Raw genomic sequence first — 57,671 nt, 5'->3', positions numbered from 1 at the left:
AAACCCACCTGTCCATACAGATCCGGATGATCACGACCGGCTACCGGCGTGCCCACCACTATATCAGTCTGGCCGGAACAACGGTACAGCAAAGCATAATAGCAGGACAATACCTGCATGAACATACTCGTACCATACTGTTCGTTCGACCGTTTCATATTTTCATGACAAGTTGCTGTCAACTGTATATTAAACTGAGCCGCCTGATATGTTCGGTCCGCCGGCCTACGATAGTCCACCGGTAGTTCGAGCAACGTGTAAGGCTTACGAAACACTTGCTGTAACCAGTAGTTTTCGAGGGCCTGTAATGCGGCTCCTTCCAGCATGGTATGTTGCCAGGCCGCATAATCCTTATACTGTATCTTCAATTCCGGCAATGCAGACTGCTCACCGGCTACTGATATATCATACAACTGATACAGTTCATCCATAAATATATCCATGGACCATCCATCGAAAATAATATGGTGCAGGTTGATAAATAACAGGTATTCATCTTCTCCGAGATGATACAGGGTAGTTCTTACTAAAGGCGCTACCGCAAGATCGAATACATGATAGGTCTCCTTTTCAATCATCCGCTGTGCTACCTCATAGTTGGCCGGAGTTGCTGACAGATCCACATTACTCATCGCAAATACAGGATCTGCCGGGCTCAATACCTGTTGTCTGGGTTCGTTATCCACCTCTACGATCACCGTACGTAGTATCTCATGCCGGTTGACCATCCCGAGGAATGCATTTTGTAACGCAGGCACATTCAATGTTCCCTTTATCGTATATGCATACGGGAAATTATAGTGATAAAGTTGGCGCTCTATCTTATGCAATACCCACAGCCGTTTTTGTGCATATGAGAGTACATAATGCGGCTGTTCCGGCACAATGGTGATCGCTGTATAATGCTGACGGCTATCCATCTTTATAACGGCGGCCAATGTTTCAATAGTTGGATGGCGGAAAATATCTGCCAGTTGCATCTGCATATTCATTTCCTTCCGGATAGCAGACATTAACTTGATCGCTTTCAGTGAATGGCCTCCCATCGCAAAGAAATTATCCCGGATACCTATTGGCCGTACATCTAATACCGTTTCCCAGATCTCCACCAGCATCTCCTGCATTTTATTGACAGGAGCGGCGTAATCCTGAGAATGCATCGCTGTCATATCCGGTTGAGGCAAGGCTTTACGGTCTACTTTACCATTTATATTCAATGGCAGGCTATCCAGCCTCATCCAGAGCGCAGGCACCATATAGTCCGGTAATACGGCAGAAAGTCCGGCAATCACCTCATCCCGGTCGTATGTTATATCTGGTACAACATACCCTACCAATAATTTAGTACCGGCATTATCCTCCATTACATCGACCACACCCTGCCGAACACCTTTACATTGCTGTAATACGGTCTCCACCTCTCCGGGTTCTACGCGGTAGCCCCTGATTTTCACCTGCTGGTCAATCCGTCCAAGACATTCCAGCATGCCACCCGGCAACCACCTGGCTTTGTCTCCCGTACGATACAACCGGATGTTCTCCTGATCCCCCAGACGATGAGTGATAAACCGCTGCGCACTTAATGCATCATCATTCACATAACCGATACCTACACCAGCACCGCCGATATACAATTCTCCAGGTATACCAGCGGGTAGCAACTGCTGGTATTCATCCAGAATATAACATGCTATATTATCCATAGGACGCCCTATCGGCACTATGGCGTTTTCATACAGGGGCCCTTCAAAATACGAGATATCTACAGTAGTCTCGGTAATGCCATAACTGTTTAACAGTCGAATGGCCGGATGACAATAATCATATAGATATTGATAATCTGCAACGCTACAGATGTCACTGCCTGCTATCAGTATCTTCAATGAGGGAAAATCGATCATTTCATCCTGTGCGTACCGAATCAGCTGTACGACCAGCCCTGGTGTAGATTCCAGTATAGTCACCTGATGCCGGTTGATCGTATCGCACAGGTAACCTACATCAAAACGTTGCGATGCCGGTGCCAACAGCAACGTACCGCCATTGAGCAATGCGCGGCAGATATCCCCGGTAAATACGTCGAAAGATACACTCGCTACTGACAACAAAACGGGTGGTTGCTCATTTAACTGGTAGTGATTTCTCCAGGCCATGCTCATATTGTAAATACAATGATGAGCTATCATCGCCCCTTTAGGCCGCCCTGTAGATCCTGATGTATAGATAACATACGCTAGGCTGCCTGGATGGATATCCATGCCCGGATTATCATCACCTAACGCAGCCTGATAGCCATCACGGTCCATCAGCAACACTTGGCGGCCGAAAGACAAACCATCAGGCAGCTTTGTAGTGGATGTGGTCAGTAGTAACTGTGCGCCACTATCTGTCAGCATATATCGGATCCGATCTTCCGGCAGATCGGGGTCAACAGGCACATAGGCTGCACCAGCCTTCAATATGGCCAATATGGCAATAATCAGCCTGGGACTACGAGGTACACACACTGCCACCAGGGATCCAGGCCCTGCATCCCTTACTGCCAGCAGATGTGCCAGTTTGTTAGCCTCCCTGTTCAAGTCTTCATAGCTCAGTACTTCATCCTCCATCACTACTGCCGGATAGGATGCCCGCAATAGCACCTGTTCATCAAAAAGCCGTACTATGTTACCCTGTGCATGCACTACAACGGTGTCATTGTAGGTATACAACAGCTCCTGCAGCTCATCGGATGTCAGCATGGCAAGTTCATGCAGCGGCAGATCTGCATTCACTACAATAGCCTGTAATAACTGCGTATAATGTACCAGCAGCCGGTCTATGGTACCGCGTGAATAGAGGTCCGTACAATATTCCGCATTGATAGCCAGCCCTTCTGCTGTCTCTGCTATATTCAGACTCAGGTCAAACTGAGCAGTGGTATGCTCATAAGAGTAAGAGCGGATGTTCACATCCGTGGTGTCACCTGCATTGTCTGCTGCATCCCCCAACGTATTCTGAAGTACCAGCATCACCTGGAACAAGGGACTTCGGCTGAGATCACGATCCCTGACCAGCGTTTCCACTATTTTTTCAAATGGTACATCCTGATGCTGATAAGCATCTACCGTAGTATGTTTTACTTGTTGCAGGAAGTTGCGGAATGAAGGATTGCCTTCCAGGTTGCTGCGGAGTACCAAGGTATTGACAAAGAAACCTATCAGCGGCTCCAACGTCAGCTGCTGCCGGTTGGAGACCGGTGCACCCACAGTAATATCATGCTGTCCGCTGTAACGGTGCAGCAGCACGTTAAAAGCCGCTAATAAAGTCATAAAGAGCGTTACATCTTCTTCAAGTGACAGCTGTAACAAACGGTCCGTAAGCGAACGATCGATCACACAGGCAGTAACAGCCCCCCGCAGACTTTGTACAGCGGGACGCGCATAGTCAGAAGGTAGTTCTAACGGCGTTACATCTCTCAGTTGCCGCTCCCAGAAAGCTAACTTACGCGCCAGTACCTCACTGGAATAGCAACTACGTTGCCATAGGGCATAATCTGCATATTGAACCTCCAATGCGGGCAGACCGGCATCTTCGCCGATATTAGCAGCTGCATACAGTGCAGATAGCTCCTTCTCCAGTATCCCCATGGACCACCCATCAGAAACAATATGGTGTACCTGTATCAATAACAGCCAGCTGCTATCCCCGGTGCAAAAAAGTGCTGCCCGTATCATGTGGTCTTCTGCAAGATCGAATGGCTGGCTGATCTCGGCTGCTACACGCAATGACAAGGCATCTCCACTACATTCCTCCGTATAATTAACCAGTTCAAAACCATCTGTTCCCATTACCTGTTGATAAGGCTGCCCGTTCACGGCTTTGATCACCGTCCGTAATACCTCATGACGATTTACCAGTTGCCGAAATGCCTGTGTAAGAGCGGCGACATCAACGTCTCCCTCCAATTGCAACAACACCGGCATATGATATTGTGTACTGCCTTGTAACTGGTCGATGAACCATAAACGTTCCTGTGCAAACGAAAGCGGAATCAGCGCTGGCCGTTCCATACGGGTCACCGGCGGCAACACGGTTGTATCTGTGAGCTGATCTATCCGGGCACAGAGCTGACTGATAGAGGGATGCAGAAACACATCCCTGATGTTGAGTTCTGCTCCGAGTGCCTGTCGGATCATCCCCAGCATACGCATCGCCAGCAGGGAATGCCCTCCCAGCCAGAAGAAATTATCGGCAACGCTGATTCTATCGCGTCCGAGTACCTCCTGCCAGATACCCAGCATCTGCCTTTCCCTGGTCGTCGATGGTGCAATGATATCTTCCTGACGGCTATCTCCGGCTGGCTGAGGCGCTGGTAACGCCGCACGGTCGATCTTACCGTTACGGTTTAACGGCAGATGATCCAGATAGATAAAAACAGCAGGCATCATATAGCCTGGCAAGCTGCCTTCCAGTTGACTACGCAACAAGGCTGGCTCCACTGCCTGATCAGCAGTGTAGTACGCCGCCAGTGCTATTACCTGATCTGCATCCCGGTAGTCCGTCACAAATGCCTCCCTGATCTTGCCGGTACCTGTCAACACCTGCTCTATCTCACGGGGTTCTACCCGATGCCCACGTATCTTCACCTGGCGGTCTATCCTACCTTTAAATACAATATTACCCTGCGCATCCCAGTATCCAAGATCACCGGTACGGTAAAGCAGCCCTTCTGTTACCAGATTACTACGTACAAATTTGCTCCTCGTCAATGCCGGGTTATTCACATACTCCCTGGCCAGACCTGTACCACCCAAACAAATCTCCCCAATCACTCCCTGTGGTACCAGCTGCATGGCAGCATCAAGAATAAACGCACTGGTACCGCTCAACGGACGACCGATTGGAATGGTAACCGCATCTGCCGGCAACTGCCTGATCTCATAGAATGTTGAAAAAGTAGTATTTTCTGTAGGTCCGTATACGTGAACAAATACTACTTCATTTTTACGGAAAGGTAATAGCTTCCTTACATGGGCTACCGACACCTGCTCTCCTCCGAAAAATACCTTATCCAGTCCTGCCAGACACTGTGGCTGCACATCCGCTAATGTATTCAGTAGCGCGGTGGTCATGAACGTAATGTTAATAGCATGATCCGTAATATAGTCTGCCAGCATTTTATCACTGGATAATATCTCCTCCGTCGGTATGTATAGCGTAGCACCATTCAGTAGTGCACCGAAGATGTCGAAAACAGCACCATCAAATACATAGTTGGAAAGCTGTAACACCCGGTCATCGGCATGGAACGTTACATAATTGGTATCCTTTACCAAACGTACAACACTCTTATGTTCAACAAGAATACCTTTCGGAGTACCCGTAGATCCGGATGTATAAGCTATATATGCAGGATCAAAAGGGAAACAGGGTCGAAGCGAAAGCATACCGGTGCTGATTACCGATATATCGTCCCGGCAAGCGCCGGTCGAACAAACAGATACCGCTTCCAGAAGGTCCCACTCAGCTGTCACCTGCTGCTCTCCTGTTAATACCAGCAGACACCCTGCATCCTGTACAATAAATTCATTTCTGCTGGCAGGGGCCGCAGGATCTAATGGTACATAGGCAGTCCCGCTTTTCAGGATGGCCAGTATACTAACGATCATTTCATATGAACGTCCGAATAGTATCGCAACAGGTACCTTGAGTTGAGATGCATATTTTGTTTTCAGATATAATGCCAGCTGGTCAGCATCATGCATCAACTGCCGGTAGGTCCAGTGTTGCCCTTTGCAATATATCGCGATCTTATCCGCGTGAAAAGCCGCCTCCCGGTCGAAGCACGTAATGATACCCTCTACCTGCTGTTGTTCCTGCATCGCTCCATAATGAAGGATAGCAGTTTGCTCCTGCGTTGTCAGGAGCGGAATACTACCAATCTGTGTATCTGCCTTTACTACGACAGTATTCATCACCTGGTGCAGATGCATCCCCATCTGCTGTATGCGGGAACGATCAAAAAGGTCCGTGTTATAATTAATACTTAACCATATGCCGGCATCGCTTTCTGAAAAATAAAATAAGAGGTCAAATTTACTACCACCGGCAGACAGCCCATATCTCGATATCTGTAAGGGAGCGTCGTGCTCTTCTTGCGCTGCTATCGTTTCTTCCTGCTGCAATGCCACAGCTACATCAAATAACGGGGAACGGCTGGTATCTCTCTGTAGCCCCAACTCATCTACCAGTTTATCAAATGGATATTGCTGATGATCAAAAGCAGATATAGTCGTTTCTTTTACCTTGTCGACCAATGAAAGGAAGGTGTCTTTTGCCAGGCATTCGGTACGCAACGGCAATGTATTTATAAACAATCCTATCTGATGCTCCAGGTCAGGATGTTCCCTGCCTGTTACAGGGCAACCGACAATGATATCTTCCTGTGCAGTGTAACGGAACAACATCGCTTTCACGGCAGCAAGCAATACTACGTACAGCGATACATTATTCCGCATACTCAGCTCCTTCAACTCTCGCGCAACATGGCTATCGATCATGATACGTTCATTACTGCCATTAAACGTTTGTACCAGCGGGCGGGGGCGATCAGATGGTATTTCGAGCAGCGGTAGCTCCCCGACAAAACGCTGTAACCAGTAATCCCGCAGGCGACTGTCACGGCCGATTTCATCAGACTGCCAGGCAGCATAGTCCCTAAACTGAATAGGTAACGCTGGCAGTACTGGTATACGATCATTCAGCAACGCGTCATATACCGATAACATTTCGTTATACAATATTTCTACTGCCACACCATCCGCTACAATATGATGAATGACCATTAACAGTACATACGATTGTTCACTTATCTTCCGCACATACACCCTTATAAGCGGGAAGACGGACAGATCGAAAGGTTGTATGATCAGCTGCGCTATATCCTCCTTCACCTTTGATTCACTATCCGGGTATTCGCTGTAATCCCTGTAATCAACAGCAAAAGGCAGTTGCGCTGCCGGCCACACCCGCTGTACGATATCATGTGCTCGCTTTTTAAAGGTGGTACGCAGGCTCTCATGTCTTTGCAACAAATAGTGACAGGTACGATTCAGTACTGATATATCCAAAGAGCCTTCGATAGTCAATGCCAATGGCATATTATAAACACCTTTCCCTTCCGTTAGCTGCTCCAGCACCCAAAATCTCCGCTGTGAAAAACTAACCGGATAATATTCCTGATCTGCGACGCTGGGAATGCCGGTATATTGTGCTACTGCATGCATTTCAATCAAACGGCATACATCTTTCACAGTAGAATTATCAAAGAAAGAACGCAACATGAGTTGTACATTAAATTCTTTCTTTACTCTGGCGATGATACGTATCGCTTTCAGTGAATGTCCTCCCAGCTCGAAGAAGTCATCTTCCATCAGGATGTGCTTCTTCATCAGTATATCCTCCCAGATAGCGACCATCTTTTTCTCCAGCAGGCTGGCGGGCGACGTACCTCCTTTACGTTGTTCGGCGGCTACAAACGGAGGCAAAGCCCGGCGATCTACTTTACCATTCAGGCTCAGTGGTATCTTTTTAATGGGCATATAATAGGCAGGTATCACCGCCTTGTCCAGGTAGTTACTTAAATGTTGCTTTAATGCTGCAATATCTATTCGCTCTGCCGATACAATATATGCGACCAGGATATCACCTTCTTCTTGATGTTTGATTTTATTCACCACACAACGACGGATACCCGGATATTTTCTGATGGCATATTCGATCTCTCCGGTCTCTACCCGATGACCATGATACTTGACCTGTCCATCTCTCCTTCCCAGGAAAAAAACCTCTCTATTCTCCATAAAACAGCCCATATCACCGGTACGGTACAGGCGTTCTCCTGGTGCGTAAGGGTTGGGAACAAACTTTTTTTCCGTCAGTTCCTGCAGGTTCATATATCCCCTAGCTACACCTGCACCGCCGATAAATATCTCTCCTACTGCTCCGATAGGCAACAGGTCATTATAGCGATCCATAATAAAGAGCGACGTGTTATCAATCGGACGTCCGATGGTAATAGCCCTGACAGCAGTTACTTCTTTGATCGCATTACCCACTGTTGCTTCTGTGGGGCCATATTCATTGAATATCCGTATCTCCGGATTGATCTGTCGCAGAAATCGGACATGATCGGCACCCAACTCCTCTCCACCAGCGATTACCAGTTGTACCGGCGTCTGGATATCCGGCGCCGCATGTTGCAGCATATCGATATGAGAAGGTGTCATCTTAACCGCAGACACCGCACTATCTGCTTCGAATATTTTTAATAACGCGGTATCTGGCTCCAGGTTGGAATAAGCATATATACATCCTCCCAGCAGGAGCGGGCAAAACATACTGGTTATTGTCAGGTCAAATGCAGGAGAGGTAAACAATGCCATATCCGGTCTGCACGCACTGAAATAAAAGCTGCATGCCCAGGACAGGTAGTTGAACATATTACCATGCGTGATCTCCACGCCTTTTGATACGCCCTCTGTGCCGGAGGTATGCATAACATATACCAGATCGTCAGCGGTCACCGATGCCCAATTGATGTCGGCAGGTGGGATAACGGCAGGGAGCGTTGTGATATCCATCACTGCCAGACCCTCCAGCCCTTCTTCTTTTGCACCAGCAGCATCTGTGATCACCAGCCGTACTCCCACATTGTTGAATATATGAGCCGTCTTCCTGATACCTTCAGACGGATCTACCGGTACAAATGCAGCACCCGATCGGATGACAGCCAATACACTGAGCATAAAGTGTGCGGATGCCGGCAACCAGATTCCCACTTTGTCTCCGGCCTGCAAACCATATTGTTGCTGTAATAGCATGGCCAGTCCGGCAGACTGTGCATTCAGCTCACGATACGTATAGCGCTGACGACCGGCAACCAATGCGGTGCGATCCGCATACTGCCGCGCCACTTCTGCAAAACGTGCCGGGAATAACTGTTCGCCCTGCCATGCCGTCACTGCCCCATAAGCCAGCGATTGCAAGGTAGACTGATACGCATCCTCCTGCTGTATACGCATATCCTCCAGCGGAATATTGACATTATCCAGGTAGGTTAGCAACTGCAGATAACAGGAGAAAAACCGCCGGATGAATGTATGACTGTAACACCGGCCGTTATAGCGTACGTTCAATTGTGTGCTCAATGCACCCGGTATCATGGCTACACTGAGGTCGTAAGTATCTATGTTACTTTCATAGCGGTGCAGCGCAGGGTCATATAAAAAAACGTTGGTAATATGATAATAATTCAGTTGCCGTTCTTTGTCCATCAACAAGTCCACCGGGAACTGCTGATATTGGTAACTTTCGGTGATCGCCTTTTTTCCGGCAAGGATCAGATCACGCAGTGTTTTCATGTCTGTAAAATCAGTCTGTAAGAGTACTTCCTCCACAAACATGGGCGCTGTTGGTACCAGGCTCCCTTTGTGCAAAGGAGTTTTGATCAGCACCGTTTCCTTACCGGTATATTTTGACAGTAAAAGGTTGAATACAGCACTGAGAATGGTAAAGCGCCCATCTTCACTATCGGTAAGCTTTCCCATTGTTCGTATCACCGACGATGGCAGCTCCAGCTGATAATGCTGTTGATCGGCATCCTGCTCCGGGGCGGCATGACCCATCTCTTCAAAAACAGTGTATTCCTGTAGTCCGGCAAACTGGCTCAGCCAAAAATGATAGTGTTGCTGGTATACGTCCTGGGTAATAAGTGTATTAAACTCCTGTAATGTAAGCGGCATAAAAAAGGATAATCAGATGAGGAATTTGCTTTCTTCAGCAACATTGGGTTCAAATATCTTACGGATCCTGTCGAACAGGTGCTGTTGGCGATGTGTTTTCATATCGGGATGTACACTGGCGATCTCCAGCGCAAGTGCCTGCTGTGCCAGGTGCATAAAAGACTTAAAAGAAGAGAAGGAAAAGCCTTTACCCAAGAGATATGGAATAACCCAGAAATCAAAAGAATATTGCGGCAGCCAGATCGATTCGTCCGGGTTAATGGTCAGGAAGATCTCGTGTATGTAATCTGCCGCTTCCATACTAGTCATCGAGTAGTGCTCCCATTTGAATCCTTCCCCTTTGATCCGGAATTCTTCTTTTTTCTTCTGATACACGGGCGTCAGCGGATCGCAATACCACAGCATCGTCCGCCAGTAGTCTGGCTTATTGCCTTTGATAAAATCGATTGTCTCTCTGATGGTCGCCTCGGTTTCTCCGGGATACCCTGTGATCAGAGACGCAAAAGTCATAATACCTCGTTCCTTCAGGTTCTTGATCCCTTTTTCGTAATTGGTGACCTTTGCTCTCTTATTCATTTTTTCCAACATCTCCTGCGAGCCGGACTCAATACCCAGGAACACACCTTTGCATCCGCTCGCCGCCATCAGATCCAGTGCTTCTTCATCCCCATGATCACATCGGTAATAGGAAAACCAGTTAAAATCAAACTGTCGGTCTATCAGCATACGACAGAATTCCTTAAACCGGGCTTTGGGAACATTAAAAGTATCATCGATAAAAACTACGTTTTTCACATTACCCAAGGCACGCATGGTCTCCAGTTCTTTTGCTATCGTATCTATACTCGCCAGTGTTAACGGGCCTCCCCGTTCAGGATAACCACAGAAGGCACAGCCAAAGGCACAGCTCCTGGCCGTACGGGTCTGTAAGGTGCTACCCAGGTCATGGTGTTTAAAAAGTGACCAGTCTATCGCTTCCGAATCCAGTGAATTATTTTCAATAACACGTTCGGTCATTGTAAACTCCCCGTTTTCCTGCCGGTAGATGATGTTTTTCACCTCATTAAGATCCTGCTGATTTTTAAGACGCGTCACCAGATTATATAGTGTTTGTTCTCCCTGCGACTCCAGTACAAAGATGTCTCCCTCCATGTCACGTAAAGCAGAGAAAAAGTCTTCCTTTCCATAAGCATTATAGTGGTTAGACACCAGTACTCCTCCTATTATGATCGGCACATGTGGATTACAGGACCTGATAAATCTCACCATTTCTGTAACCGGTAAGTTGATGACATAAAAGGTCGTAGTAATGGCTACGCAGACAGGATTTTTCTCCAGCAAGCTGCGGAGTTTATCCTTTTCTTCCTGGAACAGATTGACAAAATCCACCTGCAAACCACGCTTAAGAAGAAAATGACTCAGGTATACCGCTGCCAGATTAGGAATATCACAGGATTTTAATTCCATATCCGATAGCTTGTTCAGCAGATCCAGGTAAGTGTAGTTATTACCTTCTACCTCGAAGAAGTTGGTCTTCAGATCGCGATAAGCCTCCGCATCTTCACCATATGATCTGAGAGTGGACAGATAGTTTTCAAAAGGCGTTTCATTATAGCCTATCAATACGACATCTAATGCTGTATTCATGATCGGGGGAATCAAAAGTTAAATGAAATTTTCAGATTTTTGGTAGATATCTCCGTACGATGTCCTAGCGGGATTGCGCTCACCTGTTGATTAACATCTGTAACAAAAGCCTGCAACAGCGCAATCAGCTGCTCCTGGTAATCGGCAACAGATGAAAGGCTGAAAATATCTTTGTTGTAGACAAAATTGACGTTTATGTTCTCCTGGTCTTCATAGATCGAAATAGTCAGGTCAAAGTGCGTTTTCGTACTTCCCATAGGATACAGGGAAGATTGTACACCCTGCAGGTCGAGGCCCGGCAGGTCAGTTGCACTGAAAGTATAAGATACCTCTATGTTGAACAGGGGGTTTTTATTTTCCAGGTAGTCCAGGTCCAGCGCTTCTTTGATAAAATCCATTGCGTACAGCTGATGTGCGATGGCTTCATAGGATCGTTGCGTCACTTGCTGTAGCAACATGGCGAGGGTATCATGACCAGACACCTTGTTACGAAGTGGAAGTGTACTGACAAAGAATCCGATGATATGCTCCAGTGCAACATCTTCCCGGCCGTGTGTCTCCACCCCCAATACAATATCTCCGGCACCCGTGTTACGATATACCAGCGCATTAATTGCGGTCAGCATAATGTTGTAAATACTCGTCTGGTAGCTGGCTGCCACTTTACGTAATTGCAGAATAAGAGCAGGGTCGATATTGAAGGCATGGTTAGCCCCGGTATACGTCCTTCTCGCCGGCCTTGGATGGTCTGCGGGTAACTCCGGAGCATGCGCTGGCACATCTTCCATTATATGCTGCCAGTAGGCACCAGCCTGGCGAAAAACCGCGTTATCAGACAATTGCCTGTGCCACACAGCATAATCCTTGTACTGGATCAATAAGGGTGGCAGCGGATACGCTCCGGCTCCGCCATTGCGGTAGTAATTATAAAACACGATGAGCTCCCTGGCAAGTATATTCAGCGACCAGCCATCCCCTGCGATATGATGCAGGGCAATACCGAGTACATATTGCTGTTCACCAACGGTAACCAGTAGCCCCCTCAATAACGGAGGTGCTGATAGATCAATATATGCTGCGGCAAAGGTGTGCAATACTTCCGGCAAAGGATCTGCCGAACGTTGCAACTGCCAGCTGATCTGGTCTGCGGGCAGGATACGTTGATAGATATCTCCGTCATACTCTTCAAATACCGTACGTAAACTTTCATGACGGGAGATCAGTGCCATAAAAGCCTTTTCAAGCATATCAACGTGAAGATCCCCTTCCAGTTCAAAAGCTACCACCATATTATATACACCTTCCTGCTGTTTCAGGTACTGGTCTGCAATCCATAAATGTTGTTGCGCATGACTGACCCTGTATCTCTCCGCCGGCGCAAGCGGGGTGATACCGGCGATACCTGTCCCCTGCTGCTCTCCTATCAGCACAGCCAGCTGGCGGATAGAAGGGTTTCTGAAGAACTGATACAAGCTAAGTTTAACCTGTAACTGCTGCTGTATCCGGTTGATAACCTGGGAAGCCCGGATAGATTGCCCCCCGGTTTCAAAGAAATTATCCGTTACACTGATCTGGCCTAAGCCCAGCACTTCTTTCCAGATATCATGTACGGCTTGTTCTGTTGGATTTGCAGGCGCAGTATATACACTTGCGGCAGGAGCAGGTGCAGGTAATGGCAATGCCGCACGGTCCACTTTGCCATTAGGCATCAGGGGAAGTGCATCCAGAGATACAAGCTGGGGCATCATATATTGCGGAAGATGTTGCTCCAGGTGGTGTTTTACCAACGCTAACGGAGCAGCGTCCTGTATAACTACATAAGCAGCGATAATCTTTTGTCCATTTTCATCATCCCGTATCATTACTACACAATCCTTCACTTGTGCTATTTCATAAATGCGGCTTTCTATTTCACCCGGCTCTACGCGGAATCCGCGGATCTTCACCTGATCGTCTTTACGGCCTTTCAGTTCTATATTGCCATCACGCAGCCATCTGCCTGCATCACCGCTCCGATACCAGGCGCCCTCCCGTCCTGGCAGACGTACCAGTTTACGGGCCGTCAGGGAAGCATTGTTAATATATCCGGAGATAGGTAGTGCACCAAGCACGTATAACTCTCCGAATGCACCTATGGGTACCGGCTGCAGTAACTCATCCAGGATCAGAATATTTGTATTGGCGATAGGACTTCCTGCTGGTGGCACCGCCAGTTCCTGCAAAATATCAGATCGTAGCGTATAAGCAGTAACAACATGCATCTCTGAGCTACCATAGTGATTATGCAAACGCAGCTCGGGGTTAGCAGCCAGGAAAGCTTTCAATCCGGCTGTTATTTTCAATTGCTCGCCGGCGGTGATAATATTACGCAGATATGGAGCAGAGCGCTGCCAGCGGCTGAACTCATTGAAAAGGAAATTCAGATACGAAAATGGTAGATAAAGGTTACCGATCTGATGCCGTTCTATAAAGTTCATCAGGTAGTCTGCATCCTGCCGTTCCAACTCTCCGATCAGGTATACCGTACCTCCCGCACTCAGTGTCATCATGATCTCCTGGAAGGATACGCAGAAATTGACCGAGGTAAACTGCAGCGTGTGCAGTGCATTGTCAATACCGGCCTGTTGCAGCTGCCATTGTATCAGGTTACTTAACAGCCCGTGAGGTAACATAGCGCCATTAGGAGTCCCCGTCGAACCGGAAGTATAGATCACATAAACAATATCATTGGCACCAGGAATAACATCCGGCTGTGCTTCAGACATACCAGCCAATGCCGCTTCCAGTTCATGCAAACGGATCACAGCACCCGTGTAGTGTGCTGTAATGGCCTGCACCGGCTGATCAGTGATCAGCACGCCGGTTTTACTGTCTGTCAGCATATGCGCCTGCCTTTCTGCCGGATAACCTGGATCTATCGCTACATAAGCCCCCCCTGCCTTAATGATACCGATAATGGCAACGATCATATCCAGTGAACGTTCCATCGACAATCCCACGAAAACACCTGGCCCTACAGCATAATATTGCTGCAGATAGTGCGCCAGTTTGTTGGCCTGAATATCCAGTTCTGCATAAGTAAGTTGTTTCCCTTCATACACTATTGCAGGTATTGAGTGCTGCTGACGTACCTGCTGATCAAACAGTTCCAGTACATGCATATGTGGCCAGGCCACCTGTGATCCCTGAAAACTTTCCGTTACCAGACTATATTCTGCCGGCGCCATTCCCATCAGCGTACTCACAGGAACATCCGGCTGCGCAGCGACCTGATTAGCCAGTGCAATGAAATTACGGGAAAGCCGCTCGGCTGTTTCCTTATCGAAAAGATCTGAATTATACTCCAGCAGGATATGTATACCAGATATTCCTTCCGCCATGAAAAATATCAGGTCGAACTTACTCATGTTGAACTCATGCACCTCGCTGTAGGTGTCCACCTCCACATCCTCCATAGAAAGTTCCTTTTCTTCTCTGTCCGTATTATTATGCGCCAACATCACATTGAAAAGTGGTGAATGGCTCATATCCCGTTCCAACCCAACCCTTTCTACCAGCAGGTCAAACGGATAATCCATGTGATTATACACCTCCAGTGCTTCCATTTTCACCCTTGCCAGCACTTCGTAGAAGCTTTCTGAAGTATCAATCTGCCAGCGGTATACCAGCGTATTTACAAAGAAGCCGACGATATCATGAAACTCGTCGTACGAGCGGCCGGCAGAAGGAGAACCCAGTATAATGTCCCGCTGCCCGGAATAACGTTGCAATAGTATACCCAGAATGGCCATTACATTCATAAACCCGGTAGTACCTTTCTCGCGCGATGTCTCTTCCAGAAAGGAGGTTGCCACTGCATCCAGTTTAAACATCAGTCTGCCACCATTGAAAGTTTGCAGCACCGCACGCGGCCGGTCCAACGGCAGGTCAATACCCGAAGGACGATCGTGGAACTTACGCAGCCAATACTGCTCAAGCTGGTTAAAGTGCCCGCTTTCAATCAGCCGGTTATGCCATGTACTATAATCCTTATACTGCCACTTTGCCGGATCCAATGATGGCTTTTCTCCTGCCTTAAAGGCATTGTACGCTTTCAGTAATTCATTGATGATAATCCCCTGAGACCAGCCATCGCTGATAATATGATGCACATTATAGATGATCAGGTATTGCTGCGCGGTCTGCTTCACCACTTTGAATGTAAGCAGTGGGCCTGTCTCCAGATCAAATACCCTGGAAACTTCTTCCTTGTATAATTGTTGGGCAGCAGCATTTCGCTCTCCTTCCGGCAGATGACTGATATCTAATACAGGAACCAGATATGTCAGTACCGGCAATATCACCTGCCTGGGTTCTCCATTTATCACCCGAAACACCGTCCGGAAGCTCTCATGACGGTCCACCAGCAATTGTACCGCCTGCTGAAAAGCCGGAATATCAAACTTCCCTTCTTCTACCTGGTAAGCAGCGGGTAAGTTGTAAGCAATGGAGTCCTCTTCAAACTGTGATAATATCCACAATCTGCGCTGGGCATGAGAAAGTTCATAATAATCTGCTGGAAGCGCAGGAGTGATTTGCCTTGCATGCTGCGTAGCCACAGGTGTACGCCGAGCATCTATATAGTCCGTCAGTTCCCGGAGTGTACCATATTCGAAGATCACATCAAAATCTATCTCTGTATCCAACACACTGTTGATCTTGTTGATCACCTGCCGGCCATTCAGCGAATTACCACCCAGCTCAAAGAAATCATCATCTTCCGCTATTGCGTCTGCCTTCAACACTGCCTGCCATATTTCCCGGATACGCTGCATAGTGTGGACACTATTATCAGCAACCACTGTAGCTGCCGCGGAGAGCGCTGTTGTTGCTGCTACCTCTTTGACTGATATGGTACCGGGAAGCGCGAAAAACGGATTTCCCTTGAAAAATGAATAATCAATATCACCTACCTGAAGAACCGGATACCTCAGTGCCAATGCCAGGAAGAAGGCTTCTCTTCCTGGTATAGTACTTAACAGACGAATGGGACTATCCGTATCGTCTGCTATACCTCCGGGATGTTTTTTAAGTATCATCCCGGTATCTCTCCAGCCTGGCCAGGCGATGGCCTTGTAAGCACAGGTATGTGATTTGCGGGCACTACACCATCCTTCCATAAAAGCATTGGCCATCGTGTAATCAGCGCTGTTTTTAGCAGGCATCAATACATTAAGCGATGAGAAACAAATAAAAAAGGCGGGTTGTAATTCTTCCGTGCAGGCATTCAATATCACCGTTCCCTGTATCTTGGGCGCACAGGTCCTCACAAAATCCTCCTGCTTACTCTCTGCCAGTGATACTCCCCTGATACCTGTACCAGCACTATGTATCACTCCCTGTATTTTGGTATGGTGTGATCTTATCTGCCTGAAGACTTCATACATCCGCGTTTCGTCGCTGACATCCGCCTGATAATAGTTGACCGTAGAGCCCATTTTTTCCAGTAACAGCAGATTGCCGATCTTGTTATTAATGTCAGCACTAATCTCCTGTGTCCAATACTCCGGTGCCGGCAATGCGGTACGACCAATGATGATAAAGGTGCTGTCTGCCTGCATAGCAATAGCCCTTGCCATCTCAAAACCTATACCTTCCGCTCCGCCGGTCACAATATATACACCACCAACAGGTAGCACCAGCTGTTCCCGTGCTGTTGCAATATCTACCGGCACCGTATTCAGACAGGGAATCATCATTCTGCCATCCTGCAGTAACAAATCCGTTAACGCATCATCATTCAGCAAGGCGGCCAGCAAATCCTTTTTTGCATGATCCGGCACGGCGCCTTCATAATGAAAGTCGACATTCCTGATCTTCAACTGTCCGTATTCATTCACCAGGGAACGAAAAAGTGCGGCTACAGCTGTCTGTATCGGATCTGGCATCGTATCACCCTCCGCTGTATTGAATGCACGGCGTGTGATATTTGCCAGCAAAAACCCTTTTTTGTTAAAGTAGGTACTGAATGCCTGGCAGGCAAAAAGATAGCTGTTTACTGTCTGTTCAATATGTGCAAGCCAGGAACTTGTATTGTAAGTGTTTGCAGAGGAAGCAGGATGCAGAAAAAGCATGCCCTCCGGTGTACCGTAAGATCTCTCGACAGACATTTTCAGTTGCTCATAATCTTCCCAACGCAAAGGATTAATAGTAAATGTATGAGCACTGCTGCTTGCGAAAGCAGCTCCTGCTGATACCATTACGACAGTCAAACCCTGCTCTTTGAGCATTCCCTGAATCCAGTCATCACTGACCTCTTCACTGGTAAAAATCAGCCACACTCCGGCTTTCAAACTGTATGTATGATCTGTTTTTACAGTTTCCTGCCAGCTTGTTGTGTGCAACCAGTTCGCGGCAGATGTATCCCAGCTGATTGCAGGTGGCTTTGCCCAACAGCTGATATCTTCAAATGCGGGACTGGGTGCACTGATCTTTTGCCAGGTACGCGATGCATATAACCCCTCCCAGGTAATATCTATACCTTGGGTATATAGTGCAGCAATAGTGACGGCGGCATTACCGTCCGGCTGCAACAGTCGCAGACACCGGTCTGCCGCGTTCGCAGGCAAAAAACCACCGATTACAGTGCTCAGCTCTCCTTCACATCCTGCTTCTACAAAAATTACCTGTTCATCCAATAGCTGCTCCGTAATCAGTTGCTGTAGCCTGACCGTATCCAATGGCTCCGTCTGGCCTACCTTCGCTAATACCTTTACCGCCTCATCCCTGCTAATCTCTCCCAGCGCCAGTTGTTTGGAAATACGACCTTTCCCCCGGCCAATCAGCGTCATCAATGGTATACCCAATGAAAGGCAGAGTTTATATATGCCTACATGTAACTGCAATACAGCTGGCAAGTCTTTCAGTGTATTGAATACAGGATAACGGGATGCCAGGTTGGATAACAGGATGTCTTCAGGTGTGTGATCAGAAAAGAGCAGTACAATCTTTACGGCTGGTTTTACATAACCGGTGATCCACCTGTAATTGCCTTCATCGCCTGTTGTCATATCCCGTAACTGGTCTGCCACCAGGCAACCTCTGTATTCATAATCATCTCTTCCGCAGTTCATTGTCGGTATGATATCTGCGAGATTAACCGCCGGTTGCTGCAGGAAGGACAATACTGATGAACGGAGTTGCTGTAGTCCGAAGGGGGTCCTGGATGACAACTTGAGTAAGGCTGGCACCTGGTGTAGTGATGGCGTATATAAGGGAGCTGCTTCCAGCACCATATGTGCATTGGTACCACTCAGGCCAAATGCGCTTACCCCGCAACGTCTCGGATGATCCGTTACCTGCCAGGGCTGCCAGGCAGCGTTGATATAAGCAGCCGAATGTTGGCTGTCTATAAATGGATTCAATTGCCGGAAGTGTACGTTAGGATATAGTTCCCCATGCTTGAGGGCTAATACCGATTTAAGTAAGCTGGCAATACCCGCAGCATTATCCAGGTGTCCTATATTTGTTTTCACCGCGCTGACAGCACAAAAACTACGTTTTTCAGTAAACTGCGCAAAAGCATCTGTCAGCCCTTTGAACTCTATCGGATCTCCTAACCGGGTTCCTGTACCGTGCGCTTCGATAAATCCTATTGTTTCAGGATCGATACCTGCCTTTTTCCAGGCCTTCACTAATACCTCTGATTGTGCCATAGGGCTGGGCGCCGTAAGTCCATTGGACCGTCCACCGTCATGATTGACAGCACTGCCCAATATGACTGCATGTATCTGATCCCCATCCTGCACTGCCTGTTCCAGCCGCTTCAACAGCACCATTCCACCACCTTCTCCTATCCCTATACCATCTGCAGCACTGTCAAAAGCTCTGCACTTACCGGATGCTGACATAACACCGAGGCTATTATTACTTCCTTTTTCATGAAAATGGGTGATATAACAAAAGCCACCTGCCAGTGCCGTATCGATCTCTCCATGCATCAGCTGCTGGCAGGCTTCATGCACAGCTACCAGAGATGAGGAACAGGAAGTATCCAGCATCAGGGCCGGGCCATGCAGGTTCAGGTGATAAGACAATCTGCCTGCCACCATAGGTCCCAGGTTACCGCTATACGCCATCGCATCCGGTTCTTCAAACTGCATCAGGTATTTTGGGAAGGACTTACCACCGATAAATACACCCGTATTGCTGCCGGAGAACTGTTGCAATGAATAACCTGCATCCCAGATCGCCTGACAGGATAACTGGAGGACCATACGATGGGAAGGGTCCATATATTCAGCCTCCCGCCTCGATAAGTGGAAGAATTTATGATCAAAACTATCCGGTCGTTCCAGGAAACCAGTTACCTGGAGCGGACCGGTGCCCGTAATATTCGTTAATGCCTTTCGCAACACGGACAGCTCACCCACTGCATCTTTTCCGGCACGAAGATTAGCGGCAAACTGTACCAGGTCATTCGCTTCGGGAAAAATACCCGCCATCCCGATAATAGCTATCTGATTTTTCTGTCCCATAATCAAATGATTTAAATTTCAATACCTGTGGTCACCGGCGCAGCTGTAACAGTATGTTGCAGCTGACGAGCCACTTCCCGAATACTTGTATAATTGAACAGATCAGCCACCTCAAGGCGGCTTGACAACTCCTCCGACAATCGTTTTGCGAGGTGTACCAGTTTCAGCGAATCTCCACCCACATCAAAGAATTTGGCATCCGGATGGATCATATCCACTCCCAATACTTTTTTCCAGATATCATGTACCTGTTGCTCCACTTCATTCATCGACGCATGAGTCGCCGGGTGATGCGTTAATACGGAAGTGGTTTCCACAACCAGTAAAGCCTTTTTATCTACTTTACCATTAGCCGTCAGCGGTAAATCCGCTATCATATGATAGCGGTGTGGTATCATATAATCAGGTAACCTCTTTGATAGTTCTTCTCTTATCCAGGAATCAGACAACGGTGCATCCATGACCAGGAATGCCAGCAACTCATTATCCCCCATACTGTTCGGCACAGCGACCACTACTGCCTTTTCTATTCCTTTGATCGACCGGAGCTGAGCTTCGATCTCTCCTGGCTCCACCCGGTACCCGTTGATCTTAACCTGATCATCCAGGCGGCCATAAAACTCGATGAGGCCATTCGGTAACCATCTGCCACTATCCCCGGTCCGATACAATATTTTATCCGGCAGCTGATGATGACGGATAAATTTTTCTGCCGTCAACGCATCCCTTTGATGATAACCAATTGCAACACCTGCACCCGCGATACATATCTCCCCTTTCTGACCAGGGCCCAGTATCCGCTGTTCTCCGTCGCAGATATAGATTGCATGATTATGAATAGGTCTTCCTATCACCGGGTTATGGAAGAGGTAGGAGATATTCTCTGCTGTAATGTCATGCGTGATCACCCCTATGGTAGTTTCTGTAGGTCCATAGTGGTTTACAAAGTGCGTTTCGGGAAACAGTTCCAGATATGAGCGGATATCTTTTGGACGTAATTTTTCGCCACCAGTAACGAATAAACGTATTTTCATCTGCTGATAGCGATCCGGGAAATAAGGATCAGCTGTTAGCATTGAAAAGTGTGAAGGAGTTAATTTCAGATAAGTGATCTCATTTTCGATCAGGTAGTTACGCCAGGTATCCAGATTGAAACGTTCGAACACAGGAAACAGATGTAATGTCGCACCTGCCGCCAGCGAAGATAGTAACGTAGTAAAGGAAAGATCAAAAGCAAGAGAAGAAAACACCAGCGTACTGTCTGCAGATGTGATCTGGTAAGTGCTGACAAACCAACTGATATAATTAGCCAGCGAGCTATGCCTGATCAACGTACCTTTAGGATGACCTGTAGAGCCGGAGGTATATATCATATAAGCCGGCCCGGCACTATCCGGCGATACTTTCCAGGACGCTGCCGGCGGCGGCAATACCGGCAACTGTATATCGACTGCAAGTATTTTTTCTGCATACATTGCCCCTAACTGCATCCATCCATTATAATCCGTGAGTATGAGAGTAGCCTGCGCATCCTGCAAAATATACTGCATGCGTTCTTCGGATGTAGTAATATCCAGCGGAATAAAAGTTAACCCTGCCTTCAGCACCGCCAGCATGGATATTACAAACAGGTCTGACCGGGGCAACGCGATCACCACCCGTCCACCTTCATCCGATACGTTATTGGCGATGTAATAAGCCAGGCGATCAGCTTGCTCGTCCAACTCATGATAGGTCATCTTCCTCCCTTCAAATACCAATGCCGGTAGCGATGTGTATTGCCTTACGCTGTTATCAAACAACTGTAGCCAGTTGCTGACAGACGGCATCATAAAGGTATCATTGGATTTGTCTATTATCTTCGAGGCCCCTGACCGATCCATTGCAGTCTGATAGCTGATCCGATCGCCTGCTACAAAAGATTCCAGTATAGCAGTATACAGATCATGTATGAAATCGATCTCTTCCGCTGTATAGCTGTTATCAGGACAGGTGATTGTAATAAGAATAGCATCCGTGCTGACACTCGTATTAAAATCAAAAGCGGTGTTTGTACGAGTATATGTGCGAAACTGGCTTCTTTTCCGGGATGCCCGTGCATGCTCGCTAACTTCTCCGTAAACATAAAAGTCTACGAAGTCGAACTTCACATCAAAGACGGGATTGAAGTAGGCACCTTTCTCTTCCACATCTTTGATGATCTCCATAAAAGATAGGCGGTCATGTTGTTTGGATCGTTGATATTGCTCCCGCACATATTGCAGAAAAGAAGGTACATGCAGGTCAGTATCTGGTATGCGGATACGGAAAGGTACCGTATTAAGGAAGCAACCCAATACCTGATCTCCATCCTTTTTGGCAGGCCGGTTGTGCGATACTAGGCCGATAGTAATATCTTCCTGATCACACGCAATCCTCAGCAGGTAAAGAAATCCTGCGAATAGCAGTTCTTTAATGTTCATCTGCAACTGCTGGGCGAACTGTTTAATACGGTCGGCCTGCACTCCTTCGATGTAGCTGTAATGCACCCGGCTTTCGGCCTTATTGAAATTAAGTATCTCTGTACTCTTAAAAGGCAGTGGCAACCGCTGGTATCCCTGCAGATGATCTTTCCAGTACTGACGTAGCTGCATATCATTTTTGGCCACCTGCTGATCGATCACATGATCAAGATAGGAAGCAGCCAGCGCGGACGGACGGTAAGTACTATCAGCTAAAAGCCGGTGATAGGTATCTGTAAGTGTGGTGATAAAGGAAGCGTTGCTCCATCCATCCAGAATAGCATGATGGAACACCCATAGTAACAAGTATTCTTCCGTGCCCAGGCGGAATATGATCATCCGCCACAAACCTGGTAACGTGACATCAAAAGCTAACGAACGATCTTGCTTCATATACTCCTCGATATGCTGCTGTTGTTGCCCACTGTCATAATGAGCGATATCTTCAAACAACAAACGATCGAAACAGTCAGTCGCAGGATGTACTGCCTGTAGTGGCTCTGAATAGGCATCCATATGATAGGATGTCCGTAACAAAGCGTGTTTCTCTACCATAAAGTTCAGCGCCTTCCCAAAAACTGCCACATCAAATGCCGGCTCACTGAATTCATACACAAACTGGTCATGGTATACACCTGCACTACCAGCATATATGTTATGAAAAATCATCCCTGCCTCAATGTCGCTCATAGGATATATATCTTCTGTCCCGGCGGGCAAGCCTGGTAAACCGGTAACATCTGCTTTTAGTTTACGCAAACGTAATTCTACCTGTGCACGCAGGATGTTGCTGCCGGATTCTTTATCTGTCTGTAGTATATAACCTGCCAGGCTACGAATAGTCTTATGCTCAAACATATCCTGTATTTCCACCACCCTGGAAATATGCTGGTTCACCTGGTTCAGCAATTTGATCACTTTGATGGAATCGCCGCCGATTGCGAAAAAATCGTCTCCGACAGAAATACGCTCTGTTTTAAGCAGTTTTTTCCAAATCGCATACAATTCATGCTCCACCACATTACGTGGCTGCATGAGGGAACGGTCTTCCCTGGATTTTTCATCCAACGCTACCAGGGACGCCGTATCTACCTTGCCATTCCGGGTTAATGGCTTGTTGGTGAGGATATGCGAACGAGAAGGCATCATATACCGGGGCAGACGTGATGCGACAGCTGTCGTAATATCTTCCAGGGATATTTCCTCTTTTAGCAAAATAAAAGCAACCAGTTCCATCTGGCTGAACTGATTTGCAACAGGTAATATCAATACATCTTTTACCGCCGTATGCTGGAGGAATGCCATCATCACTTCACCTATCTCCACCCGGTATCCACGTATACTCACCTGATTATCTTTTCTCCCGGCATATACCAGGTCTTTGTTCTCCAGTCTTTTCCCCATATCGCCAGAACGATACAACCGCTGTCCGAATAGTACAGGAAAACGCGCTTCGGTGAGCGTGGGGTTATTCACATATCCTGCTGCCACACCTGCTCCACCGATGTACAGTTCACCGGTTACGCCTGGTGGCAGCAACTGCTGATCTTCATTCAGTACAAATACTTTCACCGGCTGCAACGGCTGGCCTATGTTACTAAGCGGGCTGACGATATCCTCCTGCTGTAACCGTTTGAAGGTGACATGCACGGTCGTCTCCGTGATGCCATACATGTTGATCAACTGTATATGCGGGAAAGCAGTAGCCCATGCTTTCAGGCTACCGGGTTTCAATTCTTCTCCACCAAAGATCACATAACGCAGGAACAATACCGGAGGTACTTTCATTTCCAGTATCGTGTGCATCAGGAGAGAAAATACACCAGGTGTCTGGCTCAATACGGTTACCTGCTCCTTGGTCATCAAACGGATGAACTCTGCAGTATTATAAAAAACATTCTGAGGAACAATCACAACTTTGCCGCCATAAAACAAAGCACCGAATATCTCCCATACAGAAAAGTCGAAATTATAATTATGAAAGAGGGTCCAGCAGTCCTGTTCATCAAAGTCAAAAGGAAATCCTTCATTGAAGAAAAGTTGAATCACATTGGCGTGGCTGATCTTCACGCCTTTAGGCTGACCGGTGGTACCTGAAGTATAGATAATATAACAAGTATCGGCTGGCACAACAGACACATCAGGGTTGCCAGCAGGGCTATCGGAAACCTGCTCGAATACATCGGGGACCATCAGAACCTGTATATCAGCAGGCAACTCCTGCTGCAAACCACTATCGGATATTACCAGTTTTACGCCGGCATCCCGTAGTATCAATGCCCTACGTTCTGCAGGATCATCAGGATTCAACGGTACATAGGCAGCCCCTGATTTTAGTACACCCAATATTGCCGGGATCATCCAGGCTGTACGCCCCAGCAACAGTCCCACCGGTTGTTGCGCTCGTACCTCCTGGTGTTGCAACAGCTGATGAGCGACGATATTAGCCAGACGGTTCAGTTCTTCATAGGTCTGTGTCTTTCCATCAATACTTACAGCCGTATTAAAGGGGAATTTACCGACGATCTGTTCAAAATGACTGACGATCGTTTCTTCCTCTTTATATATTTTACCTTTCCCTCCTGCCTCGGTTAACAGCGTTTCCTGTAATGCTGCAGGCAGGAAGCCAATACTACCGCACTCCTGCATAAGATCTTTCAGCCCCTCCTCCAGCAAGAGGGTATAGCTTTCTCCGATCAACCGCACCAGGGCTTCTGTAAAAGCATCTTCCCTATACACTAGTTCAAAAGCATGCGCGGATTTATCTATACGAATAGCCAACGTGGCAGCAAACGACGGCACTGCCTGGTGGTCCGCCACCGTAAAACCAAATTCCAATGCCGGAGCCAACGGGATGTTATTATTGGCAAATAATGTCTGCAACACTTCCAGTTCATTATCCTGGTAAAGCAGCACTTCTTCAATATCGCCTTTTACGTCCAGCAGTAATTGCCGTAAGGTTTTGCGAGTATCAGTTGCCAGGGAGAAGAACACCACACTGCCAGCTGCATGCCCCGGCTCCGGTGCGCTACTTGCAACAAGTACGCTGGCTGTACTAAAGTATTTACGTAATAACAGCCCGTAAAAAGCCAGATAAACGGCCAGCTCGGTCAGTGCATCCGCCTTACCTAATACCCGTACCGCATTAACCAATGCCGGCGATAACTCACAGTCAACAGATCGATAAACAGCGTTGGCTTCCGGACGAGCAGGAAAACAACTGTCAGCATGGGCGATCTTACTCATCCAATACTGTTGCCCGGCTTTTTGGGTGCTCTCAGACATCATGTGCATATAACTAAGGGATGTAATTGAAGATTAGGGAACTATACAAAAGGGGAAAATGATCAGATATTAAAGTCGCTGATAGATCGTCGGGCCTGCAAATGCGGGCTCATACTTAATTTCAACTCTTCGAACCTTATACAAGGCTGCTGCAGGGTCTGTGTGATTATTTCAACGAAACAATCTGCCAGCAGGCAGGCAGTTGCTTCTTCGAAAAGAGCAGTATTATATTCCAGGGTAATCGCTGTCTGCCCATTATCCATGCCTGCATGAAACCATAAATCTGCTTTCGCATCTGCTAATGGTACATCATAGGAATCAATACGGAAGGGCAGTTTATCCACCGGTAGCTCCTGTAAGTCAGGATGCCAGGTGAAGCCTACGCGATAGGGAACTAACGCAGTCGTTTCCTGTTGCCCTATCTGCTGCTGTAATATTTTATCAAGCGGGAAATACTGGTGACGGAAAGTTGCCACCATATCTGCTTTCACTAATTCCAGCAATTGGTCAAACCGATCGCAGCTGCTAAAGTCAGTACGTAGCGGTAGCATGTTAACAAAGAATCCGATAATACATTTCCAGGCAGTATGGTCTCTTCCGGTAAAAGGCACACCAATCACGATATCCTGCTGACCGGTATACCTGTAGAGCAATATATTGAGACAGGCAAAAAAATGCTGGAATCCGGTCACGCCCGCTCCCATCTCCTTTATACGGAAAGGCAGGTCATCATGGATGATCCGGTGTATTTTCTTCCCATCATATGTTGGCAAAGCGGTGGCTTGAAAATCTGTCCTTAACTGCAAAGCTCCCCGGTATCCCCGAAAACGGGCTTGCCAATATGCTGCAGCTGTATCATCATTACGTTGTGATTCCCAGTGTACAAAATCCCGGTACTGCAATTGTCTTTCCGTTACTGGCAGATCTTCCAGGTATTGTGCTACCAGGTCGTGTAACAGTACTTCACAGGATAATCCATCTACAATCAGGTGATGTAAAGTGATCAGCAACAGATGAGAGGTAGCTTCCAGCGTAATGAGTTTTGCGCGGCACAGGGGTCCTGCCAAGAGCGTAAATGGTGTCGATGCCTCCCTGGCTGTCTCCTCCCGGATAAAAGCCGCCCTTTCCTCTTCGCTGCTATAATACATCTCCTCCAGCAAGAGCTGGCAACTACTCCTCTCCACAGGCCACACCTGTTGTTGTACCTGGTCATCATTACTTACAAACACAGTTCGCAGGCTTTCATGCTGTTGTACTACTTTATCGAAGGCCTGCTGTAACCGATTACTGTCTACAATACCGTCCAGGTTGAAAGCCAGCGGTACCAGGAAAGCTGTGCCGGTCATATCAAGCTGGCTGGCTGCCCAAAGACGCTGTTGCGCATATGATAGCGGGAAGGCCTCCTCCGTAGCCGGCAACACCTGTTCCGGCACAGAGACAGTAAGAGATGCCGGCATTACAGCAGCCAACATAGCTACCGTAGGATGAGCAAATATCAACGCGAGATCAATCTCCACACTTAACCGCCGGGCTATCGCGGCTACAATATTGATAGCTGTAAGTGAATGACCTCCCAGTTCAAAAAAGTTATCCCGGACGGACAATCCGTTATTGTTAAATATCTGTCTCCATATTTCAAGTAGTGTAGCTTCTGTCGATGACACAGGCGCCGTATCATCGGTCTGCATGGTGGTAAAAACCGGCAGCGGAAGTGTCGAATAATCAACTTTCCCATTTGGCGTAAGCGGCAGTTGCTCCAGGTATATAAAATGCGCAGGAATCATATAAGCGGGCAACCATTGCCGGAGATAAGCACTATATACGCTGGTCTGATCCCCTGCAGGAGAAACAATATAGGCCACCAGGCTGATCTCACCACTACTGCCGGGGAAAGGCCTCACCACACAGGTGTGGATATCAGGATGCCTTTGCAGGGATTGCTCTATTTCTCCCAAGGTAATACGCTTCCCTCTTATCTTCAGCTGATCATCCTTTCTGCCATCGAATATGATATTACCATCCTCCTGCCAGTATCCCCTGTCACCTGTGAGATACAAACGCTGACCAGGATAATAAGGGTCCGGTACAAAATGCCGTTCATTCAATGCCGGTTCATCCAGGTAACCATTCGTGATATAAGGGCCACCGATCGCAATCTCCCCTGTCATGCCGACTGGTAACAACCGCTGGCCATCATCCAGTATATATACGCGGTGATGAGGTAATGGCCTTCCTATAGGAATATGTTCCATCCCCTCCCTATAGTCCTGAAGGGAATAGGCAGTAGCCACTACAGCTGCCTCTGCCGGACCATAGTTATTGTAAGCCCGTAGATTGCGATTGTAGTACTTTAATTTATCTCCACCGGTCAGGAAGAGCGTATCAGACAATCCTTGGTTATCTTCCTGACGACATAACACCTCGAACACCGGTGTGGGCAGGAAACAATGCGAAATCTTTTTATCCACCAGGAAACGCTGCAATGCCGGTATATTCATGCGTATCCTCTCATCCGGTATAAATAACTTTCCACCGGCTAGTAAGACTGGCCAAAGCTCCCATACACCGGCATCAAATCCAATACCCGCGTAGAGTACAGCTTTAGTATGTTCATCCATACCGAAGGTGTTACTGCTCCAGCTGCATAGTTTCAGCAAGGCTGCATCTGTCACCGGTACCCCTTTGGGTTGACCGGAAGAACCAGAAGTATAAATAACGTAGGTAATACTTTCCGGTTGGCGATCAACTGGTGTTAGCCGGCCCTCGTAAAGTGCAGCTTCTTCCAGTTGTACTTGCCTTACAGCAGGAAGCGCTCCGGTAGAATAGGCAGTAGCCTCATCCATCAGCAATAATGCTGCGCCGGAACGATGAAATACAGTCCGGATCCTTTCTTCCGGATAATCCGGATCGATAGGCAGATATGCCGCACCTGTTCGGATAATAGCCAGTAATGCGGCTACATACAGGAATGACTTCCCCGTCATAACACCAACGATATCCCCTGGCTTCACCTCGTATTGTTCCTGGAGGCAAGCGGCTATCCGCGTAGCCTGATCATGAAGCATCTGGTACGTATACTGCTTAAATCCGGATACCAGTGCCTGCGCACCTGCATGCTTATTCAATGTCTGCATCCATGCTTCCACAAGTGTACCTGATGGAGCGGATATATCCGGTGTATTAAACACTTCCAGTATTTGCTGTTGTTCTCCGGACGTTAGTATACCAAGTGTGTTAACCTGCTGTGCCGGATCGGCGATGATCTGTGCTACCAGATGATCAAAATGCAGTAGTAAACGTGCCATCCTTTCTGACGAGAAGATGCCTGTATTGTAAGCGAGTGTTAGTAATAATCCTTCTGACGATGCTTCGAAATGGAACGCAAGGTCAAACTTACTGGTGTCACTTTCCAGTGGTACAAGGTCTATATGCAGGCCGCCGGTAGCACAAGCTGCAACTGTATGCTGTAAATCTTCATAAGAGATCACTACGTCAAACAGCGGTAGCCGGCCGGGTTGCGCCTGTATCTGCAATTCGTCCATTACCCTGTCTACCGGATACCAAGCATGTTCCATTCCTTCCAACACGGTGTGGTTTACATCTTGCAACAAGGTGGTGAATGGCGCAATGCCTGATAGTTTGGTGCGGAATGGCAGCGTATTAAGAAACAGGCCGATAAGTTGCTCCATGTCGCTGTTAGTACGATCAGATACTACACCGCCGACTACCAGGTCCGTCTGACCGGAATATTTATGCAATAGCACTTTCACCAATGTCATCAGGAGAGCGAACTGACTACAATGTTGCTGACGGGCCAGCAGCCGTAAAGCCTCCCAGCTTTGCGCACTAAAAACATGCTGCTGTTTTGTACCTGCGAAAGAACGACGGACAGGTCTGGAGAAATCAACTGGTATTTCGAGAAGTGGCAATTGCCCATCTAATTGCCTTAGCCAATACGCATGCCCCGATGTATCTCCCGTAGCTATCTTTTGTGCCAGGTGGTATGCATAATCTTTGTAAGTCGTTGTCGTTATTTTGTCTGTTACTCCCTGATTATATCTCTGCTGCCATTCATCCAGTAACAAAGCACAGGAATCTGCATCTCCGATAATATGATGCAGGTTAATCAGCAGGAAATAAGTATGGGACTCCGTACGTATCAATCTGCTATTAAACAATGGTGCTGTTGTCAGGTCGAAGCGGGTATCAAATAGCTCCCGGGTCAGTTTTTCCCTGGTGGCGTCCTTTTCCGGCAGCAAATGCAGATCGTGAAAGTCCAGTGGACATTTAACCTGTTCCATGCTCAATATCTGCTGTACAGGAGTACCATCCACACGGACAATAGCCGTTCTCAATATCTCCTGATCTCGCATCAGTGCTATCAGGGCGGCCAACAGGCGGTCATAATCCAGTTCACCGCTAATCTTCGCCATCAACGGCATATTGTAAGCAGTTCCCGTATTATTAAGCTGTTCCATTAACCATAGCCGGTGTTGTTCCGGCGTAACCGGGTAAAATTCCTGCCTTGGCGCTGCAGGTAACCGCTGTGGTGCCCCGATACCATCCTCTTGCAGCAATGCGGCCAATGCTTCGATGGTGGGATTTTTAAATACATTGATCAGTTCCAGTTTCTGCCCGAAGGATTGATAGATGGAGGATACCAGGCGGGTAGCTTTGAGCGAATGACCGCCTAGTTCGAAAAAGTTGTCTAACACCCCTACTGTCGTTACTCCAAGTATGTCTTTCCACAATACTGTTAACCTGGATTCTTTTTCATTCCTGGGAGCAACAAAACGTGTTACCAGTTCACTCTCAGGTGGCTCCGGTAATGCAGCCCTGTCCACCTTTCCATTCGGCATCAGCGGCAATACTTCCAGCTGTATGAAACGTGGCACCATATAGCCCGGCAAAGTACCGGAGATATATTCCTTTAATTCCTGGATACTTCCTCCCAGCAATACCACATATGCAAGCAGTACAAACTGTCCTCTGCCATCCTCCTTCACTACTACTACTGCGTCTTTTGTATGACGGTAAGAGAAGATCACGGTTTCTACTTCTCCCGGCTCTACGCGGAATCCCCGAATCTTAATCTGACCATCTTTACGGCCTTTTATTTCAATATTCCCGTCTGCCAGGCGACGCCCGATGTCGCCGGAACAGTACAGCCGATGACTATTTTTGGAATATAACGGATGATCGAATAACCGGGCCGCTGTCAGTGCTGCATTATTCAGGTACCCTTTTACTTCATAACTACCCGAAATACATACCTCGCCCCATGTACCCACCGGTACAATGTTCTTCGATTCATCCAGGATATAGATGGCCGTGTTGCCGACCGGCTTACCCGCAGGAGGAACGGCTTTATCATCCAGCGTATTAACATCCATTGTATAATAACTCACCACATGCATTTCAGATGAGCCATAGTGGTTATGCAACTTTATGTGAGGATACTTCGTCAGGAATCTGCGTAATCCCGTGGTGATCTTCAGTTGTTCACCCGCTGTAATGATATGCCGGAGGGAAAAATGGTGACTATGCAATGCGCTGTCCGGTTCATTGAACAAGAAATTGAGATAGGAGAACGGTAGATATAATACTTCAATAGCATGTTGTGACAGGAAACCCGCCAGGTATTCAATATCCTGCCTTTCTACTTCGCCAATGAGATGCAGCAACCCTCCACTACAGAGCGTGCTGAATATTTCCTGGAAGGATACACAGAAATTAACGGAAGTGAACTGTAAACAGGATAGCCCCGGATCAATACCGCTGTCTTGTAATTGCCAGATAATAAGGTTTGCCAGCAGGCCATGTGAAAGTACTGCTCCGTTGGGAGTACCTGTGGAGCCGGAAGTATAAATAATATACAGAGATGACTCGGGATCAATATCTGGTGTCGGATTGCTATCCGGAGCAGTATGACAATGTGCCATCGCCTCCTCAACAAGAATAATTTTCCCATCATACCCTTGCTCCAGCATCATTTCCTGCCTATCGGCAAACAAGATGCTTACCCCGCTATCCTGTATCATATAACGGATCCTTTCTACCGGATATCCAGGATCTATCGCTACGTAGGCTGCTCCTGTCTTTACAATGGCGATCAGGGTAATGATCATATTCACAGAGCGCTCCAGTGCCAATCCGATAATATCTCCCGGACGGACACCTTCTTTATCGATCAGGTGATGTGCCAGCCGGTTAGCCTGTTCATTCAGCACACGGTAGCTAACGGATACCTTGCCGAAACGCACAGCCTCCCTATCGGCATACTGCAGGGCAGCTACTTCAAAGAGGTCAATGATATTTTGCGCACCATAGTCCTTATAGGTATCATTAAACGTTTGTACAAGCTGTTGCTCCTCTTCAGGCCTCACTACATTCAGCTGCCGCAATGCTAAGTTTGGCAACAGGCAGATTTTTTCACACAGATGGCGGAAATTATTCGCCATACGTGCCGCAGTTGCTTCTTCGAAAAGATCACTGTTATATTCGAGCGATACGACCACATCCGTAATACCCTGCTGAATAAAGAAAATAAGGTCGAATTTGCTCATATTGAAATCATCAGCCTGCTCATATTCATATGACACCGTATCGGTCAGCTCCAGATCGTCTTCTGTCAGGTCAGTATTATTGTAGGCAACCATCACGTTAAAAAGTGGTGACTGACTGAGATTACGCTCCATGTCCAGTTTTTCCACCAGCATATCAAAAGGATAATCCTGATGTTCATAACTTTCCAGCAGTTCTTTTTTCACCTGTTGCAGGAAGTCTGGAAACTTATCATCCGGTTGCAGTAATAAACGGAATATGATAGTATTGACCATAAAGCCGATAGTACCGTGTAACTCTTCTCTTTTTCTGGCGGCAATGGGCAATCCGAGTATAATATCCTGTTGTCCGGTGTATTTGTACAAGAAGATATTGACAATACTCATCAACGTCATATACAACGTAGCCTGCTGTTCACTGCTGATCCTGTTTAACGATTCCGTTACAGTAGTGCCTAACGAAAAGGTGATTCGTTTTCCATTGAAAGTCTGTACAGACTGACGGGAAAAATCAGCCGGCAATACGATCCCATTGGGTTTATCCTTCAGTTTGTCAAGCCAGTAATGTTCCTGATCAGAGAAATGTCCGGCTTCGATAAGTGCATTATGCCAATGGGAATAGTCTTTGTATTGTACCGGTATTGCTGGCAGGACTGGTGTAAGTCCGCTATGCAATGAGTTGTATATTGTTATAAGCTCATTGCCTAATATGCCCTGTGACCAACCATCACTGATAATGTGATGTATAACAACGATCAGCAGATATTCTGTTTCTTTCATTTTCAGCAGATGAAATTGGAAGAGTGGCCCTCTTTCAATATCAAACGGGCTTTCCGCATCCTGTTCAAATAAATGCGCTGCCTGCTGCTGACGTTCAGCTTCATCGAGTCCGGTAAGATCTTCAAACAGGATCGGAGCGGGCATATCAACACGTATCTGCTGATAGGGAATTCCATTTACCGAAATAAAGACCGTGCGAAGGCTTTCATGTCTGTTCATCAGCAGGGTGATGGCTGCTTCCATCACCGCTGGTTGTAAGGCGCCCCGTATTACTGCTGCATAGGGCATATTATAGGCTGCATTATCTTCCTTGAACTGACAGAGCACCCATATCCTCCTTTGTGCGTGGGAGAGCGCATAGTAGTCTTGAGTAGGAGCCGTGGTAATGGCGGGCAGTGCCTTGCCTGTATCCGCTTCCCGAATATGGGCAGCCAGCTGGCCAATGGTGGGATATTCAAAGATATCTTTCAGCCGGATTGTTGTACCCATTTCACTTTGGATGGCCGTCATCAGGCGGGTAGCTTTAAGTGAATGCCCTCCTATTTCAAAGAAATTATCTCCGGTGCCAATCTCAGCGATCCCCAGCAGTCGTTGCCAGATGTCTGTCAGCTGCTGTTCTGTTTTTGTAGCGGGAGCAACATACACCTTCCGGGAGAAGAAATGTTCTTTCCGCGGGTCAGGCAACTGCTTCCTGTTGATCTTGCCATTGATATCCAGTGCCAGTAAGGGTACCTCCACAAAGGTGGCAGGTATCATGAATCCGGGCAGGTGCCGCTCCAGGAACTGGCGAAGTGCAGTCCTTTCAACAGGAGCGTTTGTCGTATAATAGGTTACCAGGTAATTATCAGCACCCGTGTCCTTCAGACCAGTAGTAAACACTTGCTGTACACCCGGAAAACGTATGAGATGCTGATCGATCTCCACCGGATCAATACGATACCCTCTGATCTTTATCTGGTCATCCAGGCGGCCCTGGAAAATAATCTCCCCATCTGGCAGCCTTACCCCTTTGTCGCCGGTGCGATACAACCGTTGAGTCAAAGATGGTAATCCATTAATGTATCGGCCTGCTGCATCTTCTTCCTGTACATACCCCATGGCTAGTCCTGTCCCACCTATACAAATCTCTCCGCTGATGCCGGCGGGTTGTGGCTCCTTACGGTCATTGAGTATGTACACCTCATATCCTGATAGTGGCTTTCCTATGGGAGGTGTGTTAAACAGCAAGGTCTGTTCGGTAACGCGGTGCACGGTTGCATTGATAGTGATCTCTGTTGGGCCATATGTATTATATATATTTTTCCCGGTAAAACAGGATAGTAGTGACTGGGCCAGTCTACGGCTCATTGCTTCTCCACCGCTGGATATACAGCATAGGGACGACAGCTGTGCAGCCGGTATATGATGCAATAGCTCCTCCCAGACAGCCGGCGCAGTATGCATAGCGTGTATCCCATGTGCACTGATATATTTACCCAAACCCGGGATATCACGGCTGTCTTCTATCAGGTGCAGTGTAGCACCGATACTGAGCGGAACAAGTATATTTTTGAGCGAAGCATCAAAAGAAAGAGGAGAAAGCAACAGGTATTGCCAGTCTGCCTGATGCACCATTGCTTCCTTCAGTGCAGCAATCAGCTGTGCAAGACTGACATGGGAAATGATCACACCTTTCGGTCTTCCTGTTGACCCGGAAGTATAAATGATATAAGCTGCTTGATGACTTGCTACGGCAGGAAGCTGTCCACTCACCACCCGGTTAAGGCAGGAAGCTGTTGCGTGAAGATGCAGGCAATCATAAGTATCTGCCCATGTAATAGCTGGTTGGGTAGTAAGTATAAGATTTATGCCTGCATCTTTGATCATCCACAACTGACGTTCGGCGGGATAATGCTGATCTATGGGAACATATACGGCGCCGGCCTTCCATATTCCCAGCATAGCTACTACACTCCAGACAGTTCTTCCAGCCAGTACAGCAACGCGTTCGCCGGCAGTGACCTGCTTTTCATACAGCAGGTAATCTGCCAGACTCTCCGCAGCAGTCTCGAGCCATTTATAACTATAGGTATCTGTTCCTGCCACCAATGCGGTCGCTGCTGGTGTGAGCCGGGACTGTATGCGGATGACGTCGGCCATCGTTCCAGCATCCGTAGACCACAGCGGTGTTGCTACGACCTGGCGTGGTACGGGCAGGCATAATTCCTGTAATGCGACTTGAGGATTGGATAATACCTGCTCCAGCAAAGACATATACCCCTCTGCCACAGCAGTTATATAGGCGGTGTCATATACCAGCTCATTGAATTCAAACTTAATGGTAACCGAACTGGCATCCGGCATGATTACAATACTGAAATCATAATGTGTGTAATCATAAAATGCCACATTACTGATCACAAATCCTTCATCGCGGGTCTCTGTCGCCGTTTCAAGTTCTTTTGCCAATGGGTAGTTCTCAAAAATGAGCACATGATCGATCAGTGACGTGTCAGCACCTGCTATCGCTTGTATCTCTGCCAGAGAATCATGCTGATGTAGCAGAAGATCACGGGTGTGTTGCTGTATACGCGCCATGACGCTCGCAAAGGAGTCCGTATCTGTCGTACTGACACGAAGCGGAATAGTATTGATAAAGAGACCAATCATTTGATCGACTCCTTCCAGGTTTTCCGGCCGACCTGAAGTGATGATGCCGAATATAGCATCGTGGGCACCGTTCATTTTACCCAATAAAATGCCCCAGAGTGTCTGCATAAAGACATTCAGTGTTACCTGCTGCCGTCTCACCAGTTGTTGCAACTGCGATACCTGTTCCGCTGGCAGATCTACGCTGATCTCCCTGTGCCGCATACCCTTCTGTTCATTCAGCAGGTATCTGGGAATACCGGTGGGTTTGTTGCACCCTTCCAGGTACTTTTTCCAGAAGCCTGTATCTGCTACAGCCTGATGTTGACGCAACCATTTTATATAATGGCTGTAAGGTTTCGGCGGAGATAGCTTTACCTGCTGATTACTATATAGTGCGAAATAAATATGTTCGAGTTCGTTAGACAGTATTTCCACACACCATCCATCCATCAGGATATGATGAAAGGTCCATAAGAAACGGAATTCCTCCTTCTCTTCCTGGCACACTGTCAGCCTTAACAAGCTATCTCTGGTCAGATGAAAGCCTTTTTCCCGGTCTGCCTTCAGACATGCATCAATATGAACGGGCCGGGCAGACGGAAGTTCACCACGCAGGTCTTCATATCTGAAATCGATCTGGCGCTCTGCCATGACTACCTGCAATGGCTGTTTCACCTTTTCAAATACAATGGCCGTACGCAAGGCTTCATGACGCATAAACAGCACATCCAGGCTTTGTTTCAATATCTGCACATCCAGTTTTCCCCGCAGGGTGTACCATGTTTGTACAATATAACTGCCAGACGACTGATACAGGGTATGAAAAAGTATACCTTCTTGCAGTGGGGTCAGCTCATATATATTTTGAATCTTCTTATTCGGACTTGCAACATTATTCATAACAGGGACTATTAAGATAGATTGGGGATATCTTTTATCGGCTCGCATTTACATGTGCAACAAGATGCTGCAATGTCTCCAGTTCATCATGCAGCTGATGCTGTATGAAATATTGTTTTACCTGTTCAATGTTTGTTTCATTGACAAAGTTTTCCGTGATGGAAATACCCGGCCGGGCGTTATATACCTGGTGCCAGTAACCACTGGGAGTAAATACAATATCACCCGGCCCCTGTATACAATAAATGGGTTCGGCGGCAGCCAGTAAGGGGAAACGCTCGAAGTCAGGATGAAAAGCATCGACCTCACCATTATATACACAGCTACTTTGTTCAGCAGGAAAGAACAACCAATGTTTCTGACCGGATATAACGGCATTCCACGCACTGGTATCCATTGTATCCAGGTGCATACGGGAACCTGACCCGGCAGGACCTATATAAAACCAGCGGAGTGCTGGTTTCTCTGCAGGGTCCATATGCTCCAGCCAGCTGGAGAAGTAAGAAGGCACGTCGTAGTCTTGCAATAGTTCCGGACAATCCTCTTCAAACACCCAATCTTTCAGATAATAAGGATTCTCTTCTCCGGGATCCTGCATATACCGGAAGTAATCCTGTAACATCATCACCTTCGCTTCACTATTGTCTGTTCTGACCACCCGTACCCATAAATCCGGATATCGGGTGCTGAACACTTCCGGGGTCCATGCCGTCATTGCTTTCCAATGATTGGCTACATTTTTTATCAGCACAGGCCGGGCCGGAAAACCATAGTTATTATTGAATGTATGGCTGTCAGGTGCTACACAGATATCCATCGGTAATATTTTATTAAATCCTAGTTCCATCGGTGGAGTATTTAAATCATAGCAATACGGTTACGATATAGAAAGATTTCAGCCCAGCTGGCTGCCAATCTCATCCAGGTCATCTGCTGAGAGACCAGCAAAGTCAAAGTCATGCCGTGTGTAGGATGTTTCCTGCCGGTTGCAGCAATAATTAGTCAGTACTATCAGGCTCTCCCGGAAATTATCGATCAGTTGCCGTACTGTATCTGTCTTGTATTGGGTTCGTGCATAGGTGAGTAATACAGATAATACGCCATTACTGACATAGGCTTCGAATTCAAATTCATGTATACGCGGGCGGGAGGGGCTGACAGCTACGCCATCAAAAGGCATTACTTCGAAATCAAGAGAAACACTCTGTTCATCATGGTGACCGAGGTAATTGAAGATGATGCGAGGCTGTATATGCAGTGCATTATCGGCCTCTTCAGTAGCTGGCCTAAGATACCGGAGCTGTCCATAAGCCAATTGTCTGTGACTCCCTTCCCTTAATTGTTCTTTGACCGTCTTGATATAATCTGCCGGGTCGTTACTGGCAGCAGCTGGTAATAACAATGGACAAAGGCTTGTGAACCATCCTACGGTGCGGCTTAAATCCAGTGCGCCCTCTCCTTGTCCTCTGCCATGTGATTCGCGGTCCAGCCAATATGCATCGACCTGGAAAGTTTGATGAACAGTCCTGCCCAATGCGCAAATAAGCAGATCCTCCATACGGGTATTGAATGCTGTATTCGCCTGCGTCAGCAACATCCCTGTAATCTCTCCATCCAGCTGAATCTCCAGGGTATCCGAGTCGTGTTCCGTCGCTGCAACGGAATAATCCGGCTTCCAGGATGCTGTCGTTAGCTGTTGCTGTTGTTCCCAATAGTACCGATGTTGCAGCGCCTCTTGTCGCGCCCCTGTTATAAGGCTCTCTGCCCATTCCCTGTATGCATTTGTCTTCAGCGGCAGCTGTAATAGTTCCTTTTTCCCGTACTGCAGGAGCAGCGTGTTGATATCCTCCAGCAATATGGTCCAGGAGATCTCATCTACTACCAGGTGATGTATACATACCAGTAACTGATCTGTGGTATCCTGCCGGAATAAAACCAGCCGGAGCAATGGGGCGCAGGTGAGGTCCATCGTCATTTGTACCTCTTGTGCAATCTGCCTGGTCTTCACTTCCGCATCAGGGACACCGCGCATATCGACTATACGTAACGGTATCTCCGGTACATGATCATGCACGAATTGTATGACCTGCTGCTGTTCTTCATGAAAGGAAACCCGCAGCATATCATGATGCCGGACTATCTTATTAAATACCGCTTCCAGTGCCGCTTCCTCAAATCGCTTGTCCCGGTGCAACATATAGCACTGGTTATAGTGATGTCTTTCAGGAAAAACGTGTTCAAAAAATGCATGTTGTATAGGCAACAGCGGTACAGGGCCTTGCTCCACCAACTGAGCTATCTGCCTGGAATCTGCTGATATGCAGGCTGCCTGCGCTTCAATGGAAGGGCAGGATAATATATCTGCTACCGAAAGCCGGTATCCCTGTTGGAATAATTTCCCTGAAATGCGGATAGCTTTAATGGAATCTCCTCCCAGCTCAAAAAAATTATCATTTATGCCGGCAGGAGTCCCTAACATTTCTGACCATGCTTCTACCAATAATCGTTGAAGTTCATTGGCGGGCGCACGATAGGCCGCTTTTTCCGGAGCACGGCGTTCTATGGTATCCAATGCAGAATAATCCACCTTCCCGTTATCGGTAACGGGTATCGTTTCTATAAAGTAAATGCGGGCAGGTATCATATATTCAGGCAAATACCGACGGCACCAATCCCGTATCGCCTGTTCTCCCAGCTGTTCACTTCCTTCGTTTGCAGGTACAATAAATGCCTCGAGTGCCTTATCCTCGCTGGCGTCGACGATGATCCGCAATACCAGGTCTTTGACCTGTGGATGACTCCGTAACCGGTATTGTATCTCGTTCAATTCGATACGGATACCATTTATTTTTACCTGTCCGTCACGGCGTCCCAGCAGCTGCAACTCTCCATCTGCATTCCAGTATCCAGTATCTCCACTTCGATAGATATACTCTCCCGGATGAAAAGGAGATGATATAAATTTCCCGGCTGTCATTACCGCTTCATTCAGGTATCCTTTTGCCAGTACTCCGCCACCTATGTATATCTCTCCTATATAGCCTTGTGGTAACGGCATTAACCTGTCGTCAAGTACATTAATTCTTGCATGCCTTATTGGTACTCCTACAGACCCGACAGCAACAAGACCATCTACTTTTTTGACCATACAACCTACTGTTGCTTCAGTAGGGCCATATTCATCATAGATGTGTATGCCGGCATGCAATGATTGCAGCAATGCAATATCACTGGCCAACAACGGTTCTCCTCCGCTGATGATGATACGTACCGCTGTAGTAGTTACAGACAACACATTCAGTAATCTTATGTGTGTCGGTGTTAATTTCACCACATCTACCTGCGGATCACTGAATACAGCTGACAATACAGTTCCTCCCGAGGAGGGGAAGATACACACCATATCACCACGTAAGAGGGTAGTAAAAATAGAGGTAAGGGTAAGGTCAAATGCTATAGTAGTGAAAAAGGCAAAATTGTTACGTTCTTCTGGTGTGAAGTAATGATCATTTGCCCATAACAGATAGTTCATGAAACTTTGCATACGGACTTCTACCCCTTTAGGCACACCCGTAGAGCCGGAAGTGAATATTACATATGCAATATCTTCCGGATGATGTATTACCGGTTGAAAGGTAGCAGCGGGTGCCTCCAGTTCCAGATCTACAGCTATCCATGCTACCCGTTCCAGCGGAGGCATATCCAGCAGGGCAAAGGATTCGAACATGACAGCACTTATCTCCGCCAGTTGCAGTATGAACTGCTTTCTGTCTACCGGCAAATTGTTATCTACCGGGACGAAAACAGCACCCGCTTTCAATATAGCCAGTAAACTCGCCAACGTATAATGAGAATTTCTGAGGGTAAAAGCAACACGGTCGCCAGGTCCTATCCCTTGTTGTTGCAAAACCGCAGCCAGTGTTGTAGATGCCTGATCTAACCACTGATAGGTATAAGTACTCCCTTCAAAAGAGATCGCATGCTTGCTGCTGTATCTTACTGCAATCTCGTTGAACAGCGAAGAAAAATCTGCTGACACAACTGCTAACGGTAATGTATTACCAGATACTTTGTTCAGCCACTGCTGCTCTTCTTTATCCAGGAATACAATATCTCCCAGCGAGGCGGCCGTATCTTTCATAACAGCTGACAGCAGGTTATCAAAGTGTCCTAACATCATACATATGCGCTGTTCACGATACAATGCAGTGTTATAATTGATCTTGACATGTAACCCGTCTGCCTCTTCTGTAAAACCCCATAAGAGGTCAAACTGGCTGGTCTGTGTTTCCGTATCATATGATGCAGTTTCCAGCATGGCAAAAGCACCGGTATCCGTTATTTCCTCCTGTGCTGCAAATTCCACCAGTATATCAAAGAAAGGGAAACGGTTACGCGGCCGCTTATGAATAGCAGGCACGTGCTCTATCAGCATATCGAATGGTACCGCCTGATGTTCCAGCACTTCCAGCAATTGTTGCCGGCAATGCGTAACAGCGGAGAGAAATCCCGCCTGCATGTCTAGTTCCAGATGCAATGGAAGCAGGTTGACAAAAAAACCTATCTGTTCTTCTAAACCCGGGTAATTGCGGCCGTTGACGCTGATACCGATCGCTGTCTTTGATTCTCCGGTATATCTGGCCAGCAGCACATTTACCATCGTAAGTAAGGCGGCATAGGTAGTAGCACCGTTCTTACTACACCAGTTCTTTAACAGCTTATAGCGGTCAGCAGATATATGGAGGAATATATCCTGCCCATTGAAAGTTCTTTCTGGCTGACGCGGATAATCTACCGGGAACTCGGGTGCAGCGGGTGCGGCTGCCAGTCGCGGACGCCAGAAAGCCAGGTGCTCTGCCATGTACACATGATGTACAGGCGCATTTTCCCAGCAGGCATAATCCTTATACTGCAATGGTAATGAAGGCAACGGCCAGGGTGCTGCTTTTACAGCAGCATCGTAACATGCCAGCAATTCATTGGTAAAGTTCTGCATAGACCAGAGATCTGATATGATATGGTGCATGGTCAGCTGTAACACATAACGTACTGGTTCCAGCTTAATAAGCTGTAATCGGAACAATGGCCCTTCCTCCAGCTGAAAAGGTAATGCTGCTGCCATATCCAGCAACTCACGTAACGACTTTTCTTTATCCGGCTCTGCACTGATATCCTTCAGTTCATATCTCATAGGCCGTTCAGCAGCGGACGAAATATATTGCCGGGGTGCTCCATCTTCGGTGATGAAGGAAGTACGCAGCGACTCATGTCTATCGTAGATATGCTGCAACGCATGTTGGAAAGCCACTTCATCCAGCTCCCCCTTGATCTCTACAGCATCAGAAAGACAATAAGCACTACTTTGTACGGCTTGCTCAAACAACCACAAGCGTTTTTGTGCATAGGAAAGCGGGTAGTTTGCTGCTACCGGAGCAGGTAATATCTCATACGCAGCAGCAGGAGAAGCCAACCATTCCAACAGCTCCTGTTTGCGCATCCGCACTTCTTCCAGCAGCACTGCAGGCAATGCAGTCGGTGTCTGCATATGCAACTTAATGTTACCTGCGGCTAACTCTAATTTCGCGCCGGCACTTCTCAGCCGGTATATCAGGTCTGTTAAACTCATATCAGTATAGTATTAGCATGATCATCCGCGAGTGCAGCATCCTGCTGGTTACGCTGTTGTTCCCGTATATAATCTGCTAGTTCTGCTATTGTGGGATAAGTAAAAATGGTCTTGATAGAAGTGGATATCTTAAACTGCTGGGCTATCTGCATCATAAGCCGGGTAGCTTTCAGTGATTGTCCTCCCAGCAAGAAGAAATTGTCGTGGATGCCGATATCCGATTTTTTCAGTAATTCTTGCCAGATGAGCTGCAAACCCATTTCCGTATCATTTCCTGGCATTACTTTTTGTTGCTGCTGATCCGCTATTATCATCTCTGCCAGTTGTTTACGGTCCGCTTTCCCATTATTATTGACCGGCAGGCGATCCAGTTGTACAAATACTTCCGGGATCATATAATAGGGCAACCGGGTATTTAACAGCCTCCTTAAAGACACCTCTTCCTGTAAGGAGGTCGATTGAAAGAAACAAACGAGGCTATCTTTATCTGTGAATTGTTTTTTTATAACGACTGCTTGTTGTATCCCCTCGAATTCCAGCAGTATATTTTCTATCTCGGTAGCTTCGACACGATATCCGTTGATCTTCAGCTGTTGATCTGCTCTTGCCAGGAATTGAATATTACCATCGGGTAGCCATTTACCCAGGTCCCCGGAACGATACCACCGTTTCCCCTCCATTTCAACAAAGCGGGCATTTGTCAGGTCGTCGTCCCCCAGGTATCCGGTGAAGACACCAGCGCCGCTGATATAGATCTCGCCGGGGATGCCAACAGCAGTATCTTCTCCACCGTTGTCCAGTATGCGTATATGAAAACCAGGAACCGGAGCTCCTGCCGGCAACGCCCGGACAGGCTGATCGGTATATAATAATGTATAGCTTGTACAAACATGCGTCTCGGAAGGACCATAATGATTATGCAAAGGAATAGGAGCATAACCCAGGAATCTGCGAAGTGTCTCGTCCAGGAAGGGCTGTTCGCCCGCTGTAATAATATGCTGTAATCGCTGCGCTGTCTGTCCGAAGGTATTGATCCAGCCGATCAGGCGTATCAGTATGGAATAAGGCATAGAAAGGATGGCGATCTGCTCCTGGCATACATAGGCGCCCAACTGCTCAATATCCGTCCGTAATGATTCATCTGCGATATGTAATACCCCCCCTGTCAGCAACGTAAACAAGGTATCCTGTAACGAAACATCGAAACCAAATGAGGTAAACTGGAGCAGAGAGAGACCTCCGTCAATACCTGCTGAAGTAAGCTGCCATTGCATCAGGTTATTTAGTGTACGATAAGATTGTACCACTCCTTTAGGCTGACCGGTAGATCCTGATGTGAAGATGATATAAGCATCCGTATCAGGAGGGGCGATTACCGGCGCAACTAATGAACGTTCATTCATATCATCACTGATCAACGATTCAGGGTTTTCAACGGGATATCCCCATTGTGCGGCCAATATAGCGGTATGTCTATCTGCAAATACTACTGCAGGGGCCGCAGTACGAACCGCATATGCCAGTCTTTCTTCCGGCCAATCAGGGTCGAGTGGTACATAACAAGCTCCAATATGAAAGATGGCCATCATCGCTGCAGCCTGCCAGACAGCTCTCTTTCGGATCACTACTACCTTATTACCTGCCTCCACTCCCTGTTGACGCAAGTAGTCTGCAATACTGTTTATAGCGGCATCCAGCTGTGCATAACTGAATACCTGTTTATTACAACATACGGCAGCTTGCGAAGCATAACGGCCAGCCGCTAATTTAAATGCTACCGGTATGTGAGGCAGGTCTGTAGCTGGTACAGCAGGCATACCAAAACGACGGATCTGTATTTGTTCCGGAGCTGATAAATAGGATATTTGTTGTATTGCTTTGCCAGGATGGGCCAGTATATCATCGATCACCTCCTTAAAGTGGCCGGCAAGTCGTATCACTGTTTCCTTTTCGAACAGTGCCGTATCAAATTCCAAATCTATTGCCAGGTAAGTATGGTAGTCGATGATTTCAAACAACAGGTCAAATTTGCTGGTAGTACCTGGGATATCGACATCTTCGGCTGTTACATCATTTAACATCGATTGTTCCGATGCTGTATGTATATAGTTGTGCAGCACCATCATCACATCGAATAGCGGGCGGTTATCCTTACCTGCCTCCTCAGATTCTCTCCATTGCTGATACGGATAATGCTGGTATTCATATAGCTCCAGTAATTTATCCCTTACCTGTTCCAGCAGCCGATGAAATGTCAATGCTCCGCTAACAGTGGTTTGCACTGGCAGCACATTAGCGATCAGTCCCAGGATGGACTCCAGTTCTAGCCGGTTACGACCCGTTGCCGGCGTGCCTACTACCAGGTGCGAACTACCTGTATACCGGAACAATAGCACATACAAAGCGCTTAGCAATACCATGAACAGGGAAGCCTGCTGTTCACGTGCCATCGCTTCCAGTCCGGTTCGTTGCTGTTCATTGAGTTTGAACCGGATGGTTTCTCCCTTAAAAGATCGCGCAGCCGGTCGCGGATGGTCTGTCGGCAGCTCCATTTCAGCTGGTAGTTGTGACAGTTCCCGTTGCCAGAATCGGCGGGCGTCGGCGGCCCCGGGTGCAGCCTCTAGTTTTCGCTGCCAGTATACGAAATCCTTATATTGGGCAGCTATTAATGGCCGGGGCATATCCTTACCGGATAGCAGCTGGTTATATTCAAGGTATAATTGTTCGATTAGCAACTGTACCGACCATCCATCCAGTATAATATGGTGTACGTTCATCACCAGCAGGAAATGTGCTGGTGCCAGCTGGAGCAGCGACAACTTTATTAGCGGCCATTGTTCCGGTGTAAAGACTTCGTTGGTCAGCAGATGAAGGCGATGCCGTACGGTAGTATCATCCACACTATCAGCAGGCAAAGCGATCACCGGCATTTCCAGGTGCACCTGATCGGCTGGCAGTATTTGCTGGTATACGATATTATCCAGTGTTACAAATATGGTTCGAAGGCTTTCATGCTGTGCAATGATCTTATTAATAGCCTGCTCTAGTAGTTTTGGTTGCAAGGGGCCGGTCAATGACACCTGTCTTGAAATATTATAGCTGCTACCCGCTTCATCCATCTGCCTGGCCAGCCAGATTTCTTCCTGTAAGGGTGATAACTCGTAAAATGCCCTTAAAGGGGCTACAGATAATGGCTGTAAAGGATCATGTTCCTGCCTTTCCAGGAATACGCTCAGTGTTTCGACGGTCGGGTACTTAAAGATATCAGCAATTCTAAGTTCCTTTTCCAGCTCCTTTCTGGTGAAAGCTGCAATTCTGGCTGCATTGAGAGAGTGTCCACCTGCATCAAAAAAATTATCTGTGATCCCGATATCTGTGGTCAGCACTTGTTGCCAGATACGTAATAGTTGCTGCTGCAAAACTGTTACCGGCATTTTTTTGGCGATATCAGGCTTTACAGCATTATCTGGTACCAGTGCTTTTAATGCTTTTCGATCTGTTTTTCCATTAGTGGTTAGCGGCAGCGATTCCAGGAATATCAGCTGATCGGGGATCATGTATTCCGGCAGCCGTTGTTTCATGAGTCGTTTGATCTCCGCCGGTTGTTGCATAGCTTTTTTTACACCAGCGAGGAATGTGCAGAGCAGCGTACTTTCATCCGCGGCCGTCACCGGCAGCGCCGCAACAGCTGTTGCCCGGGATACCTGCATCAGCACATTCTCCACTTCTTCCAACTCTATACGGTATCCACGGATCTTTACCTGCTGATCCATACGTCCCAGGAAAGCGATATTGCCATCCTCCAGCAGTCTACCGAGATCACCGGTACGATACATACGCAGTGACTGTTCCGGACGGAAAGGGTCTGTCATAAATGCCTGTAGGGTACGTTCCTCATCTTTAAAGTACCCCCTGCCCACACCTACACCGGATACACATATTTCACCTTTTACCCCCGGTGGACAGAGTTGTTGTCGGCGATCGAGAATATAGACGTGCATATTCTGTACCGGCTTTCCTACCGGTACAGGATCGTACACCTCTGCAGGATCGGCGAACAGGTGAGTAATATCGTCAGCCGCCTCCGTAGGGCCATAGGCGTTAACGACAGACAAGGAAGGCCAGCGGGAAAAACACCGTCCGAGTAAAGCGCTCTTCACTGCTTCACCGGTGACCAGCAAATGGCGAAGATGTTGTAGCCGGCTATCCTCCGGCGGCATCACATCCAGCAATAAAGAGAGCTGCGACGGCACCACCTCTAATATATCCACCCGATACTTTAATACGGCATTCAATAGTTGATCCGGGTCTAAGGTCCAGGCTGAGGGCAAAATATAAGTGGTACCTCCGCTGATCAATGCAGCAAATAGCTGCCAGATGGAAATATCAAAACAATGGGAAGCGTTCTGCGCAACCCGCGTCTCTGCATTCAATACCAGGTCGTTGACCTTGGCATAGAGATGATTAAGCATACCGGTATGCTCAATTACGGCCCCTTTGGGGACTCCAGTGGTACCCGACGTATAAATAATGTAAGCAATATCTTGAGAAGCGGGTATGTCAGTAAAGTGTGGCATTACCGGAGGATGTGCCCTGAACTGCATCAAAACCTCTTCATCCAGTACAAGTCGGCAGGAAGAGTGCTCGCGGAGCCAGGATATACGTGCTGCCGGATAGTTCACATCTGCTGGCACATATACAGCCCCGAGTTTCCAGGTAGCCAGTATTGCAATAGCCCACCATTCAGAGCGTTCCAGCAGGATCAAGATATTATCCTGTCGCTGTACCTGCCAACGGAGAGCCAGGAAAGCAGCCAACTGGCCAGCTATCTCATCTAACTGCCGATAGGTTAACTCCCTGTCCTCGCATACCAATGCTATCTTATCAGGATCATTCAATGCTACCTGGCTCACCAGCGATACGACCGTCTCTTGCTGTGGATATGCCCTGGCTGTATCATTGCGGGTGTAGATCAACTCATACTCTTCGGCAGGCGACAAACAGGATATGGCTGCTACTACCTGCTGGTGGTCATTTACCATAGCAGCCAGTACTGCCTGAAAATGACGACCTACCTGTTCCATCCAATGCTGAGGACATACGGAAGTATCATAGTAAATGGATAATTGTATACTACCATTATTAATGCTGAACTGAAAATGTACATTTTCTCTCAGCGATGTAGCTATTGCGGCATGTATTCCATCCATGCTACAGACAATATTTGGCAATTGCCGGGGAGAGCCTCCTTCCGGATACCTATCCTGTAGCAGATCTTCCAGTGGATAATCCTGATGAGTATATGCGTGGCTCACGGCCTCTCTTACACGTAATAAGAGCTCTTTTATGGTAGAGTCGGCACTTACCTCGTTAGTGACAATCACAAAGTGATTCAGTGTAGCGGAGGAAATAGCTGGTTTATACAGCGGGGATAATATTGAGATACGCTCACCATAAGCATATTTATTAATCAGCAATTGTAAAGCTGTAAGCAGGTATATATATATACCCAGCTGTGATTGTTTGCTGATCGTGAAGATCCTTTCATTTAATGCCTCAGGGAATACCAGTGTACAAACATGCGGCGAACCAAACTCATTGTCTGAGTGGTAGTATATAAATGCATCCGTAATAAATTCGTCCGGCAATTGTTGTATCCAATAGGCCTTGCTGGCACTATAGGATTCACCCGACAGTAATATACTGCGCTGAATGCCGGTTGGTATCTGGTCCATTGTATTCATTAGGTTCGTTATCAGAATTCGAAGTCTATGTTACTGAGACTGGAAGTGATTTGTTCTCGTTGGGCACGGTCGTCGTCCTGCGGGATAGCTTCTCCGCCGGGTAACAGTTCTGCCAGCCGGATATCGCGGATGAGCAAATCAGGACGGTTAATGATCAGCTGGATCAGCTCCTGGTAAAGCAGTTGTAATTGTTGTATCGTACTTTCAAAGAATAAAGTCTTATCATACGTCCAGTTACAGAGTATACCATTTTCCTGCTCCAGGCACGACAATGCGAGATCAAACTGGGCCGGTTTAGGAATCGCTACGTCGCAGGCCGTCACCCGAAGTCCATAAAAGTCTAGGGGCGCATCCATACTGTTCATCTCGAAAACAATATGCAGCTGGTAGTTCTTATTTCCACCAGCTTTATTGCTGCTCATCAATGCTTCCAGCGGATAGTCCTGATTTTCCAATGCCTGAAGGAGTTCTTCCCGTGTAGTAATCAGGAAGTTCTTTAATGTCTTTTCCTCTGCCGGACGGCTTCTCACAGGCACCGTATTTACAAAAGCACCTATCATATTTTTCGTATCAGGGTGCTGACGTCCCAACGCGATCGTCCCCAGCAGGAAATCCTGCAGCCCTGTCAGCCTGCCCAATAAAATGGCATAAGCACTAAAAAGCAGATGGTACAGTGTGATATGTTGTTGCCGGCAGTAGTCTTCCATACGTTTGGAGAGTATGGGAGGAAGGGTATGCAGTGCACTTCCCTCATATGGCACTACGCTCTCGTATAGGTAGTCTCCAGGTAATCTCACCGACGTAACCGTATTATCAAAAACACTTTTCCAATATGTTTCTTTCTGGTTGCTTTCAGGATTATTCATTATCTGCTCCTGCCATATTACGTAATCCCCATACTGTATTGCCAATACAGGAAGTAATGCCGGCACTCCGGTTACCATTCCTGCATATAGGGATAGTAGCTCGCGTATAATGATACTGGTAGACCATTCATCTGAAATGATATGATGCATATTGAACAGAAAGAGATGTTTTTCCGCTGACAGCCGAAGTAATTTCGTTCTTATCAACGGCCCTTGTGCGAGGTCAAATGTAGTTGCAGCATGTGTTATGATCTCGTTATCGATTTGCAATGCATGTGCATCTTCCGGCATTTCAGCCAGCTCCATCTGGTATAATTTGCCATCAGCCGGCAGGATCACCTGCACCGGCATATCTACCTCGATGCTGATAACAGTACGCAATGAAGCATGTCTCTCTATCAATTGATGATAAGCCTGCTGTAAGGCTGTTACGTTCAACCTTCCTTCCAGCAGGAAAGCCGCTGGTATATGATAAGCTTCTTTACGACGTTCCATTTTATCTTCCAGCCAGAACTTCATCTGCGCATTTGACAATGGATACCATTCCCGGGAAGTAACCGGAGTAATCGCTTCGTATATACGTCTTCCCGGCTGTGCCAACACATGAGACATCGCGCGGATAGTAGGTTGCATGAACACATCCTTCATCTGTATGGTCCGGCGTAATTTTTCCGCCACGGCAAATACCAGTTGAACGGCCTTCAGTGACTGCCCACCCAGTGTAAAGAAATTTTCCTGGACACCTATCTGCTCTTTGCCCAGTACTTCCTTCCATATTTCCCGCAGGCGTTCTTCCTCAGGAGAAGCCGGTGTGACATCACCCGCTGTTTCACCTATCAACTCTTCTATGGCCGGCAGCAGACGGCGATCTACCTTACCATTGCTACTGAGGCTGACCGTTGTAACGAGTGCGAATAATGCGGGGATCATATAGTCCGGTAAAAAGGTGGCGGCATGTGTCCGTAGAATGGTATCTTCTATCGGCTCTGCTGCTTTATAATACACTACCAATAGCTGTTCTTTCCGGCTATCCACTTTCACATCGGCCCAGGCATCATCCACCGCAGGGAGTTGTCTCATTACCGCCTCGACCTCTTCCAGGCTAATGCGGTACCCCCTTAGCTTTACCTGTCCGTCTTCCCTTCCCATATATGCCAGCATACCACCCTGTAACCACTTCACCCTGTCTCCTGTTGACAGCAACCTCCCATATATACCGGAGGGATGCTGATAAAAGCGGCGTGCACTGAGTGCGGTGTCATTATAGTATCCTGCAGCCACACCCGGACCACCGATAAACAGCTCTCCTTCCATACCGGATGGCAATAACCGGCCATACCTGTTCATCACGAAACATTCCACGTTAGGTAATGGCTTCCCGATAGGGACCTGCGTAATAGAGCTGTAATCACCATGTAAACGGGCATCATAAAAAGTGGAGTCGATAGTAGCTTCCGTTATTCCGTAGCTATTCAGTATTCTCGCGTGATGTCCGTATCGATGCTGCAACAACATATAATCTGCAGTCATGCACTTGTCTGATCCAAGGATCAAATATTTCGCAAAACTAATATCCTTACCTTCTGAATACAGGTGCTCCAGCATTGGCAACATCAATGAAGGAGTCGTTTCAAATATAGCAATCTGCTGTTCATAATAAAGTGCAGCCAGTGTCGGTATAGCCATACGCTCCGCAGTGGTTGCAATCACCAAGGTGCCCCCGCTTAAAAGGCTGCGGCATACATCCCCGCAAAACACATCAAAACTGATACTGGCTGTTGATAATAAACGGACCGGAAACGCATACAGCTCATAGCTGTGTAACCATCCGTCCGCTGCATTCAGTAATGCGGAATGGTCAATCATCACCCCTTTAGAACGGCCACTGGAACCGGAAGTATAAAGTATATAAGCGAGATCTGTACCGGCAGGAGCATTATTTTGTAACAATATGGGATCTATCGGGAAGGTGCCGGTCATCAACTCCTCCCATGTAAGCTGCTTACAGTCCGCATCTACTACGCCATCAGTGATCAGCATCGTGATATCTGCATCCAATAAGTATTGGCGGATGCGCTCCTTGGGATAGCTGGCATCGATTGGCACATATACACCACCCATTTGCATGATCCCCAGCATAGCGGCAACCACACGTTCGCTCCTGTCCATTAGCAGCCCGATCTTATTTCCTTTCCTGGCTCCCTGATGTAAGAGGCAAGCACTCACCCGGGTCTGCAATGCTTCCAGCTGCTGATAGGTAAGATATTCCTTTCCACAAACAACGGCGGTATGTCCGGGCCACTTGCTTGCCTGTACCTGCCAGCGATCCAGAATGGTATCTGCAGAAGGGAATTCCACCGGATGGCTCCCCATAGACTGCAACGCATATCTTTCCTGCTGTGTTAGGCATTCCAACGTCATTAAAGGTGTATCAGGATGCTCCAGGATGGTATCCAATAATACCGAATAATGACCTTGCATTGCCGCTACGGTTTGCTCCAGGAACAAGTCGCTGTTATACTCCGTATAGACACCTAATTGCCCATTTTCCAAAGCAAATGTCAGCGTCATATCAAACTTGCTGATGAGAAAATCCGTATCCATCCTACGTACGTCAGGTATACGCCGTTGCAGTACAGCACCATCATCATAAAAATCCACCATGATATCGAACAAAGTGGCACGGTTCAGTATACGGGCAGGGTTTAACTCTTCTATCAGTTGATCAAAAGGATACATACCATGTTCCTGTGCTTCCAGCATCGTTTCTCTTACTTTAGATAACAACGCGGTAAAACTATCCTGGTGAGAAAAGCGGGTACGTAGTACTAAGGTATTGATGTATAATCCTACCTGCTGGTTAAGATCAGGATGTGTCCGGCCGTTCACCGGCATTCCTAACAGGATATCCTGTTGACCGGTGTAATAATGCAGTAAAGCTTTCAGTGCTGCGGTCAGCAACATAAATAAACTGACACTCTGTTGGCGGCTGAGAGCCTGCAAACGATGCAGCTGTTCCTTCGGAAATGCATAAAACAGCTCACCCCCGTTAAACGTCTGCATAACAGGACGCCTGTGATCTGTTGATAACTCCAGTACCGGCAGCTCACCTCCCAATTGATGCAACCAGTAATGGCGATGTACATCTGCCTCCGCCAGTTGTTGTTGCTGCCAGCTAACGTAGTCCTTGTACTGAAGTGCCAGTGTATCGGTTGTATCAGCGGAGTTATTGCAATAATTCCGGTAGGCACCCAATAATTCCTGCTGAAGTACTTCCAGTGACCAGCCATCACAAACGATATGGTGTACATTCAGGTGTAACACCCAAGTGTCCAGTTCTTCTATAGTGACAGCGTTGATCCGCCACAATGGACCATGTACCAGATCAAATGGTTGCAATACGGCAGCTTCGATACGCTGTTTTACTATTGTCTCCCATGTAGCTGCGGGTATGTTGTCGATACTAAGCTCCGGCACGCAATTTTCCGCAGGAAGAATTTGTTGATATATTGTTCCTTCCTGTTCTTTAAATACGGTCCGTAAACTCTCATGTCGTTGCTGTACATACTGTATACTTTGCCTTAAGGCGGCATGATTCAGTGTATCATGACTGATTATCAAAGTTGCGGGCATATGATATGCCTGAGACATTTCCGTGATCTGCCCTAACGTCCACAATCTCTTTTGCGCAGCTGATACCGGGTAATACTCCTGTACTGCGACGGTTGCTATTGGTATATAGGATGTTCCTTTTTGCTGCGGCGAAAAATGTTCCAGCAAACTGCTGATAGTAGGATGAAGAAACAGATCACGCAAGGAGGGCTCTATGGATAACGTACGTCCCATTTCCATCAGCATGCGAACAGCTTTAATGGAATGGCCGCCCATTTCAAAGAAGTTATCATGGACGCCTATGGCTTCACGCCCCAGTATATCTTCCCATATGGCGGCCAATGTTTTTTCAGCAGCAGTAACAGGCACCTGATAGTTGGCTGTCCTTACAATATCAGTCAACGGATCAGGTAGGCGTTTCCTATCCACTTTACCATTACTATTAAGCGGTATGCTCTCCAGGCGAACAAAGACAGCCGGTATCATATATCCGGGTAACCATCTGCCGAGAAACTGACGTAATGCGGCAAGGTCCGTGGAGACTTGTTCTACTATATAAGCGGCGAGGAAAGTATCCCCTTGTGAGGTGCATGGTATTACTACGGCATCGGTGATATCCGGATACTTCAACAAGGTGTTCCTGATCTCTCCGGGTTCGATACGATACCCTTGCAATTTTATCATATCATCCTTACGGCCTTTTATCTCCAACATGCCGTTGGCATGCCAGCGGCCCCTATCACCGGTTTTGAACAGCCGCTCACCCGGCAGATACGGATCTGCCATAAATTTTTCAGTGTTCAGCGCTGCCTTGTTCCGGTAGCCGATAGCGACACCAGTACCACCGATCACGACTTCACCAAATACACCATCAGGTACTATATTTCCCGCATCATCCAGTATATAGACCGTGGTCCGATGTATAGGCCTACCAACAAAACTGCTTTCCTCACTCCGGCGGATCTTTTGTATGGCAGACCAGATAGTGGTTTCTGTGGGTCCATACATATTCCATACTTCCCGGCAATACGCCAATAACTGCCCACCAAGGTTACAGGATACCAATTCTCCCCCTATCAGTGCTTTTACATTGCTGAGCAGGAGCGAGCAGTTTTTCACTATCAGCTGCCACATTGCCGGAGTGCTCTGTATGATAGTAGGCTGTGTGGTCTGCAGGTAATTAAAGAAGGCCTCCCCACCGGGCAATACTGCCGCGGATGGGATGACGACCCTGGCACCGGCACATAGCGGCACAAACAGTTCCAGCACAGATATATCAAATGTATAGTTGGTTACCGACAGCACGATATCGGATGATGATATTCCCGGTTGCTGCAGCATGCTGCTACAAAAATTAGCCAACGCGCTATGTGGTACCTCCACCCCCTTGGGCGTACCTGTTGTACCAGAAGTATAAATCAGGTAGGCCAATACTGACGGGTCATTTACCGGCATATCGGTAGCAAAGGATTGCCCAACTACTGGCGTAAAATATACATCCATGCCGGTCATGTACGCAGCAGCAGCATGGCTTTGTTGTGAAAGACAAGCTACGGCGCCACTATCTGCTGCGATGAATGCAAGTCTGTCGGAAGGCCAGTGCACATCTGCGGGTACATAGGCTGCTCCTAAGCGGAAGAGAGCGATCACCGCTGCTATCATGTCTGCAGAACGGTCCATCAGCAATAGTACTGTGTCGCCCCGGGATACCTTGTCGCGTAGCGAAGAAGTCCATCGATGACTCATTTCATTCAACTGACCATAGGTAATATCTCCTGTACTATCAGTAACAGCTATACCTTCGGCATCTAACGTTACCTGCCTGGCAAACAGTATATGTAATAATACATCCTCCGTAGTCGCAGGTGATGACAGTTTTTTTTGCTGTTGAATATCCAGAGCCGGGAGTAAGGCAGCACCAGCAATACTGATGGCTGGCTGCTGTAACAGGTTTGTGAGTATAGACATAAAACAGCGTATCATCCGCTGTATACTATCTGCTTCAAAGAGATCCCGATTATAGTTCAGTTCCAGCGTAATACCAGCAGTATGCTGTATAAAGCTCCAGGTAAGATCAAATTTACTAACGTTAAAGTCGGAACGGTATAAAGTTATCTGCATCCCGGGCAATTGCAATTCATTTTCCCGGTCTTCCTCCATTACTTCATACATCGCCATCATATCATACAGCGGTGTACGGGAGAGATCCCGCTGGAGTGCAAGTGTATCTACCAGTTCATCGAAGGGATATACCTGGTGGCGTTGTGCTTCGAGTAATACATCACGGGTTTGTTGTACCAGTCTGGTGAAAGTGGCGGTAGGATCGACCTCTATTAATAGGGGTAATGAATTAAAAAAGAGACCTACCATCTGCTGCATATCCGGATGCTCTCTTCCTGCGGATGGAGTGCCGATGACCAATGCCTCCTGACCGGTGTAGCGATACATCAGGGCTGCTATTGCAGCCAGCAATACAGTAAAGCGGCTACAATCCTGTTGACGGCTAAGCGATAGCACCTGTTCTACCTGCTCCGCCATCAGCGAAACAGTTATTGTATGCCCGGCGTAAGTTTTGACAGCTGGACGTTCATGATCTACCGGCAGGTCGAGCAAGGGGATCTCGCCACTGAACCGTTCCTGCCAGTAACGGGCTGCACGCCGGAATGGTTCTTCCTGTACGGCCTGTTCGTTCCAGTATACATAATCAATGTATTGAAGCGGTTCAGGTGTTAGTGCTACATTTTGTTGCTGTAATGCGGCGGTATACAAAAGATTGATCTCCTGTAACAGGATTTTGGCAGAGACACCATCGGATATAATATGATGCATGACATAGACGAAAGCATATTGAGCAGGTTCGCCCTTCACCAGGAAAATACGTAGCAACGGAGCGACAGAAAGATCTATAGCCTTTGCAGCTTCCTGTTCCAGCCAGTTTTCCATGTTTTGTTTCCAGTCGCCCACATGCGTATAATCATGCTCAAGCAATAGTTCACCAAGCGCTTCCAGCGGCAGTATTTCCTGCCGCAGTCCTGCTGTTGTCATCAGGAAGCGGGTCCTTAGTATCTGATGTCTCTGAAAGATGTTGATTACGGCGTATCGTAAGGCTGCGATATCCAGGTCTCCCTGCATGTAAAAGGCGCCGGAAATGTTATAGGCAGCACTGCTTTCGGCTATCTGCCCAAGTATCCACATACGCTGCTGTGCGTGGGATACGGGATGTAACTCCCCGGGCAGCGCTCTTGGAATGGGTGTATACACTGCGGCAACGGTAGTATCCATGATCTGTGCCAGCTGACGTATAGTAGGATATTGGAATACATGGCGGATATCCAGGGTGATACCTGTATCCTTAAACACTTGCGCTACCAGGCGGGTAGCTTTCAAAGAATGTCCCCCCTGATCAAAGAAGTTATCGTTTGCTCCTATAACAGGTTTATTCAGCAGTAACGACCACACTTCCGCCAGGTATTGTTCCCGTTGTCCGACAGGGGCTTCATAACTGGTATCCCGGTAATTGGCAGACAGTTGCATCAGTTTCCGGCGATCTATCTTGCCATTGTCCGTTAATGGCATATTATCCAATACCAGATAATGTTCCGGCACCTCATATACAGGAAGACGCTCTTCCAGCGAGGCACGTATATCCTGTATTTCCAGTGATTGTCCCTGTCGGGGGGTCACTACTGCCTGCAGGTAATAGTTGCCATTGGCGTCTGGCAGGGCGAGTATTTCGGCCTCTCTCACTGCCAGGTGCTGTAGCAGGTGAAAAGCTATCTCCTCCAGTTCGATGCGGTAGCCTCTTATTTTCACCTGTGTATCCCGGCGTCCGAAAAACTCCAGATTGCCATCCGGCAGCCAGCGACCGATATCTCCTGTTCTGTATATCCGGTAAGGATTACTGATATTCACAGGATCACTGATAAACGCCGCGGCTGTTTTTACAGGATCATTTAAATATCCTCTGCCGGTACAGATCCCAGTGACACATATCTCACCTTTCACACCTGGCGGACATAGCTGTCCTGCAGCGTCGAGTAGGTAGATCCTACAGTTGGGTAGTGGTCTACCTACCGGTACCCTTTCGGTCTGTACAGGCAGCTGTGTAATAAAATGTGTGATATCATCGGATGCTTCGGTAGGACCATACGCGTTGACAACAGCTATTTGTGGATAGTATTGCAGCCAACGATTGATCAGCTGCGGCTTCACTACTTCTCCTGTTACAAGCAGGTATTTCAGGCTGGCAGGTATCAAAGCGGGTCCTTTTCTGTCGATAATTTCCAGCATTTCCGACAGGTAAGAGGGGACTACTTCCAGTACGGTGACAGCATCGTTACGGAGTTGTTGCATCCAGCTCTCCGGCCGCATCAGTAAGGATGTATCATAAATAAAGGTGGTGCCTCCGAGGAAGAGTGCAGTAAACATCTGCCAGATCGATATATCAAAACTCTGTGACGCATTCTGGCTGATGCGCTCTACTGCTGTAAGAGAGAGGTCCGCAATTTTACCGCACAGGTGGTTCATCATCCCTGCATGTTCTACCATCACGCCTTTCTGCTCTCCGGTAGATCCTGAAGTATAAATGATATAAGCCAGGTCTTGCGAAGCAAGGACTGGCGTGTTGGCCTGCGTTACATTATCACGTAACGCAGAACGGTCATACTGGTACTTTTTGCGATCGTATAGACCGGAACGACAGCGTGTCTTGTCAATTTCCAACAGGGTATCATATCGATAATCTGTTAACTCATTACGTAATGTAGCATGCTTAGCCGCATGTGTCACGGAAAGGATCTCCGGGAATTGTTCCTGCAGATCATCAAAAAAGCTTCTGGCTACAAACAGCTCATCTTTCCAGTCCGTTTTGGTACGATAAATTCCGCCGCTATGAGCTGCTTTGAATTGTTTAAGTGCAGTAATCATTTCCTGCCGGCTATCGCTATCCATGATATCCCCAAGGAACAATACTGCTTTCGTACTACAATGTGCTATCCCTTTACAGATCACCTCCCTGAGATAATTATAGCCGTGAAAATTCTGGATCACGGAATTGATAATGATCACATCGAATGTACCGGCAGTTGCCAGCTGATCGATTTCGTGGGCTGCCATTACCTGTAAGGTGATATTATCCTGTATGCCCTGTTGCAACAGCTCCTGGTGATAGCGGATAATAGTCGCTGAAATATCTACAGCCACATAGTCCTTGACC

9 protein-coding genes (2 of these 9 only partly in view) are annotated in these 57,671 nt (G+C 47.5%); all 9 read right to left on the bottom strand.

Annotated features, from left to right (window positions below):
* Tightly spaced (at most 53 nt apart), the 9 genes in view from KTO58_RS28740 to KTO58_RS28700 form a layout consistent with a single transcriptional unit that may run on beyond the window.
* Positions 1 to 9,785, bottom strand: partial view of a non-ribosomal peptide synthetase gene (locus KTO58_RS28740; protein WP_095836103.1) — the 5' portion only. 523 nt of this gene lie to the left of the window's left edge; 9,785 of the gene's 10,308 nt are visible here — the first part of the coding sequence; its start codon is at positions 9,783 to 9,785; its stop codon lies off the left edge, out of view.
* Between the two features lie 12 nt (positions 9,786 to 9,797).
* The gene (locus KTO58_RS28735; RefSeq protein ID WP_095836104.1) at positions 9,798 to 11,432 is read right to left on the bottom strand and encodes a PhpK family radical SAM P-methyltransferase; all 1,635 of its coding nucleotides are present in this window, start codon (positions 11,430 to 11,432) and stop codon (positions 9,798 to 9,800) included.
* Positions 11,433 to 11,443: 11 nt separating this feature from the next.
* The gene (locus tag KTO58_RS28730; RefSeq protein ID WP_095836105.1) at positions 11,444 to 19,948 is read right to left on the bottom strand and encodes a non-ribosomal peptide synthetase; all 8,505 of its coding nucleotides are present in this window, start codon (positions 19,946 to 19,948) and stop codon (positions 11,444 to 11,446) included.
* 11 nt (positions 19,949 to 19,959) lie between these two features.
* On the bottom strand, positions 19,960 to 25,743 hold the full coding sequence (locus tag KTO58_RS28725; RefSeq protein ID WP_095836106.1) for a non-ribosomal peptide synthetase: 5,784 nt from the start codon (positions 25,741 to 25,743) through the stop codon (positions 19,960 to 19,962).
* Positions 25,744 to 25,796: 53 nt separating this feature from the next.
* Positions 25,797 to 36,608, bottom strand: a complete 10,812-nt coding sequence (locus KTO58_RS28720) for a non-ribosomal peptide synthetase (protein WP_198315075.1) — start codon at positions 36,606 to 36,608, stop codon at positions 25,797 to 25,799.
* Between the two features lie 34 nt (positions 36,609 to 36,642).
* Positions 36,643 to 37,455: a cupin-like domain-containing protein gene (locus KTO58_RS28715; RefSeq protein ID WP_095836108.1), complete on the bottom strand. Its 813-nt coding sequence runs from the start codon at positions 37,453 to 37,455 to the stop codon at positions 36,643 to 36,645.
* 48 nt (positions 37,456 to 37,503) lie between these two features.
* The gene (locus KTO58_RS28710; protein WP_095836109.1) at positions 37,504 to 42,234 is read right to left on the bottom strand and encodes a non-ribosomal peptide synthetase; all 4,731 of its coding nucleotides are present in this window, start codon (positions 42,232 to 42,234) and stop codon (positions 37,504 to 37,506) included.
* On the bottom strand, positions 42,231 to 47,978 hold the full coding sequence (locus tag KTO58_RS28705; RefSeq protein ID WP_095836110.1) for a non-ribosomal peptide synthetase: 5,748 nt from the start codon (positions 47,976 to 47,978) through the stop codon (positions 42,231 to 42,233). Before KTO58_RS28705 ends, KTO58_RS28710 begins: the two co-directional genes overlap by 4 nt.
* Positions 47,979 to 47,989: 11 nt before the next feature.
* Positions 47,990 to 57,671, bottom strand: partial view of a non-ribosomal peptide synthetase gene (locus KTO58_RS28700; protein WP_095836111.1) — the 3' portion only. The gene runs 1,391 nt beyond the window's last position; 9,682 of the gene's 11,073 nt are visible here — the last part of the coding sequence; its start codon lies off the right edge, out of view — the gene reads right to left on this strand; the stop codon is at positions 47,990 to 47,992.

This window comes from Chitinophaga pendula (genome assembly GCF_020386615.1).
Lineage (GTDB): Bacteria > Bacteroidota > Bacteroidia > Chitinophagales > Chitinophagaceae > Chitinophaga > Chitinophaga pendula.
This window is presented reverse-complemented; position numbering and strand designations above follow the sequence as displayed.

Excerpts from the sequence above, each read along its gene's own strand:
- KTO58_RS28735 (WP_095836104.1), bottom strand. The coding sequence starts at position 11,432 with ATGAATACAGCATTAGATGTCGTATTGATAGGCTATAATGAAACGCCT.
- KTO58_RS28730 (WP_095836105.1), bottom strand. The coding sequence starts at position 19,948 with ATGGGACAGAAAAATCAGATAGCTATTATCGGGATGGCGGGTATTTTT.
- KTO58_RS28725 (WP_095836106.1), bottom strand. The coding sequence starts at position 25,743 with ATGCACATGATGTCTGAGAGCACCCAAAAAGCCGGGCAACAGTATTGG.
- KTO58_RS28720 (WP_198315075.1), bottom strand. The coding sequence starts at position 36,608 with ATGAATAATGTTGCAAGTCCGAATAAGAAGATTCAAAATATATATGAG.
- KTO58_RS28715 (WP_095836108.1), bottom strand. The coding sequence starts at position 37,455 with ATGGAACTAGGATTTAATAAAATATTACCGATGGATATCTGTGTAGCA.
- KTO58_RS28710 (WP_095836109.1), bottom strand. The coding sequence starts at position 42,234 with ATGAGTTTAACAGACCTGATATACCGGCTGAGAAGTGCCGGCGCGAAA.
- KTO58_RS28705 (WP_095836110.1), bottom strand. The coding sequence starts at position 47,978 with ATGAATACAATGGACCAGATACCAACCGGCATTCAGCGCAGTATATTA.